Source organism: Saccharopolyspora rectivirgula DSM 43747, from assembly GCF_000497205.1.
Classification (GTDB): Bacteria; Actinomycetota; Actinomycetes; order Mycobacteriales; family Pseudonocardiaceae; genus Saccharopolyspora; species Saccharopolyspora rectivirgula.
Window position 1 is genome coordinate 57672 of the sequence record NZ_AYJW01000001.1, and the last position, 56014, is coordinate 113685.

A 56014-nucleotide genomic window follows, 5' to 3' on the forward strand; every position below is an offset into this window, starting at 1 on the left:
CATCGCGTCCGGCAACCACGCGTGCAGCGGAACCTGACCGGACTTGCCGCAGGCGCCCAGCAGCAGCAGCAAGGTGATGGCCAGCAGCGCGCCGGAGGAGAGCTCACCGGCGCGGGCGAACACCTCGGTGTACTGGGTGGTGCCCAGCTGCGCGAACATCAGGAAGATGGCCAAGGCCAGGCCGACGTCACCGACCCGGTTCATCACGAACGCCTTGGTGGCCGCCGCGGCCGCCGTCGGTCGGTGCTGCCAGAAGCCGATCAGCAGGTAGGAGGCCAGACCGACGCCTTCCCAACCGAGGTAGAGCGTCACGAAGCTGTTCCCCAGCACCAGGACCAGCATCGCGGCGACGAACAAGTTGAGGTAGCCGAAGAACCGCCGCCGCTCGGTGTTGTCCCGGCCGGTGCGGCCCTGCTGGTCGTGCGCCATGTAGCCGATCGAGTAGATGTGGATCAGCGCCCCGACCCCGGTGATCAGCAGCACGAACACCAACGACAGCGGGTCCATGCGCAACCCGAAGTCCACCTGCAGGGCGTTCACCGGGATCCAGGAGAACAGGTGCAGTTCGCGCACCCGCTCCTCGGCCGGCAGCGCGAGCACGGACCCGAACAGCAGCAAGCCGTAAGCGAACGCGGCGATCACCGTCGCGCAGCCGAGCAGATGGCCCCAGCCGTTGGCGCGCCGGCCCGCCGTCAGCAGCACCAGCGCGCCCAGCGCCGGGAGAGCGACCAACAACCACGCGTTCTGCTGCACCGCCCCGGCGGCGGCGACCGCCTCCGCCGCCCCGGGTTCTGCCGCGAAAAATGCCCCGGTACCTGTCATCGCCGTCACCACGCGCCCTCTCAGTACTTCAGCAGATTGGCGTCATCGACCGAGGCCGAGCGACGCGTACGGAAGATCGACATGATGATGGCCAGTCCGACTACCACCTCAGCCGCCGCGACGACCATCACGAAGAAAGCCATGACCTGCCCCTCGACCGTTCCGGCGATCCGGGCGAAGGTCACCAGCGTCAGGTTGACCGCGTTGAGCATCAGCTCAACGCACATGAAGACCACGATCGCGTTGCGGCGCACCAGCACTCCGACCACGCCGATGCTGAACAGCAACGCCGACAGCAGCAAGTAGTACGTGGGAGTCACTGCCGGACCTCCTGCGTCGGGATGTGCTTGGTCTCCGGCTGCTCGCCCCGCGGAGCGGACGTGGACTGCTCGCCCTCCGCCTTCGGCACCGCGGCCTCCTCGGGCTCACCGACACCGGTGAGCTCTCCGGAGGAGGGGGAGGAGAGCTGCCGGCGCTGCTGGGCGAGCACGTCTTCCACCGGAACGCTCTCCAGCAGTTCCGAAAGCGACTCGGGAGCGATCGAGCCGTCCGGCAGGAGCGCCGGCGTGGCAACCGAGTTCGCCGTCGCGTACACCCCGGGCCCCGGCAGCGGCGACGGGCGTCCACCGCGGAACCGGGCGTTCACCCGCTCCCGCTGGCTGACCCGCGGACCACGGCCCTTGCCGCCCCAGGCGAGCACCATCGCACCCACCGCCGCGGTGATCAGGAGCGCTGAGGTGAGTTCGAACGGGAACAGGTAGTCGGTGAAGATCAGCCGCCCCAGACCGCCTGCTCCGCCACCGGCCGGCGTCCACGGGTTCAGCGGTGGTGCCGGCTGCACCTCGGTCAGCGACCGGGCCAACCCGGTGACCAGCAGAGCGGCCAACCCCACCCCGCCGATACCGGCCCACACCCGCTGCCCGTGCAGCACTTCGACGACCGAGTCCGACGCGTCCCTGCCGACCATCATCAGCACGAACAGGAACAGCATCATGATCGCGCCGGTGTAGACGATGATCTGCGTGAACCCGAGGAACGGGGCGCTTTGCACCATGTAGAGCACCCCGAGCCCCAGCATGGTCAACACCAGCCACAGCGCCGAGTGCACGGCGTTGCGCGCGAACACCATGCCCAGAGCGCCTGCCAGGGCAAGCGGTCCGAGCACCCAGAACGCCACCGCTTCCCCGGTCGAGACCGCCGCGGTCGTCTGCGCCAGATACTGGGTGATCACCGTCCGGCCTCCTCACTCCCGGACTCCACCGTTTCCCCTTCGGGAATTCCGCGCTGCCGGGCCAGTTCGGGACCGCGGGCGTAGTAGTCCTGCTCGTCCGAACCGAGCCGCATCGGGTGCGGCGGCATCTCCATCCCCGGCAGCAGCGGCGCGAGCAGGTCCTCCTTGGTGTAGATGAGATCCCGCCGGTTGTCGTTGGCGATCTCGTACTCGTTGGTCATCGTCAACGCCCGGGTGGGGCAGGCCTCGATGCACAACCCGCAGCCGATGCACCGCAGGTAGTTGATCTGGTAGTTCTTGCCGTACCGCTCGCCCGGCGAGTACCGCTCCTCCTCGGTGTTGTCCCCGCCTTCCACGAAGATCGCGTCCGCCGGGCAGGCCCAGGCGCACAGCTCGCACCCGACGCACTTCTCCAAGCCGTCCGGATGCCGGTTGAGCTGGTGCCGACCGTGGTACCGGGGAGCCGGGATCTTCTTGACCTCCGGGTACTCCTCGGTGACGACCTTCTTGAACATGGTCGAGAAGGTGACGCCGAATCCCTTGATCGGATCAAACAGTCCCATGGGGCGCCTCCTCGTCTTGCGCACCCTGGCGCGGGATTTCCACGTCTTGCCGCGCCGCGGCGGTGCGGGCGGGGGTGCGGCGTGGCGGTGGTTCCGGTACTTGCAGGTCCAGCGGCGGAACCGGGTATCCGCTGCCGGACAGCGGGGCGCCTTCCTCCTTCTTCTCCGATCCCCCGCGCTCCGGGATGAGGAAGGTGGCCAGCAGCAGCACGCCGATCAGCACCGCGACGCCGATCAGCAGCTGGGTGGTGGTGACGGCTTCGCTGGTCCGCAGCGCGCGGATCACCGTCACCACGAGGATCCACAGCAGACTGAGCGGGACCAGCACCTTCCAGCCCAGGTTCATGAACTGGTCGTAGCGCAACCGGGGCAGCGAACCGCGCAGCCAGACGAAGAAGAACAGGAACGCCAGCGTCTTGCCGAAGAACCACAGCACCGGCCACCAACCGGTGTTGAGCACCCCGTCGCCGATCAGCGACAGCGGCCACGGCGCGTGCCAGCCACCGAGGAACAACGTCGTGGCCAACGCGGAAACGTTGACCATGTTGATGTACTCCGCGAGGAAGAACAGCGCGAACTTCAGCGACGAGTACTCGGTGTGGAAACCGCCGACCAGCTCGGATTCCGCTTCCGGCAGGTCGAAGGGGGCCCGGTTGGTCTCGCCGACCATGGAGACCAGGTAGACCAGGAAGCTCAACGGCAGCAGGAAGACGAACCAGCCGTTCTCCTGGGCGTCCACGATGCCCGCGGTCGAGAGCGTGCCCGCGTACATGATGACCGCGACGAAGGAGAGCCCCATCGCGATCTCGTAGGAGATGACCTGCGCCGCCGAGCGCAGGGACCCCAGCAGCGGGTACGGCGACCCGGAGGACCAGCCGGCGAGCACGATGCCGTAGACCCCGATCGAAGCGCAGGCCAGCACCACCAGCAGCCCCACCGGGAGCTCGACCAGCTGCAGCGCGGTGCGCTCCCCGAAGATGGTGACCTCCGGGCCCACCGGGATGACCGAGAACGAGACCATCGCCGGCGCGGCCGCGATGACCGGGGCCAGGAAGTACACCCACTTGTCGGCCAGCACCGGGCGGATGTCCTCTTTGAAGGCCAGCTTCAACCCGTCGGCCAGCGACTGGAGCAACCCGAACGGCCCGGCCCGGTTCGGCCCCGGCCGGTGCTGCATGCGGCCGAGCACCCGTCGTTCCGCCCAGATGCTGAACAGGGTCATCAGCACCAGGAAGGCGAAAATGCCGACGACCTTGAGCAGGATCAGCCACAGCGGGTCGTCCGCGAGCAGTTCCGCGGTTGTGGTCATGCTTTCCCTCCTGCGTGGCCGTTGCCCGACACGGCGGACAGCGGGGTCACCGCAGCGATGTCAACCACGGCGCCGTGGCCGACACCGAGCCGGCGGTGCACTTCGGAAGTGCCGGAGTTGCTGGGCACCCACACCACCCCGTGCGGCATCTCGGTGAACTCCACCGGCAGCTGGACGACGCCGCGCGCGGTGCGGATCTCGATCTCCTGCCCGGGCACCAGGCCGATCTGCTCGGCGGTGCGCGGCGCCAGCACCGCGACCGCGGGCCGGGCGGTGCCCGCCAGGTTCGGTTCGTCGGCCAGCAGCGCCCCGTTGTCCAGCAGCTGCCGCCAGGTCGCCAGCAGCGCCTGGCCGGGCCCCGGGGTGAGCACCGGGCTGGCCTCCACGTCGGGCCCGGGGACCGGGCCGCTGTCCCGGGTGCCGATGCGGCTCAGCTCCGCGGCCGCCACCTCCGGGGTCTGGGTGAACAGGTCCACGTCCATTTCGATGGCCAGCGAGTCCAGCACGCGGCAGTCGGGGACCTTCCCGGTTCCGTCGATGGTGGTGCGGAATTCCCGACGCCGGCCTTCCCAGTTCAGGTAGCTGCCGGACTTCTCCGTGCTGGCCGCCACCGGGAGCACCACGTCCGCGTGCTCGGTGACCTCGCTGTGCCGCAGCTCCAGGCTGACGACGAAGTCGACCCGCTGCAGGGCCTGCTCGGCCAGCTCCGGGTCCGGCAGGTCCTCGATCCCGACCCCGCCGATCAGCAGCCCGGACAACTTCCCCTGCGCGGCCGCGGCGATGATGCCGCTGACGTCCCGCCCCGGGGTGCTGGGCAGCGCTCCTGGCACGCCCCAGTGCCGCTCGACCTCGGCCCGCGCCACCGGATCGGTGACCAGTCGACCGCCGGGCAGCAGGCTGGGCAGTGCGCCTGCTTCGATCGCTCCGCGTTCCCCTGCCCGCCGCGGGATCCACGCCGGACGGGCACCGGTGCGCTGCGCGGTCCGCAGCACTTCCGACAGCAGACCGGGCACTTCCGCGGCCCGCTCCCCGACGAGCAGCACGGCCCCCGGCTGCCGCAGGGCCTCGACCACGTCGGCCGGCAGGTCCCGCAGCGCCAGCGGTTCCGAACCGGGCGGGCAGGGCAGGAAGGCACCGGTCGACTTGCCGTTGGCGGCGACGGTCTTGGCCACGCCCGGGGAATTCCACGGTCCCAAGTGGAAGACCTTGGTGCCGTGCTTGCGGGCGGCCTTGCGCAACCGGAGGAAGGCGATCGGCGACTCCTCCTCCGGCTCGAAGGCCACGCACAGCACCGCGGGAGCGGATTCGAGATCCCGGTAGGTGACCCCGGTGTCCGGTCCGGAAGCGGCCACCACCGCTTCCAGGTACCGCAGCTCCTCCGGGGAGTGCGCCCGGGCCCGGTAGTCGATGTCGTTGGTGCGCAGGGCGAGCCGGGCGAACTTGGCGTACGCGTAGGCGTCCTCCACGGTCAGCCGCCCACCGGGCAGCACCCCGACGCCGCCCGCGTCACGGGCCGCCAGCAATCCGTTCGCCGCGGCCTGCAGCGCCTCGGTCCAGGAGGCCGGCTGCAGCTCACCGTCCCGCCGCACCAGCGGCCGCTGGATGCGGTCCGCCGCGGTGACGTAGCGGAACGCGAACCTGCCCTTGTCGCAGATCCACTCCTCGTTCACCTCCGGGGCGTCCCCGGCCAGCCGCCGCATCACCTTGCCGCGCCGCCAGTCGTTGCGGATCTCGCAGCCGGAAGCGCAGTGCTCGCACTGCCCCGGTGTGGAAACCAGGTCGAACGGCCTGGACCGGAACCGGTACTGGGCGCTGGTGAGCGCGCCCACCGGGCAGATCTGGATGGTGTTGCCGGAGAAGTAGGACTGGAACGGCTGCTGCTCGCTGACCCCGATCTGCTGGAGCGCGCCCCGTTCCAGCAGATCGATGAACGGATCACCGGCGATCTGCTGGGAGAAGCGGGTGCACCGCTGGCAGAGCACGCACCGCTCCCGGTCCAGCAGGATCTGGCTGGAGATCGGGATCGGTTTGGGGAAGGTGCGCTTGGTCTCGTGGAACCGGGAGTCCGCGCGACCGTGCTTGAGCGCCTGGTTCTGCAGCGGGCACTCCCCGCCCTTGTCGCAGATTGGGCAGTCCAGCGGGTGGTTGATCAGCAGCAGTTCCATGACGCCCTGCTGCGCCTTGTCCGCCACCGGCGAGGTCCGCTGCGTCTTGACCACCATGCCGTCGGCGACCGTCATGGTGCAGGACGCCTGCGGTTTCGGCATCGGCCGGCCGTTCATCTCCACTTCCACCAGGCACTGCCGGCACGCCCCGGCCGGGTCAAGCAGCGGGTGGTCGCAGAACCGCGGAATGACGATGCCGATCCGCTCCGCGGTGCGGATCAGCAGCTCGCCCTTGGGGGCGTCCACTTCGATGCCGTCGATGGTCAACCGCACGTACCCCTCCGGGGCCGGGCGGTTTCGGGATTCGGGTGCCACCGTCATCGGGCCGCTCCTACCAATGCGGGGTCGCTGGCCTGTTGCTGCTTGCACAGGGCGAGGAATTCCTCGCGGAAGTACTTGATGCCGCTGGTGATCGGGCTGACCGCGCCGTCACCGAGCGCGCAGAACGAACGGCCCAGGATGTTGTCGCAGACGTCCAGCAGGGTGTCGATGTCCTCCTGGGTGCCGCGACCTTCGACCATCCGCTCCAGGATTTGCGCGAGCCAGTAGGTGCCCTCCCGGCAGGGGGTGCACTTGCCGCAGGACTCGTGCTCGTAGAACTTGGTCCACTTCATCACCGCCCACGGGACCGAGACGGTCTCGTTGAACACCATGACCGCGGTGGTGCCGAGCATCGACCCGGCTTCCGAGGCGCCTTCGAAGTCCAGCGGCACGTCGAGGTGCTCAGCGGTGAACAGCGGGGTGGAGGACCCGCCCGGGGTCCAGAACTTGAGCGGGATGCCGTCCTTCATCCCGCCGGCCAGCTCCAGCAGCTCCCGCAGCGTGGTGCCCATCGGCGCCTCGTACTGGCCGGGGCGCTCCACGTGCCCGGAGATCGAGAAGATCTTCGGACCCGGGGACTTCTCCCGCCCCATGCTGCGGAACCAGTCCACCCCGCCGTTGACGATGTAGGGCACCGTGGCGATCGTTTCGACGTTGTTCACCGTGGTCGGGCAGGCGTAGAGCCCGGCCGCGGCGGGGAACGGCGGTTTCAGCCGGGGCTGGCCGCGCTTGCCCTCCAGGGAGTCCAGCAGCGCGGTCTCCTCGCCGCAGATGTAGGCGCCGGCGCCGGCGTGCACCACGACGTCCAGGTCGAACCCGGAGCCGAGCACGTCCTTGCCGAGGTACCCCGCCCGGTACGCCTCGGCGACCGCGTGGTTGAGCCGGCGGATGCAGTGCAGGGCCTCCCCGCGCACGTAGATCATGCAGTGGTTGGCGCGGATCGCGTAGCTGGCGATGATGCAACCCTCGATGAGCGAGTGCGGGTCGGCCATCATCAGGGGAACGTCCTTGCAGGTTCCCGGCTCGCCCTCGTCGGCGTTGATGACCAGGTAGTGCGGTTTGGTGGGCTCCTTGGGCATGAAGCTCCACTTCACGCCGGTGGGGAAGCCGGCGCCCCCGCGCCCCCGCAACCCGGCTGCCTTGACCAGTTCGACCAGTTGGTCCGGGTGCGCCCGCAAGGCCTTCCGCAGCGCGGTGTAACCGCCCTGCCGCTCGTAGGCGTCCAGGGTCCAGGACTGCGGGGAGAGCCACCGGCTGGTCAGCACCGGGGTCAGCGGACTGGGTTTGGCTTCGGTCATGTCAGCCACACCTCACTTCTTCTCCGGCAGCGGAGGCAGCTGGGCGTCGTCGGGCATCGGCGGAGCGGCCCAGCCGTTCTCCTCGGCCAGTTGCGCGCCGCGGAGCGTTTCGGGCGCCGCGGACGGGCCGGCGGCCTGGGTTTCGAGGTCGTCGAAGAAACCGGCCAACTGCCGCTCCGCGCCGCGGAAGTCGGTCAGCGGAGCGCCGCGGGTCGGCTCGGGTTTCTCCCCCCGCTGCAGCGCCTTCACCAGTTCCAGCGCTGACTCGGGCGTCTGCTTGTCGAAGTACTCGTAGTTCACCTGCAGCACCGGCGCGAAGTCGCAGGCGGCCAGGCACTCGGCGTGCTCCAGCGTCACCGATCCGGGTTCCCCGGGGGTACCCGCGGTTTCGTTGTGCCCGACCCCGAGGTGCTGGCTGAGCCGCCGGTAGATCTCGTCCCCGCCGAGCGCGGCGCACATGGTGTTGGTGCACACGCTGACCAGGTGCTGGCCGCACGGCTTGCGCTTGTACATCGTGTAGAACGTGGCCACCGCGGAAACTTCCGCTGTGGACAGTCCTAGTTGCTCGGCGCAGAACCGGATTCCCGCTTGGCTGACGAATCCTTCCACCGACTGCACCAGGTGCAGCAGCGGCAGCAACGCCGACCTCGACTCCGGGTAGCGCTCGATGATCCGCTTGGCGTCGGCGCGCACCTCCGCGCCGAAGACCGAGGTGTCGCCCGCTTCCTGCGGGTGGACGGCGTCTTCTCGAGGGCTGCTGGCAAATGGTTCGGTCATCGGTCCACCCCGCCCATCACCGGGTCGATAGAGGCCACAGCTGCGATCACGTCGGCGACCAGGCCGCCTTCGGTCAGTGCCGGGAGAGCTTGCAGGTTGACGAAGCTGGGTTCGCGGACGTGCACCCGCATCGGTCGGGTGCCGCCGTCGGAGACCAGGTGGTACCCGAGTTCTCCGCGGGGCGATTCGACCGGCACGTAGACCTGCCCCGGCGGCACGTCGAACCCTTCGGTGACCAGCTTGAAGTGGTGGATCAGCGACTCCATCGACTGGCCCATGATCTTGCGGACGTGCTCCAGCGAGTTGCCCATGCCGTCCGGCCCGATCGTGAGCTGCGCCGGCCAGGCGATCTTCGGGTCGTCCACCATCACCGGGCCGGGCTCCATCTTGTCCAGGCACTGCCGGATAATCCGGAGGGATTGGTGGATCTCCTCCAGCCGCAGCAGGTAGCGGGCGTAGCAGTCGGCGTCGTTGCTGGTGGGGACTTCGAAGTCGAACTCCTCGTACCCGCAGTAGGGCTGCACCTTGCGCAGGTCCCACGCCAACCCCGCCGACCGCAGCATCGGTCCGGTGACGCCGAGCTGCAGGCAGCCGTCCAGCGGCAGGTAGCCGACGTTCTGCAGGCGCTGCTTCCAGATCGGCTGACCGGTGAACAGCTTGTCGTAGTCCGGCAGCCGGGTGTCCATGACCTTGATGAACTGCAGGACCTTCTCCCGGTACCCCTCGGGAAGGTCCTGCGCCACCCCACCGGGGCGGATGAAGGCGTGGTTCATCCGCAGACCGGTGAGGAACTCCAGCAGGTGCAGGACCTCCTCCCGGTCCCGGAACCCGTAGGTCATGCCGGTGGTGGAGCCGAGCTCCATGGCCCCGGTGGCCAGGAAGACCAGGTGGGAGGAGATCCGGTTGAGCTCCATGAGCATCACCCGGAAGGTCTGGGCGCGCTTCGGGGCTTCGATGCCGAGCAGCTTCTCCACCGCCAGGCAATAACCGGCCTCGTTGAACAGCGGCGCCAAATAATCCATCCGAGTGACGAAGGTGACGCCCTGGGTCCAGGTCCGGTATTCGCAGTTCTTCTCGATGCCGGTGTGCAGGTAGCCGATCACCGGGCGGGCTTGGACGACCGTCTCGCCCTCGATCTCCAGCACCAGCCGGAGCACCCCGTGGGTGGACGGGTGCTGCGGGCCGAGGTTGATGACGACCCGCTCCTCACCGGCGGATTCGCCGATGAACTCGTCCCAGTCACCACCGGTGACGGTGTAGACGCGGCCCTCGGTGGTCTCCCGGGATTCCGCGTAGGGATCGGGTCCGGTGGCGGCTCCGGACAGTGGTTCGGTAGTCATTTCCAGCACCTCTCTGCGGTGTGCTGTCGTTTTCCGCTTCCGGGGGTTCGAAGGTGGGGATCGCGGAGCCGGCCGCGGTCATGTGTACGCCCTGCGCTGGTCCGGCGGCGGAACTTCGGCCCCCTTGTACTCCACCGGCACCCCGCCGAGCGGGTAGTCCTTGCGCTGCGGGTGCCCGTCCCAGTCGTCCGGCATGAGGATCCGGGTCAACGCCGGGTGGCCCTCGTAGACGATCCCGAACATGTCCCAGGCTTCGCGCTCCTGGAAGTCCGCTGTCGGGTACACCTCGACCACCGACGGCACCTTCGGCGGCTCGTCCCCCTCGCCCGGCCAGTCGATCGCCACTTCCAACCGGATCCGCCGGCGGTAGGTCATCGAGGTCAGGTGGTAGACCGAGTGCAGCCGCTGCGGAACCTCCGGGCCGTAGTCCACTCCGGACACCGAGCTGCACAGCTCGAAGCGCAGCGCCGGGTCGTCCCGCAGCGTCCGGCAGACCTCCACCAGGTGCTCACCGCGGATGTAGAAGGTGATTTCCCCGCGGTCGATGGTGATCTGCTGGACCGTGTCGTCGGGCAGTCCTTTCTCCTGCAACGCGGCCAGCAAGTTGTCGGCCACCTCGTCGAACCAGCCGCCGAACGGGCGTTGCGCGGCCGGCGGCACGTAGGCCGGCAGTCGCAGGCCGCCGTACCCCGAGGTGTCCCCGCTGCCGCTGACCCCGAACATGCCCTTGCGCGGCCGGCCGGCCACCGGGCCGCGGAAGCCTGCTTCGCCGCCAGCGGGTTCCAAACCGCCGCCCGGGCGTTCCGAGCTGGAGCCCGCACCGCCCGGTTGCGGAGCGCTCTGCTCGCGGTTCTTCTCGTCCTGCGCCAACCGACTCACCTACCCGCGCTGATTTCCTTGCGCCCGGACGGTTCCTTGAGCGCGCCGAACTTCGGATCGCCGCCCATTTCCTTGCGCTGCGCGTCCTGCTGCCGTTTCGCCCGCCGCCGCTGCATCGCGTTCTTCGGCGCGTACTTCTCCGAGGACGGGATCATCGGGGTGCGCTCGCCCCGCTCCAGCTGCAACGCCGCCCGCTTGGCGTTGATCGGCTCGTCCATCACCTTGGCGTGCAGCTTGAGAATCGCGTCCAGCAGCATCTCCGGCCGGGGAGGGCAGCCCGGCAAGTACATGTCCACCGGAACCACGTGGTCCACGCCTTGGACCACCGCGTAGTTGTTGAACATGCCGCCGCTGGAGGCGCACACCCCCATCGCCAGCACCCAGCGCGGCTCCGGCATCTGGTCGTAGATCTGTCGCAGGACGGGGGCCATCTTGTTCGTCACCCGTCCGGCTACAATCATCAAGTCGGCCTGGCGTGGAGTGGCGGAGAAGCGCTCCATCCCGAACCGCGAGATGTCGTACCGGGAACCGCCGACCGTCATCATCTCGATGGCGCAGCAGGCGAGCCCGAACGTCGCCGGCCACATCGACGTCTTGCGGGTCCAGTTGACGAGCTTCTCCACATTGGCCAACAGGATGCCGTTCGGCAGCTTTGCTTCGAGCCCCATCTCGGCACTCCTTCCGCATCATTGCGGTGTTTCGGGGGTCAAGAGTTTCTGCTTGCTGCACCCGGCCCGCCGGGTTCTGCGCGGCCGGATCACGGAACCGATGAGTTCACCCAGCGCACCACCTAGTTCCAGTCCAGCCCGCCGCGCCGCCACACGTAGATGTAGGCGAACCCGACAGTGGCGATGAACAACGCGATCTCGACCGCACCGAACAGGCCGAGGACGTCCGCTGAGACCGCGAACGGGTAGAGGAAGACCATTTCGATGTCGAACAGGATGAACAACATCGCGGTCAGGTAGTAGGCGACCGGCATCCGGCCGCCACCGGCGACCGGCTGCGGAGAAGGCTCAATACCGCACTCGTAGGGATCCAGCTTGGCCTTGTTGTAGCGACGAGGGCCGACCAGCGGGGCGATGATCACGGAGAAGACCGCGAACCCCAGGCCCAGCGCGAACATCAGCACCAGCGGTACGTAGGGACCGAGCACCGTGCTGCCCTCCTTCGGCGTCACCAGCAGTTGCGCCGGTCACATCCGCAACTGCTGGTGAGCACTCTATGCGGTCGTGAGAATCGTCTCCGTAGTGAGGCGAACCTAACTTTATGATTTCCCACACACTACGTGAGACATCTGACCAGATGAGGGTTGCTACGCGCTAGGGGTAATACGAGTAGTGGCGCTGATCACACGATCCATCGTGTCCCCGCCGCTGGAGTCATAAAGATTTGCCAGCAGTTTCAACACGAAACGCATCAACGTGGTGCGGGGCAGACCGTGCTTGGTGGCCAGGCCCATGACAGTCGGATTGCCTATCAACTTGGTGAAGATGTTGCCCATGCGGAAGTAACCGCCGAAGGCCTCCCGCAGCGCCAGCGGGTACCGGCTGAGCGCCTTCTCCCGGGAGACCCCCTCCGGGCGGGCCAACGCGTGCACCGCGCACTCGGCGGCGAGCCGGGCGGACTGCATCGCGTAGGCGATCCCCTCGCCGTTGAACGGGTTGACCATCCCGCCGGCGTCCCCCACCAGCAGCAGGCCGTCCCGGTAGTGCGGCGTCCGGTTGAACCCCATCGGCAGCGCCGCGCCACCGATCCGACCGACCGCGTTCTCCTCGCGGAAGCCCCACTCCTCCGGCGTGCCGCCCAGCCAGGAGAGCAGCAGCTTGCGGTAGTTCGTCTGGCCGTAGGCCTTCGAGGTGGACAGGATGCCCAGGCCGACGTTCACCGTGCCGTCCCCCATCCCGAACAGCCAGCCGTAGCCGGGCAGCAGCTTGGGGTCGTCGGGGTCGGAGCGGTCCCACAGCTCCAGGTGGGATTCCAGGTAGTCGTCCTTGCTGCGCGGGCTGTGGTAGTAGCGGCGGACCGCCACGCCCATCGGCCGGTCGTCCCGCTTCTGGATGCCCACCGACAGCGCCAACCGGGCGGACACCCCGTCGCACCCCAGCACCAGCGGCGCCCGGTAGACGACCGGCTCGCGCTCCGGACCGGTGGTGGCCTCCACCCCGATCACCCGACCGGTGCGGTCGTCGGTCAACGCCCCGGTGACGGTGGTCTGCTCGACTAACTTGGCGCCCGCCTGCTGCGCGGTCCGGGCCAGCAGGTCGTCGAAGTCGTTCCGCGGGCGGACCACGCCGTACGGCGGGAACCCCGCCAGGTCCGGCCAGTCCAGCTCGATGGTGACCCCACCACCGACCACCCGCAGTCCCCGGTTGTGCAACCAACCGGCCTCTTCACGGGTGTCGATCCCCAGGTCGATGAGCTGCTTGACCCCGCGCGGGGTGATCCCGTCACCGCAGACCTTCTCCCGCGGGAAGACGCTCTTCTCCAGCAGCAGCACGTCCAGACCGGAACGGGCCAGGTAGGTCGCCGCCGTCGAGCCGGCCGGCCCAGCTCCGACCACGATGACATCGGCGTCCTCGTGCGGCCCACGGCGTCTGGTGGCACTGGTCATGGCACTCCTCGGGTCCGTTCACCGGCACAGCGGCCTTGTGAAAGAGTTCACTATCTCCCCGAGAGTCTAAGCGGGGCGGAACGCCCGATCGACTCCGCGGAGAGCCCCGATCACCCGAGGGACGCAGGCCTGACCTGCGAAAACCGCCGAGGAGCACGCTGCGATCGCCCAAATGGGTTACCCAACGCCACACATGATTAGCGCCACCAGGCGCCGAACCAGTGGGTCAGCTGGGCTTGACCGCCCGGTGCACCGCGACGATCCCGCTGGTCAAATTGCGCCAGGCGACGCTCGACCAACCGGACTCGGCGATGAGCTCGGCGAGACCCCGCTGGTCCGGCCACGCCCGGATCGACTCGGCGAGGTACACGTACGCGTCCGGGTTCGACGACACCGCCCGGGCGATGGACGGCAGCGCGCGCATCAAGTAGTTCAAGTACACCGAGCGGAACGGCTGCCAGGTCGGCGTGGAGAACTCGCAGACCACCAACCGACCCCCCGACCGGACCACGCGCAGCATCTCCCGCAACCCCTGCCCCGGATCGGCCAGGTTGCGCAGCCCGAACAGGATGGTCACCGCGTCGAAGGCGCCGTCCCGGAACGGCAGTCGCAGCGCATCGGCCGCCACCAGCGGCACCCCGCGCTTGCGCCCCACCGAGAGCATCCCCAGCGAGAAGTCGGCGGCAACGCACCAGGCACCGGTGCGGGCGAACTCCACGGTCGACACCCCGCTTCCCGCGGCCAGGTCCAGCACCCGCTCACCGGGCTTGGGGTCCAGCGCACGCCGGGTCGCCACCCGCCACCGCCGGTCCTGCCCGAAGGACAGCACCGTGTTGGTCAGGTCGTACCTGCGCGCCACCCCGTCGAACATCGCGGCGACTTCGCGGGGATCCTTGTCCAAACCGGCCCGAGACACACCAGCAGCCTACGCGGTCGCCCCGGACACCCCGCAGCGCGTGCTCGGGATCGTGGCGTCCGCATCACACCCGGCAGACGGCGACCCGACGATTGGTCCAACTTCCACCGCATAGCGGGCGAACCGGAGGGCGACCGACCGAGTTCCCCAGTCTTGGGCCACTCATGGCTGAAAAGACATCTCGGAGTTCCCAACTCGTAACCCTCCGCGCGGACGCTGGTACGGCATGACCCGCCTGCCTTCCCAGGTCACCCGGCTCGATTCGGCCTTGATATCGCGCGCGTACGAGGTCGCCGACCGGCTCGCCGGTGAAGCCTCGGACGTGCTCACCGCCACCGCGGGTCGCGGCGCCCGCCCAGCCCCCACCGAATCGCCGTTCGACTGGGTCACCGACATCGGCCGCACCCTGGAGCGCCACACCCGTCGCGTGCTCAGCACCGAATTCCCGGAGGTGCCGGTCTACGGGGAGGAATTCGACTCCGGCACCTGGCACGAGGGCCGACCGGGCACCGGGCTGCGCTGGTCGGTGGACCCGGTCAACGGCACCGCCAACCACGTGGCCGGGATCCCGCTGTGCACCTACAGCCTGGCGCTGCTGGACGAGCACGGCCCGGTGGTCGGGGTCGTCGCGGACCCGTTCCGCCAACAGGTCTACGGCGCGGCCCGGGGACGCGGCATGCGGGTCAACGACACGCCGGTCCGCCTGGCCGAAGCACCGGAGACCAGGGCCGGCATCGTCTGCACCGAACTGACCAAGAGCGGCCCGTGGCCGGGCATGGACCAATTCATCAGCAACGCCGCCCGAGCGCACGTGGGGGTCCGGCTGCTGGGCTCCCCGGGCCTGGCCATCGCGCAGGTCGCCCTCGGGCACGCCGTCGCCGCGGTGCTGGACTTCTACCAGGAGTGGGACGTCGCCGGGGCGCTGGCGCTGGCCGCCGAATCCGGTGCCGTGGTGCTCAACCGGTCCGGTGAACCGGAACCGCTGCCGTCCGACGGGCTGCTGGTGGCCGCTCCCGGCGCGGCCGAATCCGTGCACGAGTGGTGGCGGTCGGCGTCCGGCCCGCAAGCCCCGACCTCGATCCCCGAACCACCGATCGGATCGGCGCAGAGCACGGACATCGGCGGCAGCAGCGGGAACTGAGCGCGCAGCGCGGCAACCGCCCGCCTGGCCCGCTCGAAATCAGCGGTGCGCACCAGCTCGTCCACCACCCCCGAGACCTCCTGGCTCCGGCGGACGAACCGGGTCACCCCGGTGCTGAGCTGCCCCGCCACCCTGGTCAACGCCACTTCCCGACCAACGGGGTCCTCCTCCAGTCCCCGACCGAGCTCGGCGAACACCCGAACCTCGGGCAGTTCGGCGTCCATCCGCCGCACCACCGCGCGCAGCCCCTTCCGGGCCGGTTCCGACGACAGGGTTTCGACCACCCGGTCGGCGTCGGAAACCGCTCGCTCGCACCGGTGCACGAAGCCCTGCCAGTCGCAGCGGACCGGCGGACCACTTCCCCGAGCACGCGGAACCGACTCCGCTGGCGGCTGCCGTCCACTGCGCAACCGGCTGATCGCCACCACGACCGCTGCCCCGCACACACCGGCGGGCAATGCACATACCAGCGCTGTCCAGCTTCCGTCCATCGGGTGCCTTCCTGGAGCCGGCTCGCGTCGAAGCCGGCCGCGTGTGCCGTGGGCGGCGTGGATCCCCCGCGCCGAACCACACGCACTACTGTGCGGCAGCCGACATCCGGAGCGCTTGGGGGAAAGTACTCATTCGCCGCCCGGGAACCACCGCTGTTCCAGCGCCCCCGAGCCGATCACTCGGCCTTGGCCAAGTGCTGCATGTCGGCGACCAGGAAGTCCATTCCCGCGGTGTGCACCCCGTCCCGACCACCGGGCGGGACGAACCGCGAGAACTCGCCGACGTCGACCCCGCTCAGCCCGGTAGCCCCCAGCGTTTCGGCCAACCACCCGCTCACCTCGGCGCGCACCTCGCTCGGGTCGACCGCGCAGCCGGCGTCGGCCAACCGGAGCTCCACCGGGTGCGGGGCGAACAGCTCACCGGTGAACGGCCAGACCCGCCGGAAGCCGTTCACCACGTGCTCGCGCACCACGTCCTCCGCCGCGTGCCGGAGCACCCACTGCGCCGCCCGGTCGCGGTACCTGGTGACGGTGTCCAACGCGCTGACCGCCAACGCCGCCAGCACGGCTTCCCTGCTGCTGGCCAACCTGGCCAGCACCGCTCGCCGCCACGCGCAGAACACCAGCAGCCGGACCACCGTCGCCGGGAACGCCCCCACCAGGTACGGGCCGCAGTCGATCTCCACCAGCCGAACGTTGCGGAACTGCCCGGCCCCCCGGTAGTGGGCCAGTTCGTCCTCGTCCCGCCACTGGCTGAGGGCGGCCGTGCGGCTCAGCAGGTACCTGGAGTGGTTCAGCAGCCCGGCGGCGATCCTGAGCAGGGCTTCCGAATCGGCGAGCCGCAACCCGTGCACCCCCCACCTGGACAGCTGGTGGGCGAGCACCAGGGAGTCGTCGGCGAGCATCAGGCAGTACTGGGCCACGTCCGTGGCGGAGACATCGGACGGCACCGGGTGGTTCGCTGGCGGCATTGCCGGTTCCCCGAGCACCCACTGCTGGGCTTCACCGGCACGGACGTCTCGGATGTTCATGAGGGCCACACCGCTTCGGTCGTGCGGAAGGGATCCGCAGCACTGTGCTTCCCTCCGGAGAGACCTCCAGTGTCACACCAGGTACGAGGTCATGAAAGGGTCATCGGGTCCTGGACGGGCGGCGCAGCAGCCAGTAGGCGGGCAGCAGCACGCCCCAGCACACCGCCAGCGAGCTGAACACCGGGAGCAGCGCGACCCCCACGTTCCGCCCGGCGACCCGCACCAGGTCCGGGTTGCGGGCGTCGTACTCGACGCGCACCAGCTGCCCCTGCTGCAGCCCGGAGGGGTAGAGCACACCGTTCGGCGGGTTGTACACCCGGCCGTCCTCGGTGGCGAACCACACCGCGGTCCGGGTCAGCGACGTGTCGATCACCTCGGCGACGGCCTCGCCCCGGGCCTCCTCGATGGTGCGGTCGTTGATGGAGCAGGCGACGACCAGCGCCACCGCCATGATGGTCAGCAGCGTTCCGAGACCGAGCACGCACCGAGCGGCGATCTCGCGCACCCGCGCCCGGACATCCGGTTCCGGACCGTCCGCGGAATCCGCCGGTCCGGTCACCTCTTGCTCAGTCGTGCCAGTCGCCACATCCGCCGATTGTAGGCAGCTACCTGGCCAGTTCCCGTCTCCGCACCGACCTGCGCCCGCCCCCGCACCTGCTCCCCAGGGGTGACCACCACGACAGCGCCGGTGCCGGTGGCGGGGCGCACCCGGCAGCTCGACCCCACCGATCCGCGTTCCGCTCGATCTGCTGCCGGGCGGGCCCGTGGTGAGCTGGGTGCGCCGCGGGGAAGGGCTCGTCGGCTGGGGAGCGGTGGCCTGGACCCGGGTCCGCGGGCGGGACCGCTTCGCCGCCGACACCCGGTGGCAGGAGGTGCTCGGGCGCATGCGGAGCGACGACCCGCTCGAGCTCCCGAGCAGCGGCCCGGTCGCATTCACGATCCTGGCGTTCGCCGACGAGCCCGGCGATTCGGCCGTGCTCGTCCCCGCGTGCTGATCGGCTCCCGCGCCGGAACCCGCTGGACCACCACGACCGGGGAACCGCCGCGGCAGCAGCGCTCCCCGCCCCCCGCCGGGCCGGATCACCTGCACCCGCGGGCAGCTCCCGGCGGAGGCGCACCGGCGGCTGGTGGCCGGGGCCGTCCACCGGATGACCCGCTCGGGCGAGCTGGCGAAAGCGGTGCTGGCGCGGGACCCGGCGGCCCCTCCTCCGCTCCCCTCGACGCGCGTTTCGCGCTGCGCAACCTCGCCGAACGCCATCCGGGGTGCTGGGCGTTCGCGATGGGCGGGTTGCTCGGGGCGGCGCCTGAACTGCTGCTGGAGCAGCGCGGCGGGTGCGTTCCGGGTGCTGGCCGGGACCTCCTGGCCGCGGGACCGCGGCGCCACCACCGAGGGGGCGGAGGAACTGCTCGAGTCCGCCAAGAACCGCGTCGAGCACGCCTGCGCCGCGACCTCGCTGGCCGAGCAGCTGCGCCCGTGCTGCACTGCGCTGCACGTGCCGGAACAGCCGCGGGTCCTGCACCTTGCGCAACGCGGCCCACCTGATCACCGGCATCACCGGGGAACTAGCCGACCGGGACGCCAGCCCGCTGCGGTTGGTCGCCGCCGCACACCCCGCGGCCGCGCTCGGCGGTCCCCGCCGAACTGGCCGTGCGGGCCATCGAAGAGCTCGAGCCGCTGGACCGCGGGCGCTGCGCGGGCCCGGCCGGCTGGACGGCAACGGCAACGGGGACCTCGGGAGCGCCCTGCGCTGCGCGCAAATCGAAACCGCCGCCACGCGGGCCGGAGGAGGAACGCGTGGCGGCGGACGGGTTCGACTGCTCGCCGGCTGCGGGATCGTCCCCGACTCGGAGCCGGACTCGGAAGTCGCGGGGACCGAGGCGGAGCCGCAGCCGGTGCGGGAAGCCCTGGAAGGGCGGTGAACGGCCTCAGCGCCCGACTTCCCGCAGCAGCGAGTGCGTGAAGTCGAGCTGCTGGACCGCCGGCGGCACCGATTTCACCTGTGCCGTCGTGCTCGGCAGCACCCCGTTCTCCGCGGTGGGCGCCGGCTTGGCCGGGGTGAACAGCCAGGCGTTGACGACCTCGTCGAGCTGCTTGCCGGACCGCTCCTCCAGCAGTGCGATGAACTCCTCGACGGTGCCGTTCCCGTAGCGCTTCTCGGCCACCCAGCTGCGGACGGCGCTCAACAGCGCCTCGTCCCCCACCACGTTGCGCAGCGCGTGCAGCGCCAGCGCACCGCGGACGTACACCGCCTCGTGGAACACGTTGTCCGGGCCCGGATCGCCTGGCGTGACCGTCCAGAACGGATCGTTCTCCGGGTACAGGTTGTAGTAGTGGTCGAACAGCTCCTGGGCCGTACCGGTTCCCTGGCTCTCCGACCACAAGAACTCCGCGTAGGTGGCGAAGCCCTCGTTGAGCCAGATGTCGCGCCAGGTGTCCACCGACACCGAGTCGCCGAACCACTGGTGGGCCAGTTCGTGGACCACGACCGACGTGTTCGCCCCCTGGGAGAAGAACTTGCTGCTGTAGGTGGGCCGGGTCTGGTTCTCCAGCGCGAAGCTGATCCCTTCCGCGGCGACCACGCCGCCCTGGGCTTCGAAGGGGTACTCGCCGAGCAGCTCGCTGAGGAACTCCAGCACCTCGGGGGTGCGTTCCACGCTGGCCTTGGCCGCTCCCTCCAGCTCCCCGAGGTTCTCGGAGTAGGCGGTCACCGAAGGCTGCCCGAAAGCACCGGTTTTGGTGCTGACCTCGTACTGACCGATGCTGAGGAAGGCCAAGTAGGGCGCGGTGGGCTTGGTCGTGCGCCACCTCCAGTTGGTCCACCCGGCGAGGCTCGACCGGTCGGGGTTCACCCCGTTGGACACGACTTCGGTCCCGTCCGGAACGGTGACGGAGATGTCGAAGGTGGCCTTGTCCCTGGGGTGGTCGTTGCTCGGGAACCACCACGCCGAGATCTCCGGTTGCCCAACGGCGAGCGCGCCGTCGGAGGGGCGGACCCACGGGTTGAACCCGTCGACGTCCACACTGGATGGAACACCTGCGTATTCGACGACGAACGTCGCCAGGCTGTTCTCCGGCAGCGGCCGGGACGGCTCGACGGTGAGCTCGGTGCCCTGCTGGTGGAATTCGGCTTCGGCCCCGTTCACCCGCACCGATTTCACCGGAAGGGCGAAGTCCAAGTTGAACGACGTCAACTCCTGCGTAGGCCTGGCCACGACGGTGGTCGTGCCGGAAAGGTGGTCATCACTCGGCTGGTAGCGCAGCTGGATGTCGTAGTGCGTGACGTCGTAGCCGCCGTTGCCGTAACCCGGGAAGTAGGGATCGCCTATGCCGGGAGCCCCAGGTCCGCTGCTGCTGGCCAGAGCCGGCGTGGCGAACAAGCACGCCGCGCAGGAAATCGCTGCCGCGCGCAGGGCTTTGCTTCGGAGCACCTGCCACCTCCTCCAAATCTTGTTCGGTAGGAGCCTAAGTAACAATGCGGGAGGTCGGCAGGACTTCCAGAATCCAGCTTTTCCCAGAATTCCTGGTAATTCCGCGAAAATCTGTTTATTTCCACTCGAATGTGCTAGTCCGCTGCTGATCAACCCAACAACGCGGCGCGCACCGCGGCCAGCAGTCGATCGTGCACCGGGCGCAAATCCTCTCGGTCGGTCCGGATTTCCACCACCCGCAAGCCCGGCTGCCACTGGATGGCGCGGATGAATTCCGACCGCTGCCGCACCACCGTGTGCTGCACGCCGTGCGCGGCGCACAGCTTGCTGATGTCGGTGTCGTGCGGGGTGCCGAAGACCCGCTCGAAGGAGTCCTGGTACTCGGGATTTCCCTGCTCCAGCAAGGAGAATATGCCGCCGCCGTTGTCATTGAGGACGACCACGGTCAGATCGGGCCGCTTCTCCTGCGGACCGATCAGCAGGCCGTTGCTGTCGTGCAGGAAGGTCAGGTCGCCCAGCAACGCGTAGGCCGGCTTGCCGTGCCCGAGCGCAGCGCCGATGGCCGTGGACACCATCCCGTCTATGCCGGCCACCCCGCGGTTGCGGTGCACGACGACGTCGGGGCGTTGCCTGGCGGCCAGGGCGACGTCCCTGGTGGGGTTCGAGGAGCCGAGCACCAGCAGGGAGTCCTCCGGCATCGTGTCGACCAGGTCCCGGGCGACCGCCGGACCGCTGGGCCAGCGCTCCAGGTCGAGCGCGGCGTGCAGCGCGGTCGAGGCCTTCTGGTCGGCGTGCTGCCACGCGGTGAGCCAGTCGGCGTCCAACGGACCGGGTGAAGCGCCGAAGGACTCGGCCACTTCCCGCACGTTGTGCGCCGGCGCCGGCCAATCCTCCCCGGGATGGGCGAGCAGCACTTCCACCTCGGGGTCGGCCAGCAAGCGCTGGACCTGCCGGAACACCGTCGGGCGCCCAACGCACAGCACCTGTTCCGGCTTGTGCGCCCGGAGGAACTCCGGAAGGTTCAGCAGCCACATGCCGGTGCTGATGGCGGTGGTTCCGGACAGCCCCACCCCGCCGGTTTCGGCGAGCACCGGCCAGCCGTACCGCTCCGCCCACGCACTGGCACCGTCGATCCCGCCGTCGCCGACCAGCACCATCCCGCGACGCGCGCGAGCCCGAGCCAGACTGCTGGGTTCCCGGGAGTAGTCGGTGACTTCGGTCCACCGGGCACCACCGGGACGGCCGGTGAGCGGCTCGCACCACTCGTCATCCCCAGTGGGGACCAACGGCTCCCGGAAAGGGAGGTTGAGGTGCACCGGGCCGCTGCGGGCGCGGCCGAGCGCCGCCGCGCACGCCCGGCACACCTGGCTGCGCCAGTACGAGTTCTGCCCGGGGCGCTGCTCCGCGACGGCGAGTTCGTCGAAGAAGCGGACTTCGGTGCCGAACAGCCGGTGCTGGTCGATCGTCTGGTTGGCGCCGGCCGCCCGGAGTTCCGGTGGGCGGTCCGCGGTCAGCACCACCAGTGGAATTCCGGAATGATACGCCTCACTCACCGCCGGGTGCAGGTTCGTGGCAGCGGTGCCCGAGGTGCACGCCACGGCCACCGGTCGATGGGTTCGCGCGGCCAGGCCGAGAGCGAGGAAGCCGGCGCTCCGCTCGTCAATGCGAACGTGCAGCTCCAGTTGACCTTCTTGGGCTGCTCGGTGCACCGCGAACGCCAGCGGCGCATTGCGGGACCCGGGCGCCAGCACCACGTGGTGCACTCCGTTGCGGACGAGTTCGTCGACGATGACCGCAGCCTGAGCCGTGGACGGATTCAACCGATCACCTCTGAAAATCTTCCCCGACGGACTCGGCCTGTTGACCAGGGTCCCTCGCCGACTGAACGGACGCTGTGCATTCCGGGGAGGCCCCCGCGCTTGCTCCCCGCGGCCTCTATTGTCCCAGGTGTGCAGAATCCCCGTGTCTCTGAGCTGTTCGATCCGAGCGTATGGGAGCCTGTAGCGGGCTTCGATTTCACCGACATCACATATCACCGGTGCACTGAAGAAGGCCCGGGCAAAGGCACTGTGCGAATCGCCTTCAACAGGCCGGAAGTGCGGAACGCCTTCCGCCCGCACACCGTGGACGAGCTTTACCAGGCGCTCGACCACGCCCGAATGACCAGCGATGTCGGCTGCGTCCTGATCACCGGGAACGGCCCCTCGCCCAAGGACGGGGGCTGGGCCTTCTGCTCCGGAGGGGACCAGCGGATCCGCGGGAAAACCGGCTACCAGTACGCCTCCGGCGAGACCGCCGACACCATCGACCCGGCGCGCGCCGGACGGCTGCACATCCTCGAAGTCCAGCGGCTGATCCGGTTCATGCCCAAGATCGTGATCGCAGTGGTGCCCGGTTGGGCCGCCGGCGGCGGGCACAGCCTCCACGTCGTGTGCGATCTCACAATCGCAAGTGCAGAGCACGCCCGATTCAAGCAGACCGACGCCGACGTCGGCAGTTTCGACGGCGGGTTCGGGTCGGCCTACCTCGCCCGCCAGGTGGGTCAGAAATTCGCCCGCGAGATCTTCTTCCTCGGCCGCACCTACACCGCCGAAGACGCCCACCGGATGGGCATGGTCAACGCCGTCGTCCCGCACGAGGAACTCGAGGCCACCGCGCTGCAGTGGTCGCGGGAGATCAACGGCAAGTCGCCAACTGCGCAGCGCATGCTCAAGTTCGCGTTCAATGCCATCGACGACGGCCTGGTCGGGCAGCAGGTCTTCGCCGGGGAGACCACCCGCCTGGCCTACATGACCGATGAAGCCGTCGAGGGACGGAACGCCTTCCTGGAGAAACGCGACCCGGACTGGTCCTCCTTCCCCTGGTACTACTGACCAGAGCGTTGCACCGGGCGGGACCGGACCAGCGCCTGGCGCGTCCCACCGGTCCTGCCCGGGACCCGGGCGTTCCGCGAGCGCTTCGGGAAGAACGATCAGCACGATCAACGCCTGCTCCTCTCCGTCGGCTACCCGTTTCTTCGGCTCCCGGATTCGAACACTTGATCGCTCGAACAGGTAATCGACAAGGGCCCTGCGGGTGGCCCTCGTCGCAGGCGGAGAATGACGGCATGCCCGCAGCGCGCAAACTCCAGCCCCTCCCCGTACCCCTCGGCGACCGGGCCCTGGAGATCGTTCCGGCGCTGCGCGACGCCCTCGACGGAACCGGTCCCGCGCTGCTCCCGGTGCCGGCGCAGGACCCCGCACGAGCCAGCCGGATCGCCGACGCCCTCGACGCGGCGAACCCCCTCGGGGCCGACGAGGACAGCCCGGACGACCCGACCGCCCTGGTGATCGCGACCTCCGGCTCGACCGGCCAGCCCAAGGGCGTGCTGCTGTCCGCGGCCGCGCTGCGCGCCTCCGCCGAAGCCACCCACCGGCGACTGCACGGCCCGGGCAGCTGGCTGCTGGCGCTGCCGGCCAACCACATCGCCGGGATCCAAGTGCTGGTGCGCGCCCTGCTGGCCGGTCGCCCGGTGGAGGCGGTGGACACCACCGACGGCTTCCGGCCCGACCGCTTCACCACCGCCGCCCGCCGCGTCCTGCAGGACAGCGGCCCCCACTACACCTCGCTGGTGCCCACCCAGCTCACCCGACTGCTCAACTCCCCCGAGGAAGGGCTCGCCGAGCTGCGGAAGTTCGACGCCGTCCTGGTCGGCGGCGCGGCTGCACCGCCCGACCTGCTGAACCGGGCCGCTGAAGCCGACGTCCAGGTCGTCACCACCTACGGGATGAGCGAAACCGCCGGCGGCTGCGTCTACGACGGGCAGCCGCTGGACATCACCGACGTCGAGCTGGACACCTCCGGGCGGATCTCGCTGGCCGGGCCGATGCTGGCCCGCGGCTACCGCAACCACCCCGGTTCCGACGCGTTCCAGGACGGCTGGTTCCGCACCGGTGACCTCGGCCGCTGGCGCGACGGCCGGTTGGAAGTCCTCGGCCGCGCCGACGACCTGATCATCACCGGCGGCGTGAACGTGGCCCCGCTGCCGATCGAGCGAGTGCTGTCCGCCCAGCAGGGGGTGCGGGAGGTGTGCGTGCTGGGCGTCCCCCACCCCGAATGGGGCCAGGCGGTGGTCGCCGCCGTGGTGCCGACCGACCCGGATTCCCCACCGGACCGGACCGCGCTGCAGAGCGCGGTGCGGGAGCAGCTCGGCGCCCCCTCGGTCCCCAAGCACGTCCTGTTCCTGCCCGAACTCCCGCTGCGGGGACCGGGAAAACCGGACCGCCGCGCGCTGTCCGCCCTGTTCAGGAGCTGACCGCCGGCAACCGGGGAACCCGAATGGACGAAGATGGCAGTTATGGCGACTGTCGCTCAGTGGATCGAAGGCGCGCGCATCCGCACCCTGCCGAACGCGATCGCCCCGGTGATCGCCGGTACCGGGGCGGCAGCGGGCATCGACAGCTTCAACCCGGTCACCGCGCTGCTCGCGCTCCTGGTAGCACTCCTGCTGATCATCGGGGTGAACTACGCCAACGACTACTCCGACGGCATCCGCGGCACCGACTTCAGCCGGGTCGGGCCGCTGCGCCTGGTGGGTTCCGGTGCCGCCCGCCCGGAAGCGGTCCGCAACGCGGCGTGGGCGTGCTTCGCCCTGGCCGCGGTCGCCGGACTGGCGATCGTGGTGCTGACCGGGCACTGGTGGCTGCTGGCGGTCGGCGCGCTGTGCATCCTCGGTGCCTGGTTCTACACCGGGGGCAAGCGCCCCTACGGCTACGCCGGGCTCGGCGAGATAGCGGTCTTCCTGTTCTTCGGCCTGGTCGCGGTGCTCGGCACCCTGTACGTGCAGGCCGGGACGATCACCGGGTTCAGCATCGGGGCCGCGGTGGCGGTCGGCTCGTTCTCCAGCGCGGTGCTGGTGGCCAACAACCTCCGGGACATCCCGACCGACCTGGAGTCCGGGAAGCGCACCCTCGCCGTCATCCTCGGGGACCGGGACAGCCGCACGCTCTACGTGGCGCTGGTGCTGGTCCCGTACCTGATGTCGCTGCTGATCGGCCTGCGCAACTCCTGGGCGCTGCTGGCCTTCCTGTCCTTGCCGCTGCTGGTGGTGCCGCTGCGCACGGTCGTCGGCGGAGCGATGGGCCGGCAGTTGATCCCCACCTTGCGGGACACCGGGCTGGCCATGCTGGCCTGGTCGGTGCTGACGGCGATCGCGCTGGCGATCGGGTAGCGCGGGCCCGGTTCAGCGGGCCACCGCGGCGAGCACGTACTGGGCGATCCCCTGGGCCGTCTCGCACTGGGTGGAGTCGGCTTCCGCTGCGATCACCGAGACCTGCAGGGCAGCTCCGTCGACCGGGGCGTAGACGGTGCAGTCCCCGGCGCGGAGCAGCTGGGTCCCGGTGACGTCGCCGAGGTCGACCTCCGCGCGGCCGAGATCGGTGTACTCGGGCGGCTGAGCGGCGAGCAGCACGGAGCGGGTCCCGTCCTGCTCCGGGAACTGGCAGCCGCGCACCGGGGAGCCGGCCCCGAGCTTCCGCGGCCGGCCGGGCTCCACCGGGAAGGCCAACTGCGCCAGGTCGTCGGTGCTGACCAGCTGGCACAGCTCCTCAGCCGGAGCGCGGTCCAGGTGAACTCGTTGCGCGGGCTCCACTTCCCGGGTGATCGAGGGCGTCACCGCGTCGATCGTGGTGGTTTCGGTGTCGCTGGTGGTCTCGGCGGGCGGTTGCGGCTGCTCCGCGCTGCACGCGGCGAGCAGTCCCGCGGCGGCCACCACGCCCCATCGCGCCGAAAGCTTCACCTGCACCTGCCTTCCCAGATCAGCCGCCGACCGGGAACTGCCCGGTGGCGTGGAAGTGGTCCAGTGCGGACACCGGCCCGGACAGGGCCAGGTCGTGCGCTGCGACCCACTCGTCGTCGTAGTACGTGTGCGTGTAGCGCTCGCCGCCGTCGCAGAGCAGCGTCACGATGCTGCCGCGCTGTCCGGTGCGCAGCATTTCCGCCACCAGTTGGAAGGCGCCCCACAGGTTGGTCCCGGTGGAGCCGCCGACGCGCCGCCCCAGGACGTTCGACGCGAACCGGGCGGTGGCGATCGAGGCGGCGTCCGGCACCTTGATCATCCGGTCGATGACCTGGCCGATGAAGGAGGGCTCGACGCGCGGGCGGCCGATCCCTTCGATCAGCGAGGCGCTGCAGCTGGTGAGGGTGGTGTCACCGTGCCGCCAGGCGTCGAAGAACACCGAGTGCTCCGGGTCGACCACGGCCAGCCGGGTGCGGTACCGGCGGTAGCGCAGGTACCGGCCGATGGTCGCGCTGGTGCCTCCGGTGCCGGCCCCGACGACGACCCAGGCCGGTTCCGGGTGCGGTTCCATGGCGAGCTGGGTGAAGATCGATTCGGCGATGTTGTTGTTGCCGCGCCAGTCGGTGGCGCTCTCGGCGTAGGTGAACTGGTCCATGAAGTGGCCGCCGAGCTCGGCGGCCAACCGGCGGGACTCGCTGTAGATGGCCCCCGGGTCTTCGACGAAGTGGCACTTCCCGCCGTGCCATTCGATCAGTTCGACCTTCTCGCGGCTGGTGGACTGCGGGACGACGGCGATGAACGGCAGCCCCAGCATGCGGGCGAAGTACGCCTCGGAAACCGCGGTGGAACCGGAGGAGGCCTCGATGACCGGCGTGTTCTTGGTCACCCAGCCGTTGCAGATCGCGTGCAGGAACAGGGATCTGGCCAACCGGTGCTTCAAGGAACCCGTCGGGTGCGTTGACTCGTCCTTGAGGTAAAGATCAATTCCCCATTCCGGGGGCAGCGGATACCGCAGCAGGTGGGTGTCGGCGCTGCGGTTGGCGTCGGCTTCGATGATTCGGACTGCTTCGCTGGTCCAGGCGCGGTGTTGCGCGCTGGAGCGGTCGAGGTCAACGGTCACTGCTGCTCGGTGTTTTCCCCACGCAGTTCAGCGCGCAGCTGCTCCCGGCGCTGCCGCCGGGCGGCCGTTCGTTCCGCGATCCCGGTCGCGACCCGCCGGCGGAGCCCGCTGAACACGAACATCGACAGCGGCATCACTACCACAACTGAAACCGCAGCCGCCACCAGCAGCGGAACGCCGATCAGCACCAGCACGGCGGCCACGAGGACCAGCAGGCCGAACCGGGCGACCGTGTAAAGGGCCAGGTCCCGGGCGAGACTGGTGGTCGCCGTTGTTCCGGTCTTCTCTGGTTCCTGCTGCTCCGGCACGTTCACCAGGGTAGAGGACGCACGTCGGGGATCTTCGGCAGGAGCTGCGCGGGCTCGACGTCGCCCGAAGAGTGGTTTTCGTCCCTTACTTTCCCTTTACCTAAACCCAAATGTTCGAGTACCTGACCATGTAAGTGTCAGGATGCGACCGGAATGCCCGAATAACCATCTTCGGAAACTGGAGGTCCTGTGACCGCAACGACCCAGCAGTCCCGCCAGAACGGCCAGGAGCAGCTCCTCACCCCCGGGGAGGTCGCAGCTCTGTTCCGGGTCGACCCGAAGACCGTGACGCGCTGGGCAACCGCTGGGCGGATCGGTTCCATCCGGACTCCTGGCGGTCACCGCCGGTTCCGCGAGTCCGAGGTCCGCGCACTGCTGGCCGAGCTCACCAACGAGGCCAAGCGTCCTTCCTGAAAGCCGGGTCGCCGCTGGCCACTGGCCGGGGAAGGGCCGCTCCGCGGTCTCCCCGGTCGGCCAGCAGCCGGCACGGCGCACCACCTCGCCACCCCCGAGCACGTTGAGCAACGGGCAGCAAGAGATTCATCACTAGCCGTGAACCGCCCAGACCGGATGTTCAGCTAATCTCGGTAGCAGGAAGCTTGGAGGTGGCCACATGATCTATGTCCTGGCGGCGATCGGCGCGGTCACGCTCGCTGTGCTGATGTGGCGGGCCTTCGGCCCCGACACCACCGCGTTCGAGCAGCGCTCCAACCGACGTCCGGTGGCGCCAGACGACGATCCCGAGTTCCTGCGGCGGATCAGCGAACAGCAGCGCAAGCAGCGCCCCGGAGAGGAGAACTGACGGGCGGGCCGGAGCGGAGCGGTTCCCGCCCGTTCGCATCAGCTCAGTTGTTGCCGCCCCGCTGCGTGCGGGAAGTCGTCCGCCACGATCGCAGCCAGCTCCAGCAGCGCCAGCCTGGTGCGCGAAGCCAGTTGGTCGAGCTCCACTTCCGCGCCTTCTTCCAGATGCGGGTCGAACGGGATCTTCGCCACCGCCCGGCAACGGGACGCGAAGTGCGCCGTGAGCTTGTCGATGTCCACCTTCTTGGCGGACGGCCGCACCGAGTTGATCACCGTCACCGACCGGGCCACCAGGTCCCCGTACCCGTGGGCGTCCAGCCAGTCCAATGTGGCCGAAGCGCTGCGGGCTCCGTCGATGGAGCTGGACGAGATGATGACCAGTGAATCGGCGATGTCCAGCACGCCTTTCATCGCCGAGTGCATCAAACCGGTTCCGCAGTCGGTGAGCACCACGTTGTAGAAGTGCTCGAGCAGGGTCACCGTGCGCCGGTAGTCGTCTTCGCTGAAAGCCTCCGAAACCGCCGGGTCCTGTTCGCTGGCGAGGACCTCCAACCGACTGGGCCCCTGGGACGTGTAGGTCCGGATGTCGCTGTACTTGCGGATCCGGGCGGCGTCCCGCAGCAGGTGCCGCACCGTGGCGGTGGTTTCCAGCGGGATCTTCTGGCTGAGGGTGCCGCGGTCGGGGTTCGCGTCCACCGCGATCACCCGGTCGCCGCGCAGCGACGCGAAGGTCGCCCCGAGCGTGGCGGTGGTGGTGGTCTTGCCCACCCCGCCCTTCAAGCTCAGCATCGCGATCTTGTAGCAGCCCTGCAGCGGCTGGTTGATCCGCGCGATCAGCTCGCGGCGGTGACGGTCGGCGGGGCTCTCCCCGAGGTTGATCGTCTTGCCGGACAGCAAGTAGACGAACTTGCGCCAGCCGGACTGCGGGATGGGCTTGGCCTGCCGCAGCAGCTGGGCGGAGGACAGCTCCGGGGCGAATTGCCCGGGCTGGGCCGGGGGCGTCTGTCCGGGCTGCGGGCAGACCTGCCCGGGGACCGGCTGCTGCGCGAAACCGGCCTGCGGGTACGGGGCGGATTGCGCGTCACCCGCCTGCGGGTGGCCGGGGGACCCGCCGCCGTCGGCGGGAAGCTGCCCGTTGGGCGCCTGGGGCGAGCCGGGCTGCACCGGGTACGCCCCGGAAGTCGCCGGTTGTGGCCCAGAACTCGCCGGATCGGCGTAGAACTGCGGGTACTGCTGAGGCCCGGAAGTCGTTGGATCGGCGTACAGCGGTTGGGGTTGCGGCGCGGAAGGATCCACATACGACGGTGCTGGATGGCCGCCCGCTGCCGGATTCCCGACCATCGGGTTCGTCCCGGGCTCGGTGTAGTGGTTCACCTGCGGTGCGCCGTCGGCCGCTTCCCGCTGAGCCTCGGGGTTGTCCTGGTTTCCGGTCACCGTTGCCGTCCCCTCCAACACGATTCGAGCCGGTCCGCCGGCCCGAAACGGGCTCTCCAGCAAGGCACGGTAGTCCCCCGAGGCCCCGGAAGTCACCGGGCGGACGGGTTCGCAGCCGGCTCCGCCCGCCCCGCAGCTGCCGGCTCTCCAGCTGCTGCGCCGGTGACCGGGGAAAACTCCCGCGCCGGGCGGACTACAGCCCAGCGTACGAGTGCAGGCCCGATACGACGATGTTCACGAAGAACAGGTTGAAGATCATCACCGCCAGGCCGAGGATGTTGATCCACGCCGCGCGAGCACCCCGCCAACCAGCGGTGGCCCGTGCGTGCAGGTAGGCAGCGTAGACGATCCAGGCGACCAGAGAAGTGGTTTCCTTCGGGTCCCACCCCCAGAAACGACCCCACGCGGCTTCCGCCCAGATGGCGCCCGCGATGATCGCGAACGTCCACATCGGGAAGATGAGCACCGTCGTGCGGTAGGCCAGCCGGTCCAGGGTTTGGCTGGTGGGCAGGCGGGAACCGAACTTGGCGAGCTTGAGCGGGTTGTTCTCGTGGCGCAGCCGGAGCAGGTACAGCAGGCTGGCCACGCCGGCGACCAGCAGCACACCGCTGGAGATCACCGCGGCCGAGACGTGGATCACGATCCAGTAGGACTGCAGGGCCGGCTGGAGCGGAGCGGCTTCCGCGTAGAGCACCGTCCCGGACAGGAACAGCAGCAGGACCACCGGCAGCATGAGGAAACCGCCGAGCGGACGCACCCGCACCGCGCTCCCCGTCTGCGACTTGGCCAGGGCGTACAGCGTGACCAGCCAAGCGATGCAGGCGGCCAGGCAGATCGCGGAGCCGAACTCGTACATGTTGCCCCACGGCACCCGGTTGGTGGCCAGTCCGCGCAGCAGCAGCGAGGCGAAGTGCACCAGCACCCCGAGCACGGTCATGGACACGGCCATGCCGCCGAGCCGTTCCCGCAGCGGGCGCCGCTCCGGTTGCTCGATCCGCCCCACTTCCGGCGGGGCTTCGGCGACCGTGCTCCCGCCCCCGGCGCCGACCTGCGCGACCTCCTTGCGCCGCACCGCCTTGCCCGGGGTTCCGAAAGCGAATTCGCCGAGGTACAGCAACATCGCGAAGATGTAGATGACCACCGAGGTGGCGTACGCCATGTCGCTGTACGTCGACAGGGTCTGGTTGACCGGCATCAGTTCTTCCCTTCGCGCGCGGTCCCGGCAGCCACACGTGACTGCGGCGACTCCCCTCCCGCAGTGCCCAGCAGGTCAGCAGCCAGCCGGGCGAATTCCTCGCCATAACCGGCCTGGTCGGTGCGGGCGAGGCCGCCCACTTCGACCACAGTACGTTCGCCGGAGCCGGCACCGGCCTCCGGGTTCGGCACCGCGCGCACCCAGATGCGGCGGCGCTTGATGCTCAGCGACACCATGAGCCCGCTGATCACCGCGATGGCCGAGACGAGGACCCACGGCTGGAACGGGTCGTGCGAGACCTGCAGGTTGACCCAGCGCTCCACGCCGTCGAAGCGGACGACGGTGCCGTCGTCGAGGCGGATCTCCTCGCCGAGGCGGAGGTTCTCCCGGGCCACCTGCTTCAACCGGCCCTGCTCGACCATGCTCTGGTCGACCCCGAAGATCGACTGGGGACGGCCGGAGTCCAGCCCGAGGTCGCCGCGCAGCACGTCGACCGCCACGGCGGGATCCTCCAACCCCGGGTACTGCGAGCTCAGCAAACTGCCCTCGAAGGACGCGGTGGGGGCGAACAAGCCGGTGATGGCCAGCTGCTGCTCCCGCCGCTCCACCGGGTCGGTGACGCCGGGCCGGTCGAACTTGGTGGCCCCCTGGGAGAGCATGGTGTTGGGGTTCATCGGCTGCCACTGGACCAGCCCGGTGCGCCGCTGGCCGTCCGGCCAGATCACGGTGAACTGCGGGGCGTAGCCGTTGCCGGTCAGGTACACCCGGTCACCGGCGGTGCGCAGCGGGTGGTTGACCTCCAACTGGTACGGCCGCCAGACGTCGTTCTCCAAGTCCTCTCCGGACTGGTACTCCAGGTCGGCGCGGTAGTACTCGGCCTGCCCGTTGGGCAGGTAGTCGACGTCCAGGTCGTTCACCCGCACGCAGAACGGGTTGAGCTTGGTGCCGTCCACCGACAACCCGGGGCGGAACGAGTCGAAGTTGTAGGTTCCGGCGTTGCAGAAGGACGAGCCGTTGGCCATCACCACGACCTGGCCCTCGTAGCCGTACAGCTTGCCGCCGGCCACCCCGACGAGCAGGCCGACGAGCGCGAAGTGGAACAGCAGGTTCCCGACTTCCCGCAGGTAGCCGCGTTCCGCGCTGATCGAGCGGGCACCGTCCCCCTCGTCCCGCTCCACCAGCCGCCAGCCCTTCAGCCGGGTGCGGGCCGCGCTCATCACGTCATCGACCGACCGGTCCGATGTGGCGGTCTCGTAGTGCGGCATCCGGCGCAGGTTCCGCGGGGTGCGCACCGGTTTGGCGCGCCACTGCCGGTAGTGCTCGGCGGTGCGCGGCAGCAGGCACCCGATCAGCGAGATGAACAGCAGCACGTAGATGGCTGCGAACCAGACCGAGCTGAACACCTCGAACATGCCTAGCTTGTCCAGCACCGGCGCCAGCTCGGGGTGCTTGTTGAAGTAGTCGTCCACTCCGGACTGGTTGACCGAGCGCTGCGGGATCAACGCGCCCGGCAGCGCCGCCAGAGCCAACAGGAACAGCAGCACCAGCGCGGTGCGCATGGAAGTCAGACCGCGCCAGGTGTTCCGGAGCAAGGCCAGCAGGGCCTTCAACTGGGTAAGCATCAGATAGGCATCTCAAAACCGGCGATCGGGCCGCGCAGCACCGCGACCAGCTCTCCCCACAATCCCGTGACCAGCAACACGCCGACCAGAACCAGCAGCACTCCCCCTGCCAACTGAATGGTGCGGGCGCGCCGGCGCAACCAGCCCGTGCTCCGCACCGCCCAACGCGCTCCCAACGCGAGCAGCACGAACGGAAGCCCGAGACCGAGGCAGTAGGCGGCGACCAGCAGCACGCCGCGCACCGCGGTACCGGTGTCGACGTCCGTGCCGGCCGCGACCGAGATCACCCCGATGAGGGTGGGCCCCAGGCAAGGCGTCCACCCGAGCCCGAAGACCGCCCCGAGCAGCGGCGCTCCCCACAACCCCGCCTTCGGCACGCGGTGGATGCGCACATCCCGCTGCAGCGCCGGGACGAAACCGAGGAACACCAGTCCCATCGCGACCGTGACGAGTCCGCCGATCCGCTGCAGCCACTGCTCGTTGGCCAGCAGCGCGTCCGACAGTCCGAGCAGGAGCAGAGCACCGGCCGCGAAGACGACGCTGAAACCGCCGACGAACAGCATCGCCGCACCGGCGACCCGCCAGCGGCCGCGGCGGTTGTGCGCCGCTTCGGCCTCGTTCACCGGAGGCGCTTCCGCCCCGACCACGCCGGCCAGGTAAGCCAGGTAACCCGGGACCAGCGGCACCACGCAGGGCGACGCGAAGCTGATTGCCCCCGCCAATGCCGCGATCGCGGCCGCCAACAACAGCGGCCCGGACGCGGCGAGCTCAGTGGGGTTCACATCTCGAGGGTAGGTAAACCCGCTTCCGCCACGTGCACCGGGCTCGGTGAACACCACCACATCTTCCCTGGTGAGCGGGTGAGGAGGAGCGAGCGGGCGGCACGGCAGGGGCCAAGGTCCCGATTTTGCAGGACCTTGGCCCCGAAAGGACTTTCCCGGCATTCCCGGCGGGAAGCTCGCCGCTCGTCCCGGTGCGCCGCAGCACTAGGCGGCCGGTTCGGCAGCCACCTTCTGCACTTCCGGCAGCAGCTCGCTGGCGAGCATCTCGGTGAGGAACACCGCGGCCACCCGGTGCTGGCGGTCCAGCACGATCGTGGCCGGCACGGTGCTGCGCGGGAAGTTCCGCAGCGCCAGCAGGGAACGGCCCGGCGGGTCGTAGATCGACGGGTAGGTGAGCCCGCGGTCCCGGTGGAAGTCCGCCGCCGCCTGCCGGCTGTCCCGCACGTTGATGCCCAACACCTGGACGCCCTGCTCCGCCGTCTTGTCCTGCACTTCCTGCAGGTCGTCGGCTTCCGAACGGCACGGGCCGCACCACGAGCCCCAGATGTTGAGCACCACGACCTGTCCGGCGAAGTCGTCCAGGTGGATCTGCTCGCCCGGCTCCAGCAAGCTCTCCCCGGACAGGCCGGTGACCCGGCCGCGCTCCTGCGGTTCGTAGTGGATCCTGGTCTGCCCGCCCGGCGAGACGAAGGTGAATTCGCCGTCGTCAGAACCGGTTCCAGCCGTGCAGCCGGTGAGCAGCACGGCCAGCACCGCGGCGAGCGGCCCGAGTCGGCTCAGCCACTTCCTCATGCGCCGGTCACCTTCGGGTCCGTCTCCCCGGCCGGCTCGACGTAGGCGATCCGGACCAGTTCCTCGTCCCGGAACACCAGGCTGGTCACCGAAGCCAACGAGCACTGCCGGTGCCGCGGGTCGTGCCACATCCGCCTGCCTTCCAAGAACCTGCGCAGCGTCCAGATCGGCAGCTGGTGGGACACGCACACCGCCTCGTGGCCCTCCGCCTGCTGCCGCGCCCGGTGCACCGCACCGAGCATCCGGTGCGCGATCTGCAGGTACGGCTCCCCCCACGAAGGACGGAACGGATTCCACAACTTCGGCCAGTGCCGCGGCGAACGCAGCGCCCCGTCGCCGACCGAGACCCGCAGTCCCTCGAACTTGTTGTCCGCCTCGATCAGCCGCTCGTCGGTGTCCACCTCGAGCTGGCAGAGCGCAGCGATCGGCGCCGCGGTCTGCTGGGCCCGTTCCAGCGGCGAAGCGACCACTTTCCGGATGGCCCGGCCGGCCAGGAACTCCGCCACCATCTTCGCTTGCTGCTCCCCCCGGTCGGACAGCCGGTAGCCCGGCAGCCGTCCGTAGAGGATTCCCTCGGGGTTGTGCACCTCACCGTGTCGAACCAGGTGCACCACGGTCTTCTGTCCACTCATGCCTGCTCCGGAGGAGTCGCCGCGGCGGCGGCCCGAGCCGCGTGCGGCAGTGCCGCCTCGATCGTCTCGAAGGCCTCGTCGTCCATCGCCGCGTTGACGAACCAGCACTCGAACGCGCTCGGCGGCGGGTACACCCCGCGCTTGAGCAGCTCGTGGAAGAACGGGCCGTACCGCCAGGCCTGCTGGTCCTGCACCTGCTCGTAGTTGTGCGCCGGGGACTCCCGGAACACCACGCTGAACAGGTTCCCGGCGACCGAGAGCTGGTGCGCCACCCCCGCTTCGGTCAGCGCCCGGGTCACCATCCCGCCCAAGCGCTCGGCGTTGCGGTCCAGAGCCGCGTAGACGTCCTCGTCCGCGGCCCGCAGGTTGGCCAGACCGGCGGCCACCGCCACCGGGTTCCCGGCGAGCGTGCCCGCCTGGTACACCGGGCCGGACGGCGCCAGGTGGGCCATGACCTCGGCCCGCCCGCCGAACGCGGCGGCCGGCAGCCCGCCCGACATCACCTTGCCGAAGGTGTACAGGTCACCGGCGACCCCGTCCAGGCCGTACCACCCGGCGCGGGAAACCCGGAAACCGGTCAGCACCTCGTCCATGATCAGCAGGGCGCCGTGCTCCCGGGTGATCTCCCGCAGGCCGGCGTTGAACCCGGGCTGCGGCGCGAGCGCGCCCATGTTCCCGGCCGCCGCTTCGGTGATCACCGCGGCGATCTCCGAGCCGTGCTCGGCGAAGGTCTGGCGCACCGCCTCGAGGTCGTTGTACGGCAGCACCAGCGTGTCCGCGGCCTGCGCCCCGGTGACCCCGGGCGAAGTCGGCAGCCCCAGCGTGGCCACCCCGGAGCCGGCGCTGGCCAGCAGCGAGTCCACGTGCCCGTGGTAGCAGCCGGCGAACTTGACGATCTTGCGGCGGCCGGTGAAACCACGGGCCAGCCGCACCGCGCTCATCGTGGCCTCGGTCCCGGAGTTGACCAACCGGACCTGTTCGACCGGCTCCACCCGGTCGATGATCTCCTGCGCTAGCTCGATCTCCCCGGCGCTGGGGGTGCCGAAGGACAGCCCGCCCGACGCGGCGTCCCGCACCGCGCGCACCACATCGGGATGGGCGTGGCCGTTGATCATCGGCCCCCAGGAGGAGACCAGGTCGACGTACCGGTTGTCGTCGGCGTCCCACAGGTACGGCCCCGATCCGCGGACCATGAAGCGCGGCGTCCCACCGACCGACTGGAACGCGCGAACCGGTGAGTTCACCCCGCCCGGGGTGACCTTCCTGGCGCGGTCGAACAGTTCGCGAGACCGCGGAGCCGGATCATCCTTCGAGTTCGAAGCGGGATTAGCAGGAGTTTCGGCAGTCACGACCCCAGTGTGACAGGCTGCGCGGCGTGCGCCGGACCACCCCGGTCAGTACCGCTGCCTCCGCTGCCGCAGCTGCAGCACCCGGCGACCGGCGTCCACCAGCAGCAGGCCGGACAGCATGCCCAGCATGATCCCGATCGTCAGCCAGTTGCCGAAGGAGCGGGTGACGGTGTCCAGCCCGGCGTCGGAAATCCCCAGGTGGATGGTCACGCTGCCGTTGCCCCACGACCGCTGGGCGGCGTACCCCAGTCCGAGCGCGGCCAGCACCTCCACCCCGGCCAGCAACGGGCCCCGGGCAGCGGTCGCCGGCTCGCCGGACCGCTCGCCTCCTGCTGGTACCTGCTCCGGACGCGATTCCACGAACGTCACCCGACCAGGCTCTCACGTCGCGGCAGCACTAGCGGTCCTCCACCAGCCGGGCCAGCTGGGCGCTCAGCTCCTCGGGGGCCTTGGCCCAGGCCAGCACCACCTCACCGCTGGTCAGCCGCAGCGGCACCGCGGTGGTTCCCCGGGGCACCGTCCAACTGCCGCCCAGCACCCGGGCACCCACCGGGGTGCCCACCTCGCTGACCGCGTCGATGCGGGACACCGGCAGCTCCTCGCGCCCCTGCCGCAGGGTGGTGGTGGTCAGCCGCACCGAGCACAACCGCCGGCGGCCGTACACCCACAACGCGGTCGCCAGGGTGAAGACCCCGCCGATGAGCAACCACCACCCCAGGTGCCGCGGCCCCGGGGACCCGATCTCCACCAGCGCGCCCAGCGCGGCGAACAGCGGCCCCCAGCACAGGGGCCACCAGCTGCTGCCGCGCTCGGCATACCGGACTCGTTCGCTCATCGCTCCCCGGTCAACCAGTCCGTGCTGGCGCGCTGCCACAGGAACACCGCGGCCAGCACCCCGATCACCAGCACCACGGCCTGCACGCTGAACACCGCCCCGGTGCCCAGCACCATCACCAGGTGGCACAGCGCCACCACCGACAGGGCGATCCGAGCCCAGTGCTGCTGGCGGAACAGCAGCGCACCGAAACCGAAGTAGGCGGCGGCGAACAGCACCGCCAACGCGGTGTTGGTCCACAGCAACCGCTCCGCTCGGCTGGTGGCCTCCTCCGGCGCGACCAGGCCGCTTTCCAGCACCTGCTGCGGCAGCTCGGCCCGGCCCGCCCACATCAACCCCGTCTGCAGCAGCAAGAACAGCGCCACGATCCACCACAGCACCACGGCCAGCACCAGCTGCCGAGGCGGTCGCGGCGCTGCGGTCATGCCTGCCTCGCCGCGTTGAAGTACCAGTTGGAGGGCTTCAAGTAGACCAGCACGAGGAAGGCGATCATGCCAAGACCGCTGATCGCCTGGTCGAGGACGGTCACCACGAGGAACGAGGTGGGCATCTCAACGCCCTCCAGCGACCCGTACCCCCCGGTGCCGAGCCCGCTGGCCAGCCCGGAGATCACGTTGAGCAGCCAGATGGCGGCGAAGATGGTCAGCACCACGCGCGCCCAGTTGCGGCCCGCTCGCATCTTGAAGCCGAACAAGATCCACAGCGCGGTGAGGATCAGCATGAGCACGGTGACGAAGATGGAGACGCCGAACACCAGCCCCTGGGCGAACTGGGAGAAGCCGTCCTGCACCTCGGCGACGTACTCGTCGGTGGCCACCTCCTGGCGGAAGGCCTGGTCGACGGCCTTCTGCGCGAGGAAGAAGCTCAGCACGTTGAAGATCACGGCCAGCAGCGGCACCGCCACCGCGATCCAGAACGCCGCTTCCACGGTCTTCGGCCGCGGCACCCGGGGCGGGGTCGGCGCGGGCGGAGCGGCGTACGGGTTCGGCGCCTGCGGCAGCGGTCCGGACTGCGGGACGGGGTGCGGCCCCGTGCCACCAGCCGCCTGCGGCGGGTAGCCCGAGGGCTGCTGCCAGGGATTCTGCGGAGAACTCACGCGCAAACAGTATGGATCTTCGCGCCGACTTGTCCACCAGATCCGGAAAAGTCACCGTCGTCGGGAGAGCTGGAAGTACTCGTTGGACGAGTGCAGGTGCACCAGCAGCAGCGTGGCGCCGACCGAGAGCACCTGCACCACGGCGAGCAGGGTTTCTCCGCTGAGCGCGGAGCTGCTGAAGACGCTCTGCGCGGCCAGCAGGATCCACACCGCGCCCAAGACGGTGACCGCCACCCGAGCCCAGTTGCGCCCCCGGCGCATGAAGTGCAGCAGCGCGATCCACACCCCGGCGACGAGCACCAGCGCCAGCACCGCCACCAGCACGGTCACCTGCCGCAGCGCGCGGATCTGCTCCAAGGTGAAGCGCTGCCCGTCCGCGGTGCGCATCTGCTCCACCATGGCCCGCAGTTCGGCGTCCGACACGGACAGCACCGAGAACGCGAAGATCGCGAAACCCACGAGCACGCTGAACAAGCCGGCCCAGAACGCCAGCTCCACCGAACTCGGCCGGGACGCCCGACCGGATCCCCCCGGCACCGGGCGGTGCGCGCCCCCGGCCCCATGCGACTCCGCCACCTCGTCAGAGTAGCCAGCCCCCATCGGGCCGGCCAGCGGAAAACCTCCTGGTCAGTACCCCTGCCAGGGGGTGCCGAGCTGGTACCGCGGGCGGTTGGTGGCGTGGAAGTAGCGGTTCACCGAGGGGTGGAACAACAGCACCACCGCGGCGGCCTCCAGCAGCATGATCACCACGCTGAACAGCACCTGCGAGAGCGTGAGCGGTTGCGCGGTGAGCTGCTCCACCGCATCGGAACCGAGCGCGGCGAGGGTGAGCACCGACAGCAGGGTCAGCACCACGTAGCCGGCGCCGTAGATCGACAGCACCACCCGAACCCAGTTCCGCCCCTGCAGCAACCGGTTGGTCAGGCGCACCACCACCAGCAGGATCAGCGCCTGCAGCAGCAGCGCGAACAGGATTCCGCTGTTGGCCGCGGCGTCGATCTGGTCCTGCGGCAAGTCCGGCTGGGCCTTGTGCAGGACGTCGATGAGGGCCTCCCGGTCGGCCAGCTGCCAGATGGTGCGCAGCGCGCTGACGAGCGCCGCGACGATCCACAGCATCCGGGAGATCAGCAGGAACCGCGGTGGTTGCGGCTTGTTCTCCTCGGCACCGGAGGTGTCCGCTCGACCGTTCGCCTGCGTCATCGCCTCACACCCTGCAACCAGCGAGCTGCCTGCACCGCCCAGTAGGTCAGCACGATGTCCGCCCCGGCCCGCCGGATGGCGGTCAGCGATTCCAGCACGGTCCGCTCGCGCTCCAACCAGCCGTTGGCCACCGCGGCTTCGATCATGGCGTACTCGCCGGACACCTGGTAGGCGGCCACCGGCACGTCGCTGATCGAGGCCACCTCGCTGAGCACGTCCAAGTAGGACATGGCCGGTTTGACCATGACCATGTCGGCGCCTTCGGCGAGGTCCAGCTCGGTCTCCCGGATCGCCTCCCGGGCGTTGGCCGGGTCCTGCTGGTAGGTGGCGCGGTCCCCCTTGAGCTGGGAGTCCACCGCCTCCCGGAACGGGCCGTAGAAGGCCGAGGCGTACTTCGCCGAGTAGGCCAGGATGGAGGTGTCCGCGAAGCCGGTGGCGTCGAGCGATTCGCGGATCACGCCGACCTGGCCGTCCATCATGCCGCTGGGGGCGACCACGTGCGCACCGGACTGCGCCTGCGCCACCGCCATCTCCCCGTAGATCTGCAGGGTGCGGTCGTTGTCCACGGTGCCGTTCTCGGCGAGCACCCCGCAGTGGCCGTGGTCGGTGAACTCGTCCAGGCACAGGTCGGCCATCAGCACCGTCGCGTCACCGACCTCCGAGGCCAGATCGCGCAGCGCCACGTTGAGGATCCCCTCCGGGTCCACCGCTCCCGACCCCATCGGGTCGTGCTTCTCCGGCACCCCGAACAGCATCAGGCCACCGACACCGGCTTCCACCGCTTCCACCGCCGCTTTCCGCAGCGAGTCGCGGGTGTGCTGGACGACCCCCGGCATCGAGGAGATCTCGACGGGTTCGGTGGCGCCTTCCCGGACGAACATCGGCAGCACCAGGTGCCGCGGTTCCACGGAGGTTTCGGAGACCAGACGGCGCAGCGCTGGGGTGCGGCGCAATCGGCGCGGGCGGTCCGACGGGAACATGGCAACTCCTCTGTGGAAATCCGGGGAAGTTCAGGGACCAGAATCCGGCACCGGCCGGGTGGCGCGTGCCACCCGGCCGGGACGGTCAGCTGCGGCGGGTCCGCTTGGCCTTGCGCGGCGGCGGGAGGGCGCCCTCCGCGCGGAGCTTCGCCGCGTGGGCGGCGAGGCAGTCCACCAGTTCCTCCACCCGCGGGTTCTCCGGCTGCACGTCGACGCGCAGACCGAACTCCCGCGCGGTTTCGGCGGTCTTCGGGCCGATGCAAGCCACCAGCGTGCGGGCGTGCGGCTTGCCGGCGATGCCCACCAGGTTGCGAACCGTGGAGGAGGAGGTGAAGCACACCGCGTCGAACCCACCGGTCTTGATCATCTCGCGGGTCTCGGCCGGCGGCGGCGCGGCGCGCACGGTCCGGTAGGCGGTGACGTCGTCCACTTCCCAGCCGCGCTCCTGCAGCCCGGCGGACAGCGTCTCGGTGGCGATGTCCGCGCGCGGCAGCAGCACCCGGTTGACCGGGTCGAGCACGTCGTCGTACGGCGGGAAGTCCTGCAGCAGGCCCTCGCTGGACTGCTGGCCGGACGGCAGCAGCTCCGGCGTGATGCCGAAGGAGCGGACCTTCTCCGCGGTGGCCTCCCCGACGCAAGCGATCTTGACGCCGGAGAACGCCCGCGCGTCCAGGCCGAACTCGTTGAACTTCTCCCACACGGCGCGAACCGCGTTGGCCGAGGTGAACACCACCCACTGGTAGCGGCCGTCCACCAGGCCCTTCACCGCGCGCTCCATCTGCGCCGGGCTGCGCGGGGGTTCCACCGAGATCGTGGGGACCTCGTGCGACACCGCACCGTGCGACCACAGCCGATCGGTCATCACCCCGGCCTGGTCCTTGGTGCGGGGCACCAGCACCTTCCAGCCGTACAGGGCGCGGGATTCCCACCACGAGAGCTTGGCGCGGTCGGCGATCACGTCGCCGATCGTCACCACGAGCTGCCCCTGCAGCTCGCCGGCGTCCGCGGCCAGCGAAGCGAGGGTGGTCTCGATGGTGCGCTGCTGCACCGTGGTCCCGGAAGCGGTCACCGCCACCGGGGTCTGCGGCGCCCTGCCGTGCTCGGTCAGCGCCGAGGCGGCCTCGGCCAGGTGGCTGCCGGTGGTGTGCAGGACCAGCGGCCCGGGCACGGCGGCCAAGCCGGCCCAGTCCACGTCGTTCTTGACGTCGACCTCGGTGTGCACCGGCCCCAGCGCGATGCCCGCGTAGGAGGGCACCGCCGCACCGGCCGTGACACCGGGAACGACGTCGAAGGTGGCACCGGCCTTGGCGACCTCCTGGACCTCGCGGATCACCGCTTCGGCGGTCAGCGGGTCACCGGCCACCAGCCGGACGACCGATCTGCCGGTCGCTGCTTCGTTGGCCAGGTCTTTGGCGACGTCGGCCGGCTCGCCGACGGCGGGGCGCACTTCGGCGCCGTCCGCGGCGAGGCCGACGATGTCGGCGGGAACATCCGGGTCGGTCACCAGCAGCGAAGCACTGGTGATCACGTCCCGCCCCCGGACGGTGAGCAGCCCGGCATCACCGGGACCGGAGCCCACGAAAGCAATTCGTCCGGGAGTCTTACCTGCTCGGGTCATCAGGGCACTCCCCATCAACTACTGCCCGGGGCCGCTGACCAGCGCGGCCCTGGCTTCAAGCAGCCGGGCTGCCAGCTCCCGGCCCAGCTGCTCAGCTGCGGTCGTCTCACCAGTGACAGAGGCGCGCACCAACTGGTCGTCGTCGGCCGCGACCACTCCGCGCACGAACAGCCGCTTCTCCACGCGGCCATCTGCCCGGGGTTCCTCGGTCACTTCGGCCAGCGCGCCGACCGGCGCCGAACAACCCGCTTCGAGCGCGGCCAACATGGCCCGCTCTGCGGTGACCGCGACGCGGCTGGCCTCGTCGTCCAAAACGGACTGGAGAAGGTGCTCGGTGTCCACATCGTCGACGCGGCACTCCACTGCCAGCGCACCCTGGGCAGGGGCCGACAGCATGACTTGTGGATCGAGCGTTTCAGTGATCACCTCAAGCCGGCCCACTCGGGCCAGCCCGGCGCGGGCGAGCACGACGGCATCCAGCTCGCCGTCGGTCACCTTGCGCAGGCGGGTGTCAATGTTGCCGCGAATACCGCGCACCTCCAGCCCCCGGCCGAGGGCCTTCAGCTGGGAGATGCGGCGCGGCGAACCGGTGCCCACAACGGAGCCCGGAGGCAGTTCGTCGAGCGTCAGACCGTCCCGGGCGCACAGCGCGTCCCGCGGGTCCTCCCGCACCGGGACGGCCGCCAACGACAACCGGGGGTCCGGCTCGGTCGGCAAATCCTTGAAGGAGTGGACGGCGACGTCCACCTCCCCGGCGATGAGCGCCTCGCGCAGCGCGGAGGTGAACACGCCAACCCCGATCTCCGAGATCGGAGCCGAAGACTGGTCGCCCGGAGTGGTGACAGGCACCAGCTCGGTCGGGTGGCCAGCCTTCTCTAACGCTTCGGCGACCCAGGCGGTCTGCGCCATCGCCAGCGCGCTCCCCCTGGTGCCGATGCGGAGGGTCTTGTTCAACGGTCCTCACCGTCCTGTTCTGCCCGATCGCACAGCTGCGCGCGGGACGCCTGGGTCTTCTGGCCCCCGCCGGGTTCTTCCGCGTGCGGGGTGCCCAGCACCGCTGTGCTCTGCTGATCGAGCTCGAAGAGTTCCCGAAGGGCATTGGCGTAGCTGGCGCCACCTGGCACCGACGCCAGCTGCTTGACCCGAACCGTGGGCGTGTGCAGCAGTTTGTCCACCACTCGCCGGACGGTACGGACCAGTTCGTTGCGCACGTCGGAGTCCAGCTCGGGGAGCCGGGAGTCCAGCCGCAGCAACTCCTTGTCGACCACTTCGGCAGCCCGCTTGCGCAGCGCGGTGACGGTCGGGGTGACCTCCGCGGAGCGCTGGGCGGCCAGGTAGTTGCGCAGCTCTTCGGCAACGATGCGCTCGGCCCGCTCGGACTCGTTGCCGTTGCGGGCCTCCGACAGCCGCTGCTGCAGGCTCGCCAGGTCCACCACGGTGACCCCGGGGAGCTGCGCGACCTCCGGCGCGACGTCACGCGGCAGGCCGAGGTCGCAGAACACCAGCGGGCGCTCGTCCCGGGTGGTCAGCGCAGCGGCCACGTCCTCCTCGGTCACCACCGCGCCCACTGCCCCGGTGCAGGAGACCACCAGGTCAGCGGCGGCGATGGCGGAGTGCAGTTCGCTCAGCGGCACGGTGCGGGCCGGGACGCCGTCCGCCCGCACCGACTCGGCCAGCCGCTGCCCGTTGGCCTCGGTGCGGTTGGCCACCACGACTTCGCCGATGCCGGCCCGCTTGAGCTGGGCGGCGGCCAGGCCGCCCATCGAACCGGCGCCGACCAGCAGGGCCTTCCGGCCGGCCAGCCCGCCGAGGACCGCGTCGGCGTCGGACAGCGCTTCGGAGACCACCGAGGCGCCCTCGTTGTCGATGTCGGTCTCGGCGTGCACCCGCTTGCCGACGCGCAGCGCCTGCTGGGCCAGTTCGTGCAGCGTCTTGCCGACGGTCCCGACTTCGGTGGCTTCCTGGTAGGACTGGCGGATCTGGCCGAGGATCTGCGCTTCGCCGACGACCATCGAGTCCAGCCCGGCCGCCACCGAGAACAGGTGCTCGACCGCCGCGCCGGCGTAGTAGACGTAGAAGTGGTCGGACAGGTCGCCGACCTCGGCACCGGCGTGCCGGGCCAACACCCGGATGACCTCGTCCAACCCCCCGTGGAAGGTCTCCGCGACCGCGTACACCTCCACCCGGTTGCAGGTGGAGAGCACGAAAGCTTCTCCGATCTGCTCGTTGTCCAGCAGCTCCCGGAGGATCTTGGCCAGGTCGTCGGCGCCGATCGCAACTTGCTCCAGCACCCGCACCGGAGCGCTGTGGTGCGAAATCCCGACGGTGAGCAGGTTCACGGCCGAACCACCATCCCATCCACGGAGTCGATCTCGTCTGGTACCTGGCCACCGGCCTCTGGCGGCCCGACATCGGCGGCTGCGGACGATTCGGGCTGCTCGTCCTTCTCCGAGCTCTCCTGCTGCCGGCGCGCCACGTGGAACGACAAGATCTGCATTTCCACCGCCAGGTCGACCTTGCGCACCTCGACGTTCTCCGGGACCTGGAGGACGACCGGCGCGAAGTTCAAGATGCACTGCACCCCGCCGGCGACCAGGCGGTCGCAGACGTCCTGGGCGCCTTGGGCCGGGGTGGCGATGACACCGATGGTGACCTCCCGCTCCGCGCAAACCCGGACGATGTCGTCGACGTGGTTCACCGGGATGCCGCCGACCGGCACTCCGATCAGGTCCGGGTCGAGGTCGAACAGGGCGACCACCGGGAACCCGCGGCTGGGGAACCCGGCGTAGTTGGCCAGCGCGTGCCCCAGGTTGCCGATGCCGACCACCGCGACGCTGTGCTTGCGGGTCAGGCCGAGGGTGCGCTCGATCTGCCCGATCAGCACCTCGACCTCGTAGCCGACCCCGCGCGTCCCGTAGGAACCGATGTAGGACAGGTCCTTGCGGAGCTTGGCGGAGTTCACGCCCGCCGCGTTGGCCAGCTCCTCGCTGGAAACGGTGCTGACCTCCTGCTCCCGCAGCCCGGACAGCACCCGCAGGTACACCGCCAACCGGGCCACCGCCGCTTCGGGAATGGCCCGCGCCCGCTCGCGCGCTGGCGGTACCTCGACAGCCGGGGACTGCTTGGATTCGAGCCGGGAATCGGCCTCAGTCCCCCCGTGGCCGTCCCGCATGTCCCCTCCGTCGGCCGTCACGCTTGGTCTCCCTTGCCCTGCCTGCACTCGTGCCGTAGCCCAGCTGGAAGTCGCTACGGCGTCCACGTGGTCGCAACCGCCCGGTCGAGCCCGGACGCGCTGCCCAGCTGCGGGCGTTGACCGCGCCAAGCCGCTCCGGCCGACTCAGCACCTGATTCCCCGGAACCGGGTAGTACGACCGTTAACACCGTAACCACTTGTGAATACACGCACAAAGTCGCGGGTCCGCTGTGCGCCGCACTCACTGCACTTCGCCAGACATCATTGCCGATTGCCCCCCGACGTGCCAAAACGCGTGGCCTGGGGCACTTTTTCCCGCTCGCCGCCGGCCGGTCGATCAGCCGGCGAGGGCGCGCCGCAGTCGCTCCTCCTCAACCCGCCAGTAGCCGTGTTCCGCGCCGTCGACCAAGATCACCGGAACCCGATCACCGTACTCGGCCTGCAACTCCGGGTCGGAGTCCACGTCCTGGGCCTCCCAGGTGGCGCCGAGCTCGCCGCAGATCCGGCGCACGTCGGCCACCGCTTGCTCGCACGCGTGGCAGTCCCGGCGGGTCAGCACCGTGACCTGGCCCATTCCAGCCTCCAGAAGCCGCAGTTCTCGCCCTCATCCAAGCTACTCCGAGTAAGAAATTTATGGCCGCCACCCGCTGTGAAATTGGCCGCTCACACGAGTTAACCCGTGCGGAAAATCACTCCGACGCACCAGCCTGCAATTACTCAACGTAGTTGAAATGTCACTCTTAAGCTCTACCTACTTCCCAGTAACAACACGTATGCTGCTGCTCCAACGCCATGCCCCACGGCGTTAACGGCTCGGTCGCGACGCCTCCCCAACCCCGCGGCCGTCCGTCGCCACAACGGCTGGAGGTCGGAGATATGAGTCGTCCGCAAACTCTCGAGCCCCCCGCCCCCCGGACCGCCCCGAGCACCGCAGCGACCGCGGCCGTCCCGCACCCCCAGGACTCCTGGGCCCAGGTGAGCGCCGCGCAACGCGGGGACAGCGAGGCCTTCGGCTGGCTCTACGCCGAATACGCCCAGGTCGTGTACCGCTACGTGCTGCTGCGGGTGAGCGACCACTGCCTGGCCGAGGACATCACCAGCGAAACCTTCCTGCGCGCGCTGCGCCGGATCGCCTCCATCAGCTACCAGGGGCGGGACGTGGCGGCCTGGTTCATCACCATCGCCAAGAACCTCATCCTCGACCACATCAAGTCCAGCCGGAACCGGCTGGAGGTCCCCATCGCCGACCCGGCCACCGTGCACCTGAACAACGCCCAGCAGCACGGCCCCGAGCACCGGGTGCTGAGCGAAGCGACCCAGCGGGAACTGCTGCGCTGCATCCGCGAGCTCAACCCCGATCAACGGGAGTGCATCAAGCTGCGGTTCCTGCAGGGCAGATCGGTGACCGAGACCGCCACGATCATGCGGCGCAACGAAGGAGCCGTCAAAGCCCTCCAGCACCGGGCCGTCCGCCGACTGGCCCAGCTGCTGCCCAAGGACATCCGGTAACTCCCCGGCCGGGTGGAACGATTGAGCAGATGCCGGGGAGCGAGCGGATTTCGTGACCCGATCGGGACGGTTACAACTGGAGCCACCCGGTCAACAGCTGCCGGAAGAGCTCCTAAGCTAGAACCCTACTGACCGGCCAGGTTCAACTACGCCTGGTTCCGAGGACGAGACAGCAGACCGGAGTACCCCGGGGAGGCGCGGCGGTGCCGACACGTCATGGCCCAGCCGAGGACGCACACCAGGACCGGCTGCCCACATCCACCGATTCGCCGCGAACCCGCCAGTTGGACAGCGCCAAGCTCGCTGGCCGAGCTTCCGCCGAAGCTGCTGTCGCCGCGGTCCCGACGACCGGTGACCAGGACACCACCTCCGTAGACCTCACCGCTGCCGCGTTCTTCGACGTCGACAACACGATGATGATGGGCGCGTCGCTGTTCCACTTCGCCCGTGGAATGGCCGCGCGGAAGTTCTTCACCGCGACCGACCTGGCCGGGTTCGCCTGGCAGCAGCTGAAGTTCCGGATCGGCGGCACCGAGAACCCCGAAGTCATGCAGGCCAGCCGCGAGCAGGCGCTGTCGTTCGTGGCCGGCCGCAAGGTCTCCGAGCTGGTCGAGCTCGGCGAGGAGATCTACGACGAACTGATGGCCGACCGGATCTGGGAAGGCACCCGGGCCCTCGCCCAGATGCACCTGGAAGCCGGGCAGCGCGTGTGGCTGGTCACCGCCACCCCGGTGGAGCTCGCCCAGATCATCGCCCGCCGACTGGGCCTGACCGGTGCGCTCGGCACCGTCGCGGAGAACTCCGACGGCGTCTACACCGGGCGGCTGGTCGGCGAGCTGCTGCACGGGCGGGCCAAAGCGCACGCGGTGCGCGCCCTGGCCGCCAGCGAAGGCCTGGACCTGCGGCGGTGCACCGCCTACTCGGACTCCGCCAACGACCTCCCGATGCTGTCGGTGGTGGGCACCGCGGTGGCGGTGAACCCGGACCCGCAGCTGCGCGAGATCGCCCGCAGCCGGGGCTGGGAGATCCGCGACTTCCGCACCGGCCGCAAAGCGGCCCGGATCGGCTTGAACTCGATGCTGGGAGCCAGCGCCATCGCCGGCGCGGTCGCCGCCGGGCTCGCCTACCGGCGCCGGGACCGCTCCTGACTCAGCCGAGGAACACGTTCTCCCGCTGGGACAGCAGCCGGTAGATCGTGTGCTGGATGGTTTCCCTGATCTGGTCGCTGAGGTTGAACACCAGCATCGGGTCGTCCGCGGCCCCCGGCGAGTACCGCGCCGTCTCCACCGGCTCGCCGAACTCGATGTACCACTTCGTCGGCAGCGGAACGGCGCCCAGCGGCCCCAGCCACGGGAACAGCGGGGTCACCGGGAAGTACGGCAGGCCGAGCAGCCGCGCCAGCGGCTTGATGTCCCCCACCTTGGGGTAGATCTCCTCAGCACCCACGATCGAGCAGGGCACGATCGGTACCCCGGTGCGCAGCGCGGCCGACACGAACCCGCCCCGGCCGAACCGCTGCAGCTTGTACCGGTCCTTGAACGGCTTGCCGATGCCCTTGAAGCCCTCCGGCCACACCCCCACCAGCTCGCCGCCGGTGAGCAGCCGCTCGGCGTCGGGGTTGCAGGCCAGCGTGTGCCCCGCCTTGCGCGCCACCGCCCCGACCACCGGAAGCCGGAACACCAGGTCCGCCCCCAGCATCCGCAGGTGGCGGTGCGCCGGATGGCAGTCGTGCAGCGCGACCGCGGTCATCAAGGCGTCCCAGGGCAGCGTCCCGGAGTGGTTGGCGACCACCAGCGCGCCGCCCTCGGCCGGCACGTTGTCCAGCCCGGTCGCCTCCACCCGGAACCACTTGTCGAAGAAGGGTCGCAGCAGCGGGAGGAACACCTGGTCGTTGAGCTCGACGTCGAAGCCGAACTCGTCGACCTGGTAGTCCCCCAGGACCCGGCGACGCGCGAAGGCCAGCACGTCGGCCAAGCTCTCCGCCCAGGACTCGCCGCCCTCCGGGGGGACCGAGCACCCGGTGGTCCAGGAGGGCGGCTCGGCCCCCTCCCCCTCCTGCGGGTGCAGTGGGATCACCTGCGCGTCGGCCATCGGTCCTCCCGTCAACGGAACTTCGCCAGCAGCTCGACCGCGCCGCGCTCCAACGCCCGCACCTGCTCCGGCGCCACCACCGGGCGCAGCCCCCGCCCCCGGACGAAGTCGTCGAAGGCGTCCTTGGTGGTCCACCGCGGGGTGATCCCGAACCGGGTGCGCAGCCGGGTGGTGTCCAGCACCCGGCCGAAGTGCAGGTAGCGCAGCTGCTCCGGGGAGAAGTCGACCAGCCGGGCCCCGCGGAAGAACTTCGCCAGCGGGGACACCGCGAACCGCGGCAGGGGCATGGCCACCCGCCCGGCCCGCCGGATCGCCTGGGACAGCATCAGCACGCCCTCGCCCGCGACGTTGTAAACCCCCGGCAAGTCGGCCAGGGTGGCGCGCTCCAGCACCGCCAGCGCGTCGTCGGAGTGCAGCAGCTGCAGCCGGGCGTCGAACCCCAGCACCGTCGGCACCGCCGGCAGCGAGAAGTACCGGGTGAGCATGGCGTCGATCTGCGGTCCGATCAGGTTGCTGAACCGCAGCGTGGTGATGTCCACGTCGGGCCGGCGGCGGCCGAAACCGCGCACGTAGCCCTCGATCTCCACCGCGTCCTTGGCGTACCCCGAGCTGGGCAGCCCCTTCGGCTCCATGTCCTCGGTGAACACCGCCGGGTCGCGCGAGCTGGAACCGTAGACCGCGCACGTGGAGCGCACCACCAGCTTGCGAATGCTCGGCGCCTTCTGGCAGGCGGCCAGCAGCTGCATGGTGCCGATGACGTTCATTTCCTTCATGGTGATCTGCCCGTGCGGGCCGACGTGCGAGTTCACCGCGGCGTGCACCACGGTGTCCACCTCGGCGTCGGCGATCACCTTGGCGATGAAGGGATTGCGGATGTCAGCGCGGACGAACTCGGTGCGGCCCATCCGGCGCAGCAGGTCCCGGTGCGGCTGGACGGTGTCCACCCCGATGATCCGCTCCACCGCCGGGTTGGCGGCCAGCCGCGCTGCGAGGTGCCCGCCGAGGAACCGGCTCACCCCGGTCACCAGCACGACGTTAGGGCTCATGGATCTCCCCGCGTTTCCCGTCGGCACCGCCGGAGCAGACCAACACCGCGAACACGGTCGATCACCGGCAGCACACGATTCCGGGATGAACGTAAAGGGAAAGCGATCGAGCGGCTACCCGAACCCGTTCGATGTGACGGATCCGATCGTCCTGAGCCCGGAAAGACCAACCGCCGCCGACCCTGCTGGCCGACGGCGGTGAAGGCTCACTTGCCCAGCTTCCGGCGCTGCACGCGGGTTTTGCGGAGCAGCTTGCGGTGCTTCTTCTTGGACATGCGCTTGCGGCGCTTCTTGATGACCGAGCCCATAAGGACTCCTTCGCTGTTGACGGCAGTTCGTAATGTCCTCCCGTGCCGGTGCAGCCGCCGAAGCGGGCACCAAGGCACCGACCAGATAGCGTACCTGGCCAGCGATTGAGCCCTTCAGGGGCGGTGGGGCAAGCGCGTCCACGGCCGCTTCCGGCCGGAATTCCCCGACGTCCTCAGCGAGCGCCGTGGTAGGAGCTCTCCAGGTACTCGTGGACGTCCTTTTCCGCCACCCGGAAGGAACGGCCGACGCGGGCGGCGGGCAGTTCACCGGCGTGCACCAGCCGGTAAACGGTCATCTTGGAAACGCGCATCAGCTTGGCGACCTCAGCGACGGTGAGGAACCGCACCTGTCCCATCGCCTGAGGACCCGACTGGCCGGGCTCGGAGTTGGCAGACATGCTGCACCGTTCCCCTTCAGCTCGTGTCGCGCCGCCGACTTCCCCCGGCGGAACCTCACGCACGTGCCAATTCGAGAGTAACGGGACAGCTGGGGTGGGTGCGATCCGCAAAAAGTCCTGCTGACCTGCGAAATCAATCATCAGCTCGGCCGAGCTGCACGGACCGGTCCCGGGCCGCCTCGACCGCGTCGAACACCGCTGCGCGCACCGCGTGGTTCTCCAACTGGCGGATCCCCGCGGCCGTGGTCCCGCCCGGAGAGGTGACGGCCTCCCGGAGCGTGACCGGGTGCCCGTTCCGCAGCATGGCCGCGGCGCCCGTCGCCGACTGCACCACCAGCTCGGTGGCCGTCTCCCGCGGCAGCCCGAGCAGCACCCCGGCGTCGATCATGGCCTCCACCACGTAGAAGAAGTAGGCCGGGCCGGACCCGGACAGCGCGGTGACCGCGTCCTGCTGGCCCTCCGGCACCCGCACCACCCGGCCGACGCTGCCCAGCAGCTCCTCGACCAGCTCCAGGTGCTCGTCGGTGGCGTGCGTGCCGGGCGAGATGGCGCTCATCGCCTCGCCCACCAGCATCGGGGTGTTCGGCATCACCCGGACCACGGCGGTGCCCTCCGGTAACCGGCGCTCGAAGAGCCCCGTCGACAGGCCCGCGCACATCGAGACGACCAGCTTGCCCGCCGGCAGGTTCGGTGCCACCTCGTCCAGCAGGGCGCCGATGTCCTGCGGCTTGACGGAGATGACCAGCACATCGGCCCGCCGCGCCGCGTCCGGCACCGACAGCTGGGTCAAGCCGTACTTGTCGGCCACCTCGGCCGCCCGCTCGGGCCGCCGTTCGGTGAACACGAGCTGCTCCGGCGCGCGGCCCGCCTGCAGCAGCCCGGACAACAGGGATTCACCGATCTTGCCGGCTCCGAGTACGGCGATGGTCGTCATAGGGCTCAGGGTGCCAGAACACGGGGAGTGCCCTTTGCCAGGGCCTCCCGTGAGGGGCCGGGAGCAGCTACCGTGTTGCACACCACGTGACAGCTGCCACAGACGAGCGATCTTGGCGTTGGCCGAAGGAGATCAACTTCCATGTTGAGCACGATGCAGGACGGGTCGCTGTCGATCCGGCGCATTCTGGAGCACGGCACTGGCCCGCACGGCGCCTCCGAAGTGATTACCTGGACGGGCGGGGAACCGCGCCGCCGCAGCTACGCGGAGATCGGCCGGCGGTCTGCCCAGCTGGCGAACGCGCTGCGCCAGCTGGGCGTCACCGGGGACGAGCGGGTGGCGACGTTCATGTGGAACAACGCCGAGCACCTGGAGGCCTACCTCGCGATCCCGGCGATGGGCGCGGTGCTGCACACGCTCAACATCCGGTTATTCACGGAGCAGCTGGTCTACATCGCCAACCACGCCGAAGACCACGTGGTGCTGGTGGACGCCACGCTGGTGCCGCTGCTGCAGAAAGCGGTGCCGGAGCTGAAGACGGTGCGCCACGTCGTGGTGGTCGGTGGTGACCCGGCTTCGATCTCCGTCCCCGCCGGCATCGAAGTGCACGACTACGAGGAACTGCTGAGCGGCCAACCGGACACCTTCGACTGGCCCGAGGTGGACGAGCGCGCGGCCGCCGCCATGTGCTACACGTCCGGCACCACCGGCAACCCCAAGGGCGTGGTGTACTCGCACCGCTCCATCTACCTGCACTCGATGCAGGTGTGTATGACCGACGGGATGGGGCTCTCCCAGAGCGACCGGGCGCTGGCCGTGGTGCCGATGTTCCACGCCATGTCCTGGGGGCTGCCGTACGCGGCGATGATGGTCGGCGCGTCGATGATCATGCCCGACCGGTTCCTGCAGCCGGAGCCGCTGGTGCGGATGATGGAGGCGGAGAAGCCCACGATGGCCGCCGCGGTTCCGACGATCTGGCAGGGCGTGCTGCAGCAGCTGGAAGCCACCCAGGCCGACGTCTCCTCGTTGAAGGAGGTCGTCGTCGGCGGCGCCGCCTGCCCGCCCTCCCTGATGAAGGCGTTCGAGGAGAAGTTCGGCATCACCGTGCTGCACGCCTGGGGCATGACCGAGACCTCCCCGCTGGGCAGCGTGGCCCGTCCGCCGGCCGGCAGCACCGGGGAGGAGCGGTGGGCGTACCGCACCAGCCAGGGCCGGATGCCGGCCGGTGTGGAGTCCCGCTTGGTCGGCGACAACGGCGAGGTGCTGCCCAAGGACGGCAAAAGCATCGGGGAGCTCGAGGTCCGCGGCCCGTGGATCACCGGCGCCTACTACGGGGACGACGACCCGGAGAAGTTCCACGACGGCTGGCTGCGCACCGGTGACGTCGGGTACGTCACGCCGGACGGCTTCCTGCAGCTGACCGACCGGGCCAAGGACGTCATCAAGTCCGGCGGCGAGTGGATCTCCTCGGTCGAGCTGGAGAACGCGGTGATGGCCCACCCCGCCGTCGCGGAAGCCGCGGTGATCGGGATCCCGGACGAGAAGTGGTCGGAACGCCCGCTGGCGGCCGTGGTGCTCAAGGAGGGCCAGCAGGTCGAGGCCGTGGAGCTGCGGGAGTTCCTGCGGGACAAGCTCGCCAAGTGGCAGCTCCCGGAGTACTGGACCTTCATCCCGGAAGTGCCGAAGACCAGCGTCGGCAAGTTCGACAAGAAGGTGCTGCGCAAGCAGCACGCCGACGGTGAGCTGGACGTGCTCCGGGTGGAATGACCGGCTTGCCGGGCGGGTCGCGCAGGCCCGCCCGGCACCGCTCAGGAAGTCTTCGGGATCAGCGCCAGCTGCCTGGCCTGGCACACGATCCGGCCCGCCGAGTCCACCACCGTGGCGTCCTCGTCGAACCAGGTGCCCTGCACGAACTTGGACTCCGCGACCACGCGCAGCCAACCGTCGGACGGCACGGCCCGCAGCAGCGCGGTGAGCTGCACCGTCGGGGTCCAGCCGTAGTGCCCGAGGTTGTAGGTGACCGGCACGGTGATGTCCCCGGCGACGAGGGAGAACAGCAGGTCCGGCTGGCCGCCGCGCGGCTTCGCCCACAGCCGCAGGCGGGGCTCCCCCCGCTCGCCGTTGAGGAACGCGGCCTGCTCGGGGTCCAGGCGCACGTCGCAGACCTCGGCGAGGGCGAAGAGCTTGCGCGCGTCCCCGCCGCCGAGGTCGATGGCGTCGCTGGGCGGGGTGGCCGGCATGTCCGGCACGTCCAGCCAGGCGACCTCGTCCACCGACGGCTTGCCGAGGGTCGTGGTGGTGTCCACGCACACCTGGCCGCGCTGCTCCAGCGCGGCGCGGACGACGGTCGCGGTCCGCCCGGTCTTGACCACCTCGGTGCGGATCAGCACCGGCCCCACCCGGGGTGGGCGCAGGAACTGGGCGCTCACCGCCAGCGGGTCCAAGCCGGTCAGTTCAGTGGTGGCCTGCGCCAGCACCGCCAGCAGGTACCCGCCGTGCGGTCGCTCGCCCACCGCCCAAGCGGGGTGCAGATTTGTCACGAAGGTCCCATCCCCCAGCGAGCGGACCGCAGTCGCCGCCTGGAATGGCTCCACCACATCGTTCACGTAACGCCCACCGGTCGTGTCAATCCTGTGGCGGAAAGTCCGCGCACCTGGCACATGGTCACCAATTCTAAGTACCACAAAACGGGAAGTTGATCAGTCCCCGGGAAGCCTATCCGCGGGGCAGCGGCTCCAGGTGCCGGCGGGTGAACAACAGCGACTCGGCCAGCAGCGCCATGCGCTCCTGCACGGTGCGCGCCTTGCGGGTGTTCACCTCCAGGACCACCGCTCCCCGGTAGTCCTCCGCGGCCAGCGCCTCGCACAGCTCGGCGCACGGCTGGCTGCCCTGCCCGGGGACGAGGTGCTCGTCCCGGGCGGCACCGGTCCCGTCGGCGAAGTGGACGTGCGCGAGCTGGTCCTTCATCCGCTTGAACAGCTCTATGACGTCCATGTGCGCGGCCGCGGCGTGCGAGAGGTCCAGCGTGTAGTTCCGGTAGCCCACCTCGGTGGGGTCCGGCGAGGGGGTGAACGCGGACAGGCCGTTGAAGCGGCCGTTGTGCAGTCTGCTCAGCGAGTTCGGCGGCCGCAGCGGGTACATGTTCTCCACCGCGACGGCTATCCCGCTGGTTTCCTCCAGCTCGGCGACGAGCTCCCCGAACCGCTCGGCGTACCGGCGCTGCCAGCGGAACGGCGGGTGCACCACCACCGTGGAGGCGCCGAGTTCGCTGGCCGCCACCACCGAACGCCGGAGCCGCTCCTCCGGGTCGGCGGACCAGACCCGCTGGGTGATCAGCAGGCACGGCGCGTGCACCGACAGCACCGGGACCCCGTAGCGCTCGGACAACCGGCGCAGGGCGCCCACGTCCTGGCTGACCGGGTCCGCCCACACCATCACCTCGACCCCGTCGAAACCGAGGTCGGCGGCCATTTCGAACGCCGCTCGAGCGGGTTGGGGCCAGACCGACGCGCTGGACAACCCGACCGGAATGCGCCCGGGGACCGTCTCGTGGAGTTCGGGGAGTTGGTGCGCTGTCATGTCCTGCTTACTGCGGTAGTCCTGCTGGCGAGTACACAGCGTGCCAAGCCAGGCGATGGTATCAGCGGCACGACCGGTGCGAGTAAGCACCGGTTGACGCTGCGTGCAAACCCCCGGCAGCCGCCGCTCGAGGCTAGTTGAGCAGCAGCAGTGCCACCGGGGAAACGGTGCAGGCCAGCCCCACCAGCACTGCCAGCAGGATCGTCTGCAGGTCGTCGGTGCGCAGCACCTTGCGGGCGATCAGCACCAGGGCACCGGTGACCACCAGCGCCGCGACGAGCGCGGCGATCGAGTTCAACACCCACAGCCACTGGAAGGCGAAGAACACCGCGCCGCCGCCGAGCAGCCCGGCTGCGCCTTGCGCGATGAGGATTCCCCACTCCTTGGCCGGGGACCGGGGCTTCTCCTTCTCCTCCTCCGGGTCGTACTCGGCGTCCAGGCCGGCGGGCAACTCGGGGTCGTAGTCGTCGTCGACGTCGTCGGACAGGTCGTCGCCGTAGTCGTCACCGGCCTCGCCGTAGGGGTCATCGGTCCCGTACCCGGAGTCGTCGTAGCCCGCCTGGTCCCGCTGCTCCTCCTGCTCGGCCGCGGTGGTGGTGGGCAGGTCCAGCACCTCGGTGCCCGCCTCGTCGACCGGCTGCTCGGTGACCTTGGGCAGCTGCTCGGTGACCCCCTCGACCGGACGCGGTTCCGCGGCGGCCGGCGGCGGGGACTGCGGAACCGCCACCGGTGGCTGCTGCACGGTGGCTTCCGCCGCGGTCTCCGGCGGCACTTCGGGGGTCTCCGAGCGGCCTCCGGCTGCGAACCGCTGCGTCCAGTAGCTGGTCGGCCCCTGCTCCGAGGCGGGCGGCGGTGCGCTGGGCCGCTCCGGAGCGGCCGGCCCCTGCCCGGCCGGTGGTTCGGGCTGGGCCGGGTTTTCTCCGGCAGGTTGAGCGGGTTGGGCCGGCTGCGGCGCGTCCTTGCCGGACCGCGACCGGGAGCGCCGGTGCGGCGGCGGCTGCTCATCGGTGATCGGGCGCAGCTTCCCGCTGTCCGACAGCACCCGGTCGATGATCGCCTGCGGGGCGGTTTCGGTGGGGTCATCAGCTC

The 56014-nt window shown here is 69.8% G+C and carries 59 protein-coding genes and 1 pseudogene (2 of these 60 only partly in view); 12 read left to right on the top strand and 48 right to left on the bottom strand.

Going from position 1 to position 56014, the window contains the following annotated elements; all coding sequences use genetic code 11:
- The 14 genes from nuoL to SREC43747_RS0100335 all read right to left on the bottom strand — a co-directional run.
- Window positions 1-822: the start of an NADH-quinone oxidoreductase subunit L gene (gene nuoL / locus SREC43747_RS0100270; RefSeq protein ID WP_081722343.1), read on the bottom strand. It extends 1188 nt beyond the left edge of the window; the window shows 822 of its 2010 coding nt (coding positions 1-822); it begins with the start codon at window positions 820-822; its stop codon lies beyond the left edge, outside the window.
- A 20-nt stretch (window positions 823-842) separates the two neighbouring features.
- Window positions 843-1142, bottom strand: coding sequence for an NADH-quinone oxidoreductase subunit NuoK (gene nuoK, locus SREC43747_RS0100275; protein WP_029719151.1), 300 nt, complete (start codon window positions 1140-1142; stop codon window positions 843-845).
- On the bottom strand, window positions 1139-2053 hold the full coding sequence (locus tag SREC43747_RS0100280) for an NADH-quinone oxidoreductase subunit J (RefSeq protein WP_029719152.1): 915 nt from the start codon (window positions 2051-2053) through the stop codon (window positions 1139-1141). Before SREC43747_RS0100280 ends, nuoK begins: the two co-directional genes overlap by 4 nt.
- Window positions 2050-2616, bottom strand: a complete 567-nt coding sequence (gene nuoI, locus SREC43747_RS0100285; RefSeq protein ID WP_029719153.1) for an NADH-quinone oxidoreductase subunit NuoI — start codon at window positions 2614-2616, stop codon at window positions 2050-2052. Before nuoI ends, SREC43747_RS0100280 begins: the two co-directional genes overlap by 4 nt.
- Complete coding sequence (gene nuoH / locus SREC43747_RS0100290; protein ID WP_029719154.1) at window positions 2603-3925, bottom strand: NADH-quinone oxidoreductase subunit NuoH; 1323 nt, start codon at window positions 3923-3925, stop codon at window positions 2603-2605. The genes nuoI and nuoH overlap by 14 nt, the downstream gene beginning before the upstream one ends.
- Window positions 3922-6411, bottom strand: coding sequence for an NADH-quinone oxidoreductase subunit G (locus SREC43747_RS0100295; protein ID WP_029719155.1), 2490 nt, complete (start codon window positions 6409-6411; stop codon window positions 3922-3924). Before SREC43747_RS0100295 ends, nuoH begins: the two co-directional genes overlap by 4 nt.
- On the bottom strand, window positions 6408-7709 hold the full coding sequence (gene nuoF, locus SREC43747_RS0100300) for an NADH-quinone oxidoreductase subunit NuoF (protein WP_029719156.1): 1302 nt from the start codon (window positions 7707-7709) through the stop codon (window positions 6408-6410). The genes SREC43747_RS0100295 and nuoF overlap by 4 nt, the downstream gene beginning before the upstream one ends.
- Before the next feature lie 12 nt (window positions 7710-7721).
- Window positions 7722-8486: an NADH-quinone oxidoreductase subunit NuoE gene (nuoE, locus tag SREC43747_RS0100305; RefSeq protein WP_029719157.1), complete on the bottom strand. Its 765-nt coding sequence runs from the start codon at window positions 8484-8486 to the stop codon at window positions 7722-7724.
- Window positions 8483-9826 carry an NADH-quinone oxidoreductase subunit D gene (locus SREC43747_RS0100310; protein WP_029719158.1) on the bottom strand — a complete coding sequence of 448 codons (1344 nt, stop codon included), beginning with the start codon at window positions 9824-9826 and terminating at the stop codon, window positions 8483-8485. Before SREC43747_RS0100310 ends, nuoE begins: the two co-directional genes overlap by 4 nt.
- Before the next feature lie 78 nt (window positions 9827-9904).
- Window positions 9905-10696 (bottom strand): NADH-quinone oxidoreductase subunit C, encoded by a 792-nt coding sequence (locus SREC43747_RS0100315; RefSeq protein ID WP_029719159.1) that lies wholly within the window; start codon window positions 10694-10696, stop codon window positions 9905-9907.
- Window positions 10697-10701: 5 nt separating this feature from the next.
- Window positions 10702-11373: a NuoB/complex I 20 kDa subunit family protein gene (locus SREC43747_RS0100320; protein ID WP_029719160.1), complete on the bottom strand. Its 672-nt coding sequence runs from the start codon at window positions 11371-11373 to the stop codon at window positions 10702-10704.
- A gap of 122 nt (window positions 11374-11495) precedes the next feature.
- Window positions 11496-11861, bottom strand: a complete 366-nt coding sequence (locus SREC43747_RS0100325; RefSeq protein ID WP_029719161.1) for an NADH-quinone oxidoreductase subunit A — start codon at window positions 11859-11861, stop codon at window positions 11496-11498.
- A gap of 159 nt (window positions 11862-12020) precedes the next feature.
- Window positions 12021-13319 carry a geranylgeranyl reductase family protein gene (locus SREC43747_RS0100330; RefSeq protein ID WP_029719162.1) on the bottom strand — a complete coding sequence of 433 codons (1299 nt, stop codon included), beginning with the start codon at window positions 13317-13319 and terminating at the stop codon, window positions 12021-12023.
- Window positions 13320-13545: 226 nt separating this feature from the next.
- On the bottom strand, window positions 13546-14235 hold the full coding sequence (locus tag SREC43747_RS0100335) for a demethylmenaquinone methyltransferase (RefSeq protein WP_037331090.1): 690 nt from the start codon (window positions 14233-14235) through the stop codon (window positions 13546-13548).
- Window positions 14236-14461: 226 nt separating this feature from the next.
- Between SREC43747_RS0100335 and SREC43747_RS0100340 the strand changes: the two genes are divergently transcribed.
- A complete protein-coding gene (locus SREC43747_RS0100340) occupies window positions 14462-15376 on the top strand; it encodes an inositol monophosphatase family protein (RefSeq protein ID WP_081722344.1) in 915 nt (304 codons plus the stop codon).
- 667 nt (window positions 15377-16043) lie between these two features.
- Here SREC43747_RS0100340 and SREC43747_RS0100345 read toward each other — a convergent pair.
- The gene (locus SREC43747_RS0100345) at window positions 16044-16898 is read right to left on the bottom strand and encodes a 1,2-phenylacetyl-CoA epoxidase subunit PaaC (protein ID WP_029719165.1); all 855 of its coding nucleotides are present in this window, start codon (window positions 16896-16898) and stop codon (window positions 16044-16046) included.
- Between the two features lie 100 nt (window positions 16899-16998).
- The gene (locus SREC43747_RS0100350) at window positions 16999-17484 is read right to left on the bottom strand and encodes a DUF3592 domain-containing protein (protein ID WP_236622945.1); all 486 of its coding nucleotides are present in this window, start codon (window positions 17482-17484) and stop codon (window positions 16999-17001) included.
- A gap of 190 nt (window positions 17485-17674) precedes the next feature.
- Here SREC43747_RS0100350 and SREC43747_RS20390 point away from each other — a divergent pair, with 190 nt between their 5' ends.
- The 3 genes and pseudogenes from SREC43747_RS20390 (at window position 17675) to SREC43747_RS22120 (ending at window position 18818) form a co-directional block, all read left to right on the top strand.
- Window positions 17675-17893, top strand: a complete 219-nt coding sequence (locus SREC43747_RS20390) for a hypothetical protein (protein WP_152528266.1) — start codon at window positions 17675-17677, stop codon at window positions 17891-17893.
- 153 nt (window positions 17894-18046) lie between these two features.
- Window positions 18047-18328 (top strand): annotated as a pseudogene (locus SREC43747_RS22245) (hypothetical protein); the annotation flags it as partial.
- A 91-nt stretch (window positions 18329-18419) separates the two neighbouring features.
- On the top strand, window positions 18420-18818 hold the full coding sequence (locus tag SREC43747_RS22120) for a chorismate-binding protein (protein WP_269077829.1): 399 nt from the start codon (window positions 18420-18422) through the stop codon (window positions 18816-18818).
- Window positions 18819-18824: 6 nt separating this feature from the next.
- On the opposite strand, the gene SREC43747_RS0100360 is transcribed toward SREC43747_RS22120, so the two are convergent.
- The gene (locus tag SREC43747_RS0100360) at window positions 18825-20327 is read right to left on the bottom strand and encodes a M1 family metallopeptidase (protein ID WP_029719167.1); all 1503 of its coding nucleotides are present in this window, start codon (window positions 20325-20327) and stop codon (window positions 18825-18827) included.
- Between the two features lie 149 nt (window positions 20328-20476).
- Window positions 20477-22147 (bottom strand): 2-succinyl-5-enolpyruvyl-6-hydroxy-3-cyclohexene-1-carboxylic-acid synthase, encoded by a 1671-nt coding sequence (gene menD, locus SREC43747_RS0100365; protein ID WP_029719168.1) that lies wholly within the window; start codon window positions 22145-22147, stop codon window positions 20477-20479.
- A 129-nt stretch (window positions 22148-22276) separates the two neighbouring features.
- Here menD and SREC43747_RS0100370 point away from each other — a divergent pair, with 129 nt between their 5' ends.
- From SREC43747_RS0100370 to SREC43747_RS0100380, 3 genes are all read left to right on the top strand, one after another.
- Window positions 22277-23200 (top strand): 1,4-dihydroxy-2-naphthoyl-CoA synthase, encoded by a 924-nt coding sequence (locus SREC43747_RS0100370; RefSeq protein WP_029719169.1) that lies wholly within the window; start codon window positions 22277-22279, stop codon window positions 23198-23200.
- Between the two features lie 233 nt (window positions 23201-23433).
- The gene (gene menE / locus SREC43747_RS0100375) at window positions 23434-24621 is read left to right on the top strand and encodes an o-succinylbenzoate--CoA ligase (protein ID WP_029719170.1); all 1188 of its coding nucleotides are present in this window, start codon (window positions 23434-23436) and stop codon (window positions 24619-24621) included.
- Between the two features lie 42 nt (window positions 24622-24663).
- On the top strand, window positions 24664-25536 hold the full coding sequence (locus SREC43747_RS0100380) for a 1,4-dihydroxy-2-naphthoate polyprenyltransferase (protein ID WP_029719171.1): 873 nt from the start codon (window positions 24664-24666) through the stop codon (window positions 25534-25536).
- A gap of 12 nt (window positions 25537-25548) precedes the next feature.
- Here the strand turns inward: SREC43747_RS0100380 and SREC43747_RS0100385 are convergent, their stop codons facing one another.
- From SREC43747_RS0100385 to SREC43747_RS0100395, 3 genes are read right to left on the bottom strand one after another with little or no spacing between them, the layout of a single operon-like run.
- Window positions 25549-26109, bottom strand: coding sequence for a DUF3558 family protein (locus tag SREC43747_RS0100385; protein WP_152528267.1), 561 nt, complete (start codon window positions 26107-26109; stop codon window positions 25549-25551).
- 13 nt (window positions 26110-26122) lie between these two features.
- Window positions 26123-27223 (bottom strand): L-cysteine desulfhydrase Cds1, encoded by a 1101-nt coding sequence (gene cds1, locus SREC43747_RS0100390; RefSeq protein WP_029719173.1) that lies wholly within the window; start codon window positions 27221-27223, stop codon window positions 26123-26125.
- Window positions 27220-27531, bottom strand: a complete 312-nt coding sequence (locus SREC43747_RS0100395; protein ID WP_051387484.1) for a DUF4229 domain-containing protein — start codon at window positions 27529-27531, stop codon at window positions 27220-27222. The genes cds1 and SREC43747_RS0100395 overlap by 4 nt, the downstream gene beginning before the upstream one ends.
- A 189-nt stretch (window positions 27532-27720) precedes the next feature.
- Between SREC43747_RS0100395 and SREC43747_RS0100400 the strand changes: the two genes are divergently transcribed.
- Entirely contained in the window at window positions 27721-27945 is a 225-nt protein-coding gene (locus SREC43747_RS0100400) for a BldC family transcriptional regulator (protein WP_029719175.1), read from the top strand.
- 199 nt (window positions 27946-28144) lie between these two features.
- Entirely contained in the window at window positions 28145-28333 is a 189-nt protein-coding gene (locus tag SREC43747_RS0100405) for a hypothetical protein (RefSeq protein WP_029719176.1), read from the top strand.
- Window positions 28334-28371: 38 nt separating this feature from the next.
- On the opposite strand, the gene SREC43747_RS0100410 is transcribed toward SREC43747_RS0100405, so the two are convergent.
- From SREC43747_RS0100410 to SREC43747_RS0100500, 19 genes are all read right to left on the bottom strand, one after another.
- Window positions 28372-29673 carry a MinD/ParA family ATP-binding protein gene (locus SREC43747_RS0100410; RefSeq protein WP_029719177.1) on the bottom strand — a complete coding sequence of 434 codons (1302 nt, stop codon included), beginning with the start codon at window positions 29671-29673 and terminating at the stop codon, window positions 28372-28374.
- Between the two features lie 286 nt (window positions 29674-29959).
- Entirely contained in the window at window positions 29960-30961 is a 1002-nt protein-coding gene (ccsB, locus tag SREC43747_RS0100415) for a c-type cytochrome biogenesis protein CcsB (RefSeq protein ID WP_029719178.1), read from the bottom strand.
- Complete coding sequence (gene resB / locus SREC43747_RS0100420) at window positions 30961-32583, bottom strand: cytochrome c biogenesis protein ResB (RefSeq protein WP_029719179.1); 1623 nt, start codon at window positions 32581-32583, stop codon at window positions 30961-30963. The genes ccsB and resB overlap by 1 nt, the downstream gene beginning before the upstream one ends.
- A complete protein-coding gene (locus tag SREC43747_RS0100425; protein WP_029719180.1) occupies window positions 32583-33365 on the bottom strand; it encodes a cytochrome c biogenesis CcdA family protein in 783 nt (260 codons plus the stop codon). The genes resB and SREC43747_RS0100425 overlap by 1 nt, the downstream gene beginning before the upstream one ends.
- A 204-nt stretch (window positions 33366-33569) precedes the next feature.
- Window positions 33570-34157 (bottom strand): TlpA disulfide reductase family protein, encoded by a 588-nt coding sequence (locus tag SREC43747_RS0100430; RefSeq protein ID WP_029719181.1) that lies wholly within the window; start codon window positions 34155-34157, stop codon window positions 33570-33572.
- Window positions 34154-34789 (bottom strand): histidine phosphatase family protein, encoded by a 636-nt coding sequence (locus SREC43747_RS0100435; protein WP_029719182.1) that lies wholly within the window; start codon window positions 34787-34789, stop codon window positions 34154-34156. The genes SREC43747_RS0100430 and SREC43747_RS0100435 overlap by 4 nt, the downstream gene beginning before the upstream one ends.
- Window positions 34786-36069 (bottom strand): glutamate-1-semialdehyde 2,1-aminomutase, encoded by a 1284-nt coding sequence (gene hemL, locus SREC43747_RS0100440; RefSeq protein ID WP_236622949.1) that lies wholly within the window; start codon window positions 36067-36069, stop codon window positions 34786-34788. Before hemL ends, SREC43747_RS0100435 begins: the two co-directional genes overlap by 4 nt.
- Before the next feature lie 114 nt (window positions 36070-36183).
- On the bottom strand, window positions 36184-36507 hold the full coding sequence (locus SREC43747_RS0100445) for a hypothetical protein (RefSeq protein WP_029719184.1): 324 nt from the start codon (window positions 36505-36507) through the stop codon (window positions 36184-36186).
- Window positions 36508-36535: 28 nt separating this feature from the next.
- A complete protein-coding gene (mce1N, locus tag SREC43747_RS0100450; protein WP_029719185.1) occupies window positions 36536-36973 on the bottom strand; it encodes a transport-regulating membrane protein Mce1N in 438 nt (145 codons plus the stop codon).
- Entirely contained in the window at window positions 36970-37398 is a 429-nt protein-coding gene (locus SREC43747_RS0100455) for a hypothetical protein (RefSeq protein WP_029719186.1), read from the bottom strand. The genes mce1N and SREC43747_RS0100455 overlap by 4 nt, the downstream gene beginning before the upstream one ends.
- Window positions 37395-38069: a hypothetical protein gene (locus SREC43747_RS0100460; protein ID WP_051387469.1), complete on the bottom strand. Its 675-nt coding sequence runs from the start codon at window positions 38067-38069 to the stop codon at window positions 37395-37397. The genes SREC43747_RS0100455 and SREC43747_RS0100460 overlap by 4 nt, the downstream gene beginning before the upstream one ends.
- A 51-nt stretch (window positions 38070-38120) precedes the next feature.
- Window positions 38121-38645, bottom strand: a complete 525-nt coding sequence (locus tag SREC43747_RS0100465) for a hypothetical protein (RefSeq protein WP_152528268.1) — start codon at window positions 38643-38645, stop codon at window positions 38121-38123.
- A gap of 51 nt (window positions 38646-38696) precedes the next feature.
- Window positions 38697-39269 (bottom strand): hypothetical protein, encoded by a 573-nt coding sequence (locus tag SREC43747_RS0100470; protein ID WP_051387472.1) that lies wholly within the window; start codon window positions 39267-39269, stop codon window positions 38697-38699.
- A complete protein-coding gene (gene hemB / locus SREC43747_RS0100475; protein ID WP_029719190.1) occupies window positions 39266-40249 on the bottom strand; it encodes a porphobilinogen synthase in 984 nt (327 codons plus the stop codon). Before hemB ends, SREC43747_RS0100470 begins: the two co-directional genes overlap by 4 nt.
- A gap of 85 nt (window positions 40250-40334) precedes the next feature.
- Window positions 40335-41867: a bifunctional uroporphyrinogen-III C-methyltransferase/uroporphyrinogen-III synthase gene (locus SREC43747_RS0100480; RefSeq protein WP_029719191.1), complete on the bottom strand. Its 1533-nt coding sequence runs from the start codon at window positions 41865-41867 to the stop codon at window positions 40335-40337.
- Between the two features lie 18 nt (window positions 41868-41885).
- Window positions 41886-42821: a hydroxymethylbilane synthase gene (gene hemC / locus SREC43747_RS0100485; protein WP_029719192.1), complete on the bottom strand. Its 936-nt coding sequence runs from the start codon at window positions 42819-42821 to the stop codon at window positions 41886-41888.
- Complete coding sequence (locus SREC43747_RS0100490) at window positions 42818-44206, bottom strand: glutamyl-tRNA reductase (RefSeq protein ID WP_029719193.1); 1389 nt, start codon at window positions 44204-44206, stop codon at window positions 42818-42820. The genes hemC and SREC43747_RS0100490 overlap by 4 nt, the downstream gene beginning before the upstream one ends.
- On the bottom strand, window positions 44203-45039 hold the full coding sequence (locus SREC43747_RS0100495; RefSeq protein WP_152528272.1) for a redox-sensing transcriptional repressor Rex: 837 nt from the start codon (window positions 45037-45039) through the stop codon (window positions 44203-44205). Before SREC43747_RS0100495 ends, SREC43747_RS0100490 begins: the two co-directional genes overlap by 4 nt.
- A gap of 358 nt (window positions 45040-45397) precedes the next feature.
- Complete coding sequence (locus SREC43747_RS0100500; protein ID WP_029719195.1) at window positions 45398-45634, bottom strand: glutaredoxin family protein; 237 nt, start codon at window positions 45632-45634, stop codon at window positions 45398-45400.
- 302 nt (window positions 45635-45936) lie between these two features.
- Here SREC43747_RS0100500 and SREC43747_RS0100505 point away from each other — a divergent pair, with 302 nt between their 5' ends.
- A complete protein-coding gene (locus SREC43747_RS0100505; protein ID WP_029719196.1) occupies window positions 45937-46569 on the top strand; it encodes a sigma-70 family RNA polymerase sigma factor in 633 nt (210 codons plus the stop codon).
- Between the two features lie 248 nt (window positions 46570-46817).
- On the top strand, window positions 46818-47717 hold the full coding sequence (locus SREC43747_RS0100510; RefSeq protein WP_037331104.1) for an HAD family hydrolase: 900 nt from the start codon (window positions 46818-46820) through the stop codon (window positions 47715-47717).
- 1 nt (window position 47718) lies between these two features.
- Here SREC43747_RS0100510 and SREC43747_RS0100515 read toward each other — a convergent pair whose 3' ends face one another.
- The 5 genes from SREC43747_RS0100515 to proC all read right to left on the bottom strand — a co-directional run bounded on the left by SREC43747_RS0100515 (window position 47719) and on the right by proC (window position 51346).
- Entirely contained in the window at window positions 47719-48660 is a 942-nt protein-coding gene (locus tag SREC43747_RS0100515; RefSeq protein ID WP_029719198.1) for a lysophospholipid acyltransferase family protein, read from the bottom strand.
- Between the two features lie 11 nt (window positions 48661-48671).
- Window positions 48672-49706 carry an NAD-dependent epimerase/dehydratase family protein gene (locus SREC43747_RS0100520; protein ID WP_029719199.1) on the bottom strand — a complete coding sequence of 345 codons (1035 nt, stop codon included), beginning with the start codon at window positions 49704-49706 and terminating at the stop codon, window positions 48672-48674.
- Between the two features lie 206 nt (window positions 49707-49912).
- Window positions 49913-50014, bottom strand: coding sequence for a 30S ribosomal protein bS22 (locus SREC43747_RS20395; RefSeq protein WP_010241351.1), 102 nt, complete (start codon window positions 50012-50014; stop codon window positions 49913-49915).
- Between the two features lie 173 nt (window positions 50015-50187).
- Window positions 50188-50412 carry a helix-turn-helix domain-containing protein gene (locus SREC43747_RS0100530; RefSeq protein WP_029719200.1) on the bottom strand — a complete coding sequence of 75 codons (225 nt, stop codon included), beginning with the start codon at window positions 50410-50412 and terminating at the stop codon, window positions 50188-50190.
- A 133-nt stretch (window positions 50413-50545) separates the two neighbouring features.
- The gene (gene proC, locus SREC43747_RS0100535; protein WP_029719201.1) at window positions 50546-51346 is read right to left on the bottom strand and encodes a pyrroline-5-carboxylate reductase; all 801 of its coding nucleotides are present in this window, start codon (window positions 51344-51346) and stop codon (window positions 50546-50548) included.
- Window positions 51347-51487: 141 nt separating this feature from the next.
- Here proC and SREC43747_RS0100540 point away from each other — a divergent pair, with 141 nt between their 5' ends.
- Window positions 51488-53113, top strand: coding sequence for a long-chain fatty acid--CoA ligase (locus tag SREC43747_RS0100540; RefSeq protein ID WP_029719202.1), 1626 nt, complete (start codon window positions 51488-51490; stop codon window positions 53111-53113).
- Between the two features lie 41 nt (window positions 53114-53154).
- Here SREC43747_RS0100540 and SREC43747_RS0100545 read toward each other — a convergent pair whose 3' ends face one another.
- From SREC43747_RS0100545 to SREC43747_RS0100555, 3 genes are all read right to left on the bottom strand, one after another.
- On the bottom strand, window positions 53155-53952 hold the full coding sequence (locus tag SREC43747_RS0100545; protein WP_029719203.1) for a thioesterase family protein: 798 nt from the start codon (window positions 53950-53952) through the stop codon (window positions 53155-53157).
- Window positions 53953-54061: 109 nt separating this feature from the next.
- Window positions 54062-54925 (bottom strand): sugar phosphate isomerase/epimerase family protein, encoded by an 864-nt coding sequence (locus tag SREC43747_RS0100550; protein WP_051387473.1) that lies wholly within the window; start codon window positions 54923-54925, stop codon window positions 54062-54064.
- Between the two features lie 133 nt (window positions 54926-55058).
- Window positions 55059-56014, bottom strand: partial view of an Rv0497 family membrane protein gene (locus SREC43747_RS0100555; RefSeq protein WP_029719205.1) — the 3' portion only. Its footprint extends 106 nt past the window's final position; 956 of the gene's 1062 nt are visible here — the last part of the coding sequence; its start codon lies beyond the right edge, outside the window — the gene reads right to left on this strand; it ends in the stop codon at window positions 55059-55061.

Bases quoted from the DNA above. Each gene is read 5' to 3' on its own strand.
- nuoI (WP_029719153.1), bottom strand. From the start codon at position 2,616: ATGGGACTGTTTGATCCGATCAAGGGATTCGGCGTCACCTTCTCGACC.
- nuoH (WP_029719154.1), bottom strand. From the start codon at position 3,925: ATGACCACAACCGCGGAACTGCTCGCGGACGACCCGCTGTGGCTGATC.
- SREC43747_RS0100295 (WP_029719155.1), bottom strand. From the start codon at position 6,411: ATGACGGTGGCACCCGAATCCCGAAACCGCCCGGCCCCGGAGGGGTAC.
- nuoF (WP_029719156.1), bottom strand. From the start codon at position 7,709: ATGACCGAAGCCAAACCCAGTCCGCTGACCCCGGTGCTGACCAGCCGG.
- nuoE (WP_029719157.1), bottom strand. From the start codon at position 8,486: ATGACCGAACCATTTGCCAGCAGCCCTCGAGAAGACGCCGTCCACCCG.
- SREC43747_RS0100310 (WP_029719158.1), bottom strand. From the start codon at position 9,826: ATGACTACCGAACCACTGTCCGGAGCCGCCACCGGACCCGATCCCTAC.
- SREC43747_RS0100320 (WP_029719160.1), bottom strand. From the start codon at position 11,373: ATGGGGCTCGAAGCAAAGCTGCCGAACGGCATCCTGTTGGCCAATGTG.
- SREC43747_RS0100330 (WP_029719162.1), bottom strand. From the start codon at position 13,319: ATGACCAGTGCCACCAGACGCCGTGGGCCGCACGAGGACGCCGATGTC.
- SREC43747_RS0100340 (WP_081722344.1), top strand. From the start codon at position 14,462: ATGACCCGCCTGCCTTCCCAGGTCACCCGGCTCGATTCGGCCTTGATA.
- SREC43747_RS0100345 (WP_029719165.1), bottom strand. From the start codon at position 16,898: ATGAACATCCGAGACGTCCGTGCCGGTGAAGCCCAGCAGTGGGTGCTC.
- menE (WP_029719170.1), top strand. From the start codon at position 23,434: ATGCCCGCAGCGCGCAAACTCCAGCCCCTCCCCGTACCCCTCGGCGAC.
- SREC43747_RS0100380 (WP_029719171.1), top strand. From the start codon at position 24,664: ATGGCGACTGTCGCTCAGTGGATCGAAGGCGCGCGCATCCGCACCCTG.
- SREC43747_RS0100405 (WP_029719176.1), top strand. From the start codon at position 28,145: ATGATCTATGTCCTGGCGGCGATCGGCGCGGTCACGCTCGCTGTGCTG.
- SREC43747_RS0100410 (WP_029719177.1), bottom strand. From the start codon at position 29,673: ATGGTCGGGAATCCGGCAGCGGGCGGCCATCCAGCACCGTCGTATGTG.
- ccsB (WP_029719178.1), bottom strand. From the start codon at position 30,961: ATGCCGGTCAACCAGACCCTGTCGACGTACAGCGACATGGCGTACGCC.
- resB (WP_029719179.1), bottom strand. From the start codon at position 32,583: ATGCTTACCCAGTTGAAGGCCCTGCTGGCCTTGCTCCGGAACACCTGG.
- SREC43747_RS0100430 (WP_029719181.1), bottom strand. From the start codon at position 34,157: ATGAGGAAGTGGCTGAGCCGACTCGGGCCGCTCGCCGCGGTGCTGGCC.
- SREC43747_RS0100435 (WP_029719182.1), bottom strand. From the start codon at position 34,789: ATGAGTGGACAGAAGACCGTGGTGCACCTGGTTCGACACGGTGAGGTG.
- mce1N (WP_029719185.1), bottom strand. From the start codon at position 36,973: ATGAGCGAACGAGTCCGGTATGCCGAGCGCGGCAGCAGCTGGTGGCCC.
- SREC43747_RS0100455 (WP_029719186.1), bottom strand. From the start codon at position 37,398: ATGACCGCAGCGCCGCGACCGCCTCGGCAGCTGGTGCTGGCCGTGGTG.
- SREC43747_RS0100470 (WP_051387472.1), bottom strand. From the start codon at position 39,269: ATGACGCAGGCGAACGGTCGAGCGGACACCTCCGGTGCCGAGGAGAAC.
- hemB (WP_029719190.1), bottom strand. From the start codon at position 40,249: ATGTTCCCGTCGGACCGCCCGCGCCGATTGCGCCGCACCCCAGCGCTG.
- SREC43747_RS0100480 (WP_029719191.1), bottom strand. From the start codon at position 41,867: ATGACCCGAGCAGGTAAGACTCCCGGACGAATTGCTTTCGTGGGCTCC.
- SREC43747_RS0100495 (WP_152528272.1), bottom strand. From the start codon at position 45,039: ATGCGGGACGGCCACGGGGGGACTGAGGCCGATTCCCGGCTCGAATCC.
- SREC43747_RS0100500 (WP_029719195.1), bottom strand. From the start codon at position 45,634: ATGGGCCAGGTCACGGTGCTGACCCGCCGGGACTGCCACGCGTGCGAG.
- SREC43747_RS0100505 (WP_029719196.1), top strand. From the start codon at position 45,937: ATGAGTCGTCCGCAAACTCTCGAGCCCCCCGCCCCCCGGACCGCCCCG.
- SREC43747_RS0100515 (WP_029719198.1), bottom strand. From the start codon at position 48,660: ATGGCCGACGCGCAGGTGATCCCACTGCACCCGCAGGAGGGGGAGGGG.
- SREC43747_RS0100520 (WP_029719199.1), bottom strand. From the start codon at position 49,706: ATGAGCCCTAACGTCGTGCTGGTGACCGGGGTGAGCCGGTTCCTCGGC.
- SREC43747_RS20395 (WP_010241351.1), bottom strand. From the start codon at position 50,014: ATGGGCTCGGTCATCAAGAAGCGCCGCAAGCGCATGTCCAAGAAGAAG.
- SREC43747_RS0100530 (WP_029719200.1), bottom strand. From the start codon at position 50,412: ATGTCTGCCAACTCCGAGCCCGGCCAGTCGGGTCCTCAGGCGATGGGA.
- proC (WP_029719201.1), bottom strand. From the start codon at position 51,346: ATGACGACCATCGCCGTACTCGGAGCCGGCAAGATCGGTGAATCCCTG.
- SREC43747_RS0100540 (WP_029719202.1), top strand. From the start codon at position 51,488: ATGTTGAGCACGATGCAGGACGGGTCGCTGTCGATCCGGCGCATTCTG.
- SREC43747_RS0100550 (WP_051387473.1), bottom strand. From the start codon at position 54,925: ATGACAGCGCACCAACTCCCCGAACTCCACGAGACGGTCCCCGGGCGC.